Genomic DNA, 56134 nt, shown 5'->3' on the forward strand with positions numbered 1-56134 from the left:
CGGCACCACCCGCGCCGCAGTCATATCCGCGCCGCGCACATTGCCGCGCGCCATGGCGCGGGCCCAGAGCGAACCGGACTCTTGCGAGCCGTCCCTGAGCGTGGCGGGGGTGACCGCGAAGACCTCCTGACGAAAGCCCGGCGTCGAGGCGTTGGCGAGGTTGTTCGCCACAGTCCGCTGCCGGTCCATCGCCGCGTTCATCGCGGTCATGGCGGTGTAGATCATCCGGTCCATGGCTCAGGTCGCCTTACTGCTGCCGCAGGTTGATCACGGTGGTGGAGATCTGGGTGGCGGTGTCGATCGCGCGGGCGTTGGCCTGGAAATTGCGCTGCGCGGTCAGCAGCGAGACCATTTCCTCGGCCAGATCGACGTTGGAGCGTTCGAGCGCGCCGCTGATCATTTCGCCATAATTGCCAAGACCGGGGTTGCCGAATTGCGGCGCACCGGATTCGCCCGATGCCTGCCACTTGGTCTGGCCCACAGCCCGCAGCCCGTTGGGGGCGGCAAAGGTCGCGAGCGCGATCTGGCCAACCGGTTCGGCGGTGCCATCGGCAAAGGCGGCGCGCACGATCCCGCGATTGTCGATGGTGACATTGGCAAGCGCCGAGCCGGCAGCATTGGTGAGCGGCACGATCACATCGCCCGGCACTGCCGAGGTGGCATTGCCCGCCGCATCGACCGGAAAGGCTTGCAGGTTGTTGCCATTGGCATCCTGCAAGGCGCCGGTGGCCTGAAGCCGGAAATTGCCGTTGCGGGTGAAGCTGAGATCGCCCGAGACGGGGTTGGCGAGCGCGAAAAAGCCGTCGCCGTCGATCGCCAGATCAAGGCTGCGGCCGGTCTGTTCGAGCGGGCCGAGCGAGAAGTCCTGCGTGATCGCCGAAACCGTCGCGCCGATCCCGGCGGTGCGGCGCGGATCGGTGGCCGATCCCTTGGCGACCAGATCGGCAAACTGGGCCGAGCTTTTCTTGAAGCCCGCGGTTTCGGCATTGGCGATGTTGTGGGCAATGACGCGCAGGTCGATTTCGGCGTTGCGCAGGCCGGACAGCGAAGTGAAGAAAGACATGTCGGGGTAATCCTCTGCTTGGAAGTGGGTGTGGGATCAGGAGCGCGGGGCAGCCGCAGCATTGGCGGCTTCCTGCGCCGCGATCAGGCGGTCGAGCTTGGCGGAGATGTCCTCCAGCGTGGCGCCGCTTTCGGTGGTCGCCGCGAGCGAGGAGAACTGCGCCATCTGCGCCAGCATCGCTTCGTTGTCGGTCGGGGCCAGCGGGTCCTGAAAGGTCAGCTGGGTGGTCAGCAGCCGCAGGAAATCGCCGCCATCGAGCGACCCCAGCCCGCCGCCACTGAGGCGCGAGGGGGTGTTGAGGCGATTGAGCGTCGTCTGCGTCGCGGGCGAAATCACGGAATTGGCGGGGGTGGTCATGACTGGCTCCTCAGGGTTTCGAGCATCAGCTGCTTGGCGGTCTGGAGCGCCTGCACCAGGTTCTGGTACTGCCGGGCGCTGTCCATGATCTCGACCATCTCGGCGGTCTCATCGACGGGGGCTTCGAAGACGTTGCCTTCCGCATCGGCGAGCGGGTGCGAGGGATCGTAGCGCTTGGTCGGCGCGGTCTCGGCGCGCACAAGGCCGCTGGCGGTGACCGCGGCAAGGCCCGATGCGCGATCGAGTTCGGTGGCGAACACCGCGCGGATCGGGCGATAGGCGCCTTCCTCGGTGGTGGAGACGGAACCGGCGTTGGCGAGGTTCGATGTCGCCGCATTCATCCGCACCATCTGCGCGCTCATGGCGCGGGTGGTGAGGCTGAACAGCGTCATGGGGCTGCGGTCAGGCATCGTCATTCACCCTTCAGCGCACGGGTGATGGTGTTGACCTTGCCCTGCACGAAGCTGAGCGTGGCCGAATAGGCGACCGCGTTTTCGGCAAAGGCCACCTGTTCGCGATTGAGTTCGACCGTGTTGCCATCAAGCGAGGGCATGGTCGGCGTTCGCCACACCATGCCGGCGCGCGGGTCGCTCGCGGCGGCACCGCCGCGTTCGCTGGCGAGCCGGGCATCGAGCGCCGCGTTGAAATCGATGTCGCGGGCCTTGTAGCCGGGGGTGGCGGCGTTCGCGATGTTGGAAGCGATCACGCCCATGCGTTCCGACCGCAAGGTCAGCGCCGCGCCGTGAATGCCGAAAAGTCGCTCGTTCACCTCTTAAGCCTCCTGTCGCACGACCGTCCTTGCGCCGGAGCCATTTCCGGCGCGCACCGTGGTTCAGCAGGAAGCGTGCCAAACTTGCGCTGGCACAGGCCTGCGGCAGCCAGCGGCAGGGGCGACGGCGCGGCAGGCGGCAAGGCCTTGCCGGTTTGCAGGCCTTTCCATGCAAAGTGCTGCCGCCCCCCTTAATCCGGCACCGGGCCAGCCGTTCTGCGTCCAAGAGACCCCAACCGCAGAGGCCCCATGCCCGACGCCATCATCCCACTGATCGACCCCGCCGCGCTTGCTGTGGTGGTCGCCGGCACTGTGCTGGCCTGTGTCGCCCGCTGCGGATGGCGCGATTTCGGCGCGGCGCTGCGGCAGGCGGGCGGCCTGGTGCGGCGCGGGTTCGATGCCGATGCCAATCGCAGGGCATTGGCGCTGGCGGTGACGCAGATCCAGCGCGATGGCCACCACCGCGCCGATCCCGCCCTGCCGCCAGACCGTGCGCTGGGGCTGATGCTGGAGACATTCCTGCGGCACGGCACGCTGGAGGCGCTGGCCAACGCACGGCGGGCACAGCGCGCGCTGGACGAGGTGCGGCGAACGAATGCCGCGCAGGTGTTCGGCTGGGCGGGAGAACTGGCTCCGGTGTTCGGGCTGGTGGGCACGCTTTACGGCCTGACCCAGCTGGCCCCCGCCAGCGGCGTCAGCCCGAGCGCAACGATCATGGCCGCAGTCTCGACCGCGGTTCTGACCTCGCTTTACGGCGCGCTGCTGGCGCATCTGCTGTGCTTCCCGCTGGCAAGTGCGATCGAACGGCGGGGCATTGCCGAGGAAGCCGCGCGCGATACCCTGTCAGACTGGTTCGTCGACCAGATCGCCCGCTCGGAAGTCGCCGCGCAGGAACGGCGCGCCCATCTGCGGGGTGTGGCATGATCCGCGCACAGGCGCTCAGGCGCACCGGACACGGCTGGCAGCTGATCTTTGCCGATCTGGCGCTGATCCTGTTCCTGCTCACCTTGTCCGCGCTCCCCGCTGCCGAGGCCGAGAGCAGGCAAAAGCTGGCTGACAGCGATGCGCGCAGCGAAGATGCACGCCGCCCTGCCGCAACCGAAATTGCCGCCGCACAGGCGCTGTTCCGTCCGGTTAACGGCGGGCCGAGCCTGCGCGAATGGCTCGCGTCGCAGCCGCATGACCCGCGAGCGACCCTGACCCTGTTCGTCCGCCACCGCCCTGGCGAGGCGCAGGCGGGGTGGGCAGCCGCAGCCGCGCTTGCCAGCGAGGCGCAGGCCAGCGGTGTCGCCGTGCGCACCATCATTGCGGCAGGCGATGAAGCCGATCTCTATGCCAGCCTTGCCTATGATGAAGTGATCGCCCGCGGCAGCCCCTAGGCTGTATCGACATTCAGCCCTGACGGCCTGCAAATGGCCCGCTTTCCGGCATTCCGGTGCTCACGGCCATTAAGGCCGCTGCGCTCCGGGTCCGCAAATCGCCCCATTTTCGGCGAGTCATCATCTGAATGTCGACACAGCCTAGGTCCGCGTCAGGCCACCCGCACGCGGTTGCGGCCTTCCTGCTTGGCCCGGTAAAGCGCCGCATCGGCCCGCGCGAGCGCGCTGCGGGTGTCGGCATCCTCGGTGACCTCGGCGACCCCGCCCGAAAAGGTGATCCGGCCAAAGGGCTGCCCGGTCTCGCGATTGACCAGCTGGCGCGCCGCCTGGGCAAGGCGCATCGCATCGAGCCGCTGGCGCGCGCTGTCCTTGTCGAGGCCGTAGAACAGCAGCACGAATTCCTCGCCGCCGTGACGGGCGACGAAAAAGCTGTCGCCCGCATATTCGATCAGGCTCGTCGCCAACGCGCAGAGCACGCGGTCACCGGCGTCGTGGCCATGGCGGTCATTGATCGCCTTGAAATGGTCGAGATCGCAAAAGGCAAGACTGAGCGGCACCCCCTTGGCGCGCGCCTCTGCCGCAGCAGACGTCAGCCGCCGTTCGAAAGCGCGGCGGTTGGGCAGGCCCGTGAGGTGATCGACATCGGCCTCCATCCGCGCCTTGGCGAGGCTTTCGCGCAGGACTGCGGTTTCCGCCTCGCTGCGTGCCATGGCAGCCTCGACCTCGCCGATCCGCGCCAGCATCGCCCGCGACAGATCGAGCACCTGGGCGATATCGCCCGGAGCGGCCATCGCTTCGATCTGCGTGCCGATCGCATTGCGGTGATCGCTGGTTTCCGAATGCGCCGAACGCGCCGTCTGGGCAAAGCGCATCAGCGCATATTCGAGCTTATCCATCAGCGTTTCCAGCTCGGCAATCCGCGACTGGCTGTCCGGATCGAGCCGCGCCAGCGTATCGAGCCAGCGCTGGTCGATCGGTTCGCCCGCAATCTCGCGCCGGGCAAAGGCCTGCGCCAGCTCGGGTTGCGAACCCGACAAGCCGCCGCAGATCGTGGCGAGATTGATCGCGGTCACCGGCAGATCGTGGCGCTCGATGAATTCGGCAATCCGGTCGAGCAAGGCACGGCGGGCCTCGGCGGCGCGGGGGGCGGGCGCTCTGGCTGCCCCGTCGGCGGGGGCGGGCTTGCGGTTCGAACGGGAAAGAAAGCCGGTGGGAAAAGGCATGGCGGCCATCACAATCACAGTCTTGAGTGGACAATCGGATTGCGCCCCAAGCTAACCGGTCATGGTTAAATCGGACCGGCAGGCCGCTGCGGAACACTCCCTAGCGATCACCGCCAGGGCCATGCCGATGACCGGGCGTTCGGGTATGGCACGGCTTTTGCTGCGGTCCGGGCAGTGTTTGTCCCATGACAAGGAGCATCTGCATGGACACGAGCTTTTCCTGGCTGCACGGCTGGCGTCTCGCCCCGCTGGCGCTGCCGATGCTGTTGCCGCTGTGCGATCCGGCCGCCCGTGCGAGCGGTCTGACCGATCCGGCGACGATCGATCGCGCCGTAGCCGACTTTACCGGAGCCCCGATCGGCCAGCCGGGGGGTGCGCGCATGGCGACCGACCGCCGCCTGCAACTGGCAGCCTGCCCGGCCCCGCTGGCGGTGGACTGGCACAGTCCGGCGCGCACGGCGGTGAAAGTGGAATGTGCCGGCCTGTCCGGCTGGCGCATTTTCGTCGCCGTGAATGCGGCCACAAGCGGTTCTGCCGGACAGGTGCAGGCCCCTGCGATCAAGCGCGGGGATGCGCTCACCATCATGGTGCGCGGACGCGGTTTCAGCGTCCAGCAGTCGGGCGAGGCGATGGAAGGCGGCGCGGTAGGAGACTGGATCTTCGTGCGCACCTCCCGCAAGGCCGAACCCCTGCGCGCCCGCATCGAGCGTCCGGGCCTCGCCGTGATCCCGGCTGGCTGAGAATTGTTTTAACGCCCCCTTAAACCGCTCCGGTGCCGGCCGTTCTGGCTGGCAGGAACCCAACAAGGACATTTGTCATGCCCTCTGTCGAACTGAGCAAATTGCCCGGAGTCAGCGCTGTCCGCGCTCTGGCGACCAGCGACCGGTCGCAGATCGAGGCGCGCCCTGCTGCCACCGCAGCGCGCAGCACAGCGCAGACGTCCGGGATCAGCCTCGAAATCGGCGCGGCGAGCGAAGCCGTTACTGCGCCCCCGGTGGATGCCGAACGCGTCAGCCAGATCCGTGCCGCATTGCAGGACGGCTCTTACCCGCTGGTGCCGACCAAGATCGTCGACGCCATGATCGCCGCGCAGGTCAGCCTGTCGCTGCCGCAGCAGGATTGATCCCGATGGCCGAAGCCCTGACCCTTGAAAGCCCTGCGAACGGCACGCCGCTGGCAACCAATCTGCGGCAGATGATTGCCGTCCTGCAACGCGAGCGGCAAGCGCTTGCCGCCCTGGATGCCGATGACCTGATCTGCTCTGCCCGCGACAAGAGCGCCCTGTGCGATGCGCTGGCGCAGCTGGCCCCGCAGACGCTCGACACCGAGACCCGCGGCCTTGCGGAAACGGCGCGCCAGCTGAACGAGGTCAACCGCCGGGTGCGCAACCTGCTGGCGGCGAATGTCGCTGCCCGCATCGAAGCACTCGGCGGCCCGCGCCACTTGCCGCGGGCAACCTATACCCCGGCACGCGGATAGGGGGTCATACGTAGGCCAGATGTCGGCCAGTCTGGCACAGGCTTTGCAGTCATTCGTCTGAAGGCCCCGCATGTCGCGGTGCTCCTGCAAGAGACGGATTGCGCATGAGCCAACCGGCTTCGTCATTCGGAATGCCGACAGGATCGATCCGCGCCGGGTTCGAGGCAGCGGCGCAAAGCCATCGGTCGATGCGCGAAGGGCGCGCCCTGCCCGCTGCGCAGCCCGTCGCCGCGCCCCGGGCCGGAACGCCGGTCGAGGCCGCGATCGCAAGGGCCGCCCACGCAACCAGCGTCGATTTCAACTATCTGCTCGCGCAAGCCGAAGTCGAATCCGCGATGAACCCCACCGCCCGCGCCGCGACATCGAGCGCGACGGGCCTCTACCAGTTCATCGAGAGCACCTGGCTCGACACCCTCAGAAAGCATGGCGACCGCTTCGGTCTGGGCGAGGTCGCCAGCGAGATTGCGGTGACCCCTTCGGGCAATGCCTATGTCGCCGATCCATCGCGCCGCGCCGCAATCCTCGCCCTGCGCAATGATCCGCAGGTCGCCAGCCTGATGGCGGCAGGCCTTGCCGAGGATAACCGCGCCCACCTGCAGCCCATCCTTGGCCGGCAGCCGGACCATGCCGAGCTTTATCTGGCGCATTTCCTCGGCGCAGGGGGCGCAGGGCGGTTCCTGTCGGAAATGCAGTCCGATCCGCACCAGAGCGCGCCCGCCCTGTTCGCCCGTCCGGCCGCGGCGAACCGCGCCATCTTCTACGCCCCCGATGGTTCCCCGCGCAGCCTGGCGCAGGTGATGGAGGTCATCGGCGGCAAGCTCGACCGGGCGCTGGATCGCGCCAGCGGCGGACAGCCGCAGCGTTTCGCACGGGCCGTTCACAGCCCCGCTGCCACATCCGCGTCCGGCCACACGCCCTATCCGGTCGCCCGCGACGAATGGTCGGCCCCCGGAGCCCCGCCACTGCTGGCTCAGGCGTCGTTGTCGCTGCCGCGCAGCCAGCCGCAACGCCCGGCAATGTCGCAGATCCTCGGCGCGACCTTTGGCGCCGATCCGGCCACCACCCCGCGGCAGGTTCGCCGTGCCTATGAAACCTTGAGGACCTTCGGCTTGTGACCACCTCCACGCCAGCCAACCCCCGTTCCGGTCCGCTGTCGCGCCTTGCCGGCGTGCCCGCTGCGATGATGCTGCCGGTCGGCATCTTTGCGCTACTGGCGCTGATGGTGCTGCCGATCCCGGCGCTGCTGCTCGACATCTTCTTCGTGCTCAACATCGCGATCTCGATTGCGGTGCTGATGGTCGCCCTCAACGCCCGCCGACCGCTCGATTTCTCCAGCTTCCCGAGCGTGCTGCTGTTCGCGACCCTGTTGCGGCTGGCACTGAACGTCGCATCGACCCGGGTGGTGCTGGTCGCAGGGCATGAAGGCGGGGCGGCGGCCGGGCACGTGATCGAAAGCTTCGCCGCCTTTCTGGTGGGCGGCAATTTCGCGGTCGGCCTGTTCGTCTTCGCGATCCTGATGATCATCAACATGATCGTGATCACCAAGGGCGCCGGGCGCGTGTCCGAAGTCTCGGCGCGCTTCGTGCTTGATGCCCTGCCCGGCAAGCAGATGGCGATCGACGCCGATATTGCCGCGGGCCTGATCACCGCCGACGAGGCCCGCGAGCGCCGCCGCGAAGTGACGGTCGAGGCCGATTTCTACGGTTCGATGGACGGTGCCAGCAAGTTCGTGAAGGGCGATGCGGTCGCGGCACTGCTGATCCTCGGGGTCAATATCGTCGCCGGCTTCGCCATCGGCATGGTCAGCCACGGCCTTTCCGCGAGCGAGGCGGGCGAGGCCTATGTCACGCTGGCAGTCGGCGATGCGCTGGTGGCGCAGGTGCCCGCGCTGCTGCTGTCGATCGCGGCCGCAGCGATTGTCACCCGCGTGTCCGACCAGCGCGATCTCGCCGGGCAGATCGGCGGCCAGTTCGCCGATCCCCGCGGCTGGCTGCCGGTGGCGCTGATCCTTGGCGCGGTGGGTGTGGTTCCGGCCATGCCGCAGACGATTTTCCTGCCGGGCGCAGCGATTGCCGCGGCCATCTGGTGGCGCCTGAAACAACGCGCCGCCGCACCTGCCCCGATTGTCGAACAGGTCGAAGAGGCCGCACCCGATCACATCGCGCTGGCCGATGTCAGCGATGCGACGCTGGTCACGATCGAGCTGGGTTATGGCCTTGTCGGGCTGGTCGACCAGCAGCAGGGCGCACCGCTGATCACCCGCATCACGGGTATCCGCAAGCAGCTCTCCCGCGATCTCGGCTTCGTGCTGCCGCAGTTCCGGATCCGCGATTCGCTCGATCTGGGTGCGCAGGATTATGCCGTGCTGATGGGCGGGGTCAGCGTGGCGCGGGGCAACCTGCGTCCCGGCAAGCTGCTCGCCATCGACGCCGGCGATGTGCGCCCCGGACACGGTCTTTCAGGCGAGGCGACGCGCGATCCCAGCTTCGATTGCCCGGCCCTGTGGATCGCCCCGTCGGCACGCGACCATGCGATTGCCGAGGGGTTCCTGGTGGTCGATCCCTCCACCGTCATCGCCACCCACGCCAATCAGGCCTTGCTGGCCGAAGCCCACCAGCTGCTCGGCCCTGATGAAGTGCGCGAGTGGGTCGACGGGCTCAAGTCCCGCGCACCGGCGCTGGTCGAGGCGGTCTATCCCGATCCGCTGCCGCTCGCCGCGCTGACCCGCTTTCTGCGCGCCCTGCTGGCCGACGGGATCGGGCTCGCCCATCCGCAGCCGCTGTTCACCTCGCTGGCGCTGGCCTTGCAGAAGACCTCGGATTTCGACGCGGTCGTCGATGCCGTGCGCGCCGACCTTGGCGCACGGCTGACCGCCCGCATCGCCGCTCCGGGCGAGCCGCTGAAGGTGGTGACGCTCGATGCCGGGCTCGAAAGCGCGATCCTTGGCGGGATGGTGGATCCGGCCACCGGCCAGCCGCTGATCGAGCCCGATTGCGGCAGCATGATCGTGCGCGAGGTCAATCGCATCGCCGATGAACAGGGCGGCGCCATCGCGCTGATCGTGCAGCCGCCCGCCCGCCGGGCGCTGGCCGCCCTGCTCAAACCGCGCAGCCCGCGCTGCCTTGTCCTGTCGATTGCCGAGCTTCCTGCCGCCCAGCCGATTGCGGTGGTTGGCGTGATCGGCGCGCCGGATGAAGCCCCGGCGCTCGCCGCGCCCCAGCCGCCCGAGGATCTCGCCGCATGAAGCATGATCACACCGCCTTTGCCGCGCCGGCGGCGCCCTATGCCGCATCACGCGCCGAGATCGAGGATCGCGTCCGCCGGTTCCTGCCGCTGGTGCGGCGCACCGCCTGGCACATCAACGGGGCCGGGCGCGAAGGGCTGGAGATCGAGGATCTGGTGCAGGCCGGTATCCTCGCGCTGACCGAATGCGCCCAGCGCCATTGCGGCCCCACCGAGGACGGCTTTGCCGCCTATGCCAAGATCAGGGTGCGCGGCGCGATGCTGGATGAAGTCCGCCGCGTCGCGCATGACAGCCGCACGGCGCGCAGCAAGCGGGCAGCATACGAACGCGCTCTGACCGCCCTGCGCGGCCAGCTGGGACGCGAACCGGGCCGCGCCGAACTCGCCCGCGCCATGGGGGTGAGCGACGCGGAATTGCTCGCGATCGAAGCCTCGGGCGTCAAACTGACCCCGATCGACGATGCCTATGACGAGACCAGCCTCGCCTTTGCGAGCGACGATCCCGATCCCTTCGAGGCACTGTGCGCCGCCGAGGACCGCGACCGGCTGCTGCGGGCGATGATCGAACTGCCCGACCGGCTGAAGCTGGTGCTCCAGCTGTTCTTCGTCGAGGAGCTGAACCTCACCGAAATCGCCGCCGTCCTCGAAGTCAGCGTGCCCCGCGTCCACCAGCTGCGCGCCAAGGCCCTGAAAGACCTGCGCGCGCTGATGGACGCTTAGAGCGGTTTCCGCCCATTCTGACCCACCATGACGGAGCCGATTTTGGCCCTCTGCAAGAAGGCGAAGCGCAGGGATATGTCGATATCTCCAGCTTCGCCGACGCCGCAGTGGGCCAAAAGGGGCCCGCCCCGCAGGGGTTGCCCTGAGCGGCCGCGTGGCAGCGTCGCCGCCCTCGTCCGGGCAACCAGCCCGGCCTTCGGGAAGCTCCTCCCCACACAGCCGCTCAGGGCAATCGGGGTGGGTCAGAATGGGCGGAAACCGCTCTAATGTTTCACGTGAAACATTGGCCAAACGGGGGCTAAAACGACCCTAAAAGGGGTCTAGAGGGGGTCTAGAAGGGTCTAGCGGGGGTCTGGAAGGGTTGCCCGGTTACCCCGCATCCCCGTCGGCATGGCCGCGGCCTTCGGCGGTCATCTCCTGCGATCCGCCTGCGCCGTTGCCGCCATGGGCTTCCCACCAATAGGGCTGCCGCTTGGCATCGCCGGTGCCGACCTCGTTCAGCGTTTTCGCATCATACAGCCGCCCACCCAGCATCACCTGTTCGATTGCGTCCGAATTGGCGATGTCCTGCGAAGGATCGGCGGTGAGGATCACCAGATCAGCCAGCTTGCCCGGCTCGATGCTGCCGATATCCTTGCCCATGCCGAGCGACTGCGCCGAGGCGATCGTGCCGGCCTTCAGCGCCTCGACCGGGCTCATCCCGCCGCGCACAAAGCTGCCGAGTTCCCAGTGCGCGCCGATGCCGGCCTGCTGGCCATGCGCGCCGATGGCAACCTTCACGCCGCGCTGCGCCAGCTTGCGCGCCTCGCGGGCGTTGTTGTCATCGACGAAGGCCCAGTCGGGCGCCGTGGTGCGGCGGCCGGTTTCGGCAAGCAGCATCTTTGGCGGGGTGTGCACCATCAACGGGTTTTCCCACACATTGGTCGCCTGCCGCCAATAGGGATCGCCCGCCAGGCCGCCATAGGTGACGACCAGCGTGGGGGTGTAGTTGCTGTTCGACTGGCCGAAGAACTGCAACACATCCTCGTAAAACACATCCACCGGCACGTTGTGTTCGATGGTCGAATTGCCGTCGGCGACAAGGTTCATGTCCATCCCGAACAGCGATCCGCCCTCGGCCACGACCAGCATGTTCTCCGCCGCCGCTGCCCGCGCCACCATCTGGCGCTGTTCGCGGCGGGGCTGGTTGTAGTTCTTGACCGAGATACCCCCCTGCGCCTTGATCCGGCGCACGTGGGCCAGCGCATCGTCGTAGCTGTCGATCCGGGCATAGACGCCGGGCGCCTTGGCCCCGTAGATGATCTCGCCGGTGGAGAAAATGCGCGGCCCCAGCGTCAGGCCGGCGCGCTGGCGTTCGGCGGCGGCAAACACCGTGCTGGCCTGCGATGACGGGTTGTGCACCGTGGTCACCCCCATCGCCAGATCCTGCAACAGGGTCCAATTCTGCTGGGGGATCAGATCGCCCACCCCGTAAGGGCCATGCGCGTGGGCATCGACCAGACCGGGCATGATCACCTTGCCGCTGGCATCGATGAAACGGGTGCCTTCGGGAAAGGCCATCTTGACCACTGTGGCATCGTGGACACCGGTGATCCGGTCGCCTTCGATCACGATCATGCCGTTTTCGATCACGCCGGCATCATCCGCTGCCAGCCCTGCGCGCATGGTCAGCACCCGCGCACCGGTGATCACCGTGGTGCCCGAAGGCTTGGCCTTCTGCACCGTCACGCCGAGCGGAATGCCCACCGTGGGCGGGGTGTAGGCTTTGGTCTTGTCGGCATCGGCCTTGGGCGCAGCGGCGAAGAATTCGCTCACGCTAGCGCTTTGCAGCGAAGGCCCGATCGACCAGAACAGCGTCTCGCCCCCGTTCGCCCAGCCGAGATAGTCCGCACCCCCGGTGCTGACCTTGGTCACCGGCAACGAGCCGCCCTTTTCGCTGACGTCGACCGGCTTGCCGCCCGGCACCAGCGGCATCGCGAACACCTCGTAATTCTGGCGGAAGGCGATGGTGCGGCCATCGGGCGCGATGCGCATGTCGTTGGCCAATTCGCCGCGGGCATGGATGCGCCTCGCCTCGCCATTGAGGTCGGTTGAAACCAGCGCCAGCTTGCCGCCGTCACGCGCCAGCATGAACAGCCGGTCGCTTGCGGTGCCCCATTGCGGATTGGCCCCGTCGCGGGTGACAAGACGCGGCTCGCCTCCGCTGACCGGCATCACGTAAACCCCGGCATCGTCGGAATAGTCGGGCGCGGTGAGGTATCCGCCGCGACGCTTTTCGAAGGCGATCATGCTGCCATCGGGGGAAAAGGCGATGTTGCCGAAATGGCCCGGCCCGGTCAGCACCCGGCGGTTCTGCCCGCTGGCGTCGGCCAGCACGATCTCGCCCAGTGTGGTGTCGTTCCAGCGCACATAGGCAAGGCTCTGCCCGTCGCGGCTGAAGGCGGGGAAGGCTTCCACGGCATCGGCGGTGTCACCTGTCAGCGGGGCAGGCGCATCGCGGCCCTTGGCCGACTTCGCATGCAGCCGCCCAAGGCTTTCGAACACCACCCGGCTGCCATCGGGCGACAGCGTGGCAAACCGCGGCATGGCTGTGGTGAAGGTTTCGGGCGCAACCTCGATCACGGGATGTGGCGCGTCGGCGATGCCGCGGGTGTCGTTGATGGCGAAGGGGATCACGGCATGGCCGCTGCCGTCGCGGTTCACGCGGTTCAGCTTGCCCCCCGCCCAGAACACGAGTGCCGAGCTGTCGGGCAGCCAGTCGATATTGGGATAGACGCCGGTGACCGCCCAGGTTTCCTGCACATCCAGATCGAGCTTGCCGTAGATCATCCGCTCGCGCCCGCTGGCGAGGTCCTTGACCCACAGCTGGCTCTGGTCCTTGTCGCGGCGCACGAAAGCCAGTTCCTTGCCATCGGGCGAAGGCGCGGGGCGCACCGCGCCGCCATAGCCGCCGACTGCGGTGGCAATTTCGCCGGTCGCCAGATCGTGGCGTTCGATCGCGAAGATCCCCGCGTTCGAATCCTGCGCGTATTCGAAGGTGTTCCCGGCGGTGGTGTTGCGGGTGTAGTAGATTGCGCTGCCATCGGGGGCGAACACCGGCTCGCCGAGTTCCTTTTGCAGGCGTTCATTGGCACGCTCGACCACCTGCACCCCGCCGCCGCCGGAGACGTGATAGAGCCAGATCTCGCCCGTCCCCGCGCTGCGTTCGGTGGTGAAGTGCTTCTTGGCGGCGATGAAGCGCCCGTCGGGCGACCAACTGGGCTGGTTGAGCAGGCGGAAGTCCTCCTTGGTCACCTGCCGTTTGTCCGATCCGTCGGCGTTCATCACCCAGATATTGTCCCCGCCCCCGCGGTCCGAGGTGAAGGCGATGCGGGTGCCATCGGGCGAGAAGCGCGGCTGCACATCCCATGCCAGCCCTTCCGCGATCCGCTTGGGCGTGCCGCCGTCAATGGGCATGGTGTAGATGTCACCGAGCAGGGTGAAGGCCAGCGTCTGCCCGTCGGGCGACACATCGACATCCATCCATGTGCCTTCCTCGACCTTGATCGGCACCTGCCTGATCGCCGCACCCCTGGGCGCCTCGACGCTCCACTTCTCGTCCGCTTTGGCGGCTTTGCCCTTGCCTTGCGCGGCGAGCGGTGAAGCAATAACGGCGGCCCCGGCAAGCAGGGCGGCGGCGAGATAACGCATGGAAAGTCTCCCTCTGTCGACGCGGAAGACTAGCGGCGCGCAAGGATATTGCTAGGGGCGGGAATGTCGTTGGTCGATTACGAACGGCCACTCGGGGGACATGATGCTGCGCACGATCACCAACAACTTTGCGCTGCTGACCGTGCTGGGTGTGGCGCTGGCGTGGTTCTATCCGGCGGGCTTCACGTGGATGACCGACGGGCGGATCGCGGTGGCGGGCCAGCCGCTGCTGAGCCTCGCGCTCGGCACGATCATGCTGGCGATGGGCCTGACGCTGAGTTTCGAGGATTATCGCGGTCTGGCACGAATGCCGCGCGCGTTGCTGGCGGGGGTGGCGCTGCAATTTGTGGTGATGCCGCTGTCCGGCTTCGCGATTGCCAGAGCGCTCGATCTGGAGCCGGGGCTGGCGGTGGGCCTGATCCTTGTCGCCTGTTGTCCGGGCGGGACGGCTTCGAATGTCGTCGCCTTCATCGCGCGCGGCAATGTCGCGCTGTCGGTGGCGATGACCATGGCCTCGACCCTTGCGGCCGTGGTGCTGACCCCGTTGCTGACGGGGTGGCTGGCGGGGGCTTACGTGGAGATCGACCGGCTGAACCTGCTGGTGCAGATGGTGAGCATCGTGGCGCTGCCGGTGGTGGCGGGGACGCTCCTCAATCGCCTGTTCCCGCGCGCGGCGGAACGGGTGAGCGCCGTGCTGCCGCTGGTCGCTATCGTGCTGGTGATCCTGATCGTCGGCGGGATCGTCGGCGGAGCCAAGGCGCAGATTGCGGAGCATGCAGGCGTGCTGCTGCTGGCGACCTTCCTGCTGCACGCCTGCGGTTTTGCGCTTGGCTATGGACTGGCGCGGCTGTTGGGGCTGAGCGAGATCGAGGCGCGCACGATCAGCATCGAGGTGGGGATGCAGAATTCGGGCCTCGGCTCAGGTCTGGCCAAGACCCCCGCCTTCGCCGCGCAGTTTGCCAATGTCACGCAGGCCGCCCTCGCCCCGGTCCCGGCAGCGATTTCGGCGGTGTGGCACGTGGTGATCGGGAGCCTGCTGGCCGGGTGGTGGCGGCGGGGTTAGCCGTACATCCCCCGCTTCGGCCCAAGATAGCCGAACAGGTACGCCCCCACCTTTCGCATCTGGATTTCCTCGCTGCCCTCGGTGATCCGATAGCGGCGGTGGTGGCGATAGATGTGTTCGAAGGGCTTGTGCCGCGAATAGCCGATGCCGCCGTGGACCTGCATCGCCCTATCGGCGGCCTCGCACACCAGCCGGTTCGCCCAGTAATTGCACATCGAGACCTTGTCCGAGATCGTCCGCTCGATCTGCTCGTGGGGCATGTTGTCCATCTCCCACGCGGTCTTGAAGATCAGGAGGCGCAGCATTTCGGCCTGCGTCGCCAGCTCCACCAAGGGGAACTGGATGCCCTGATTGCGCGCCAGCTCCTCGCCGAAGGGCTTGCGCTCGCGGGCATATTTCACGCTCTCGTCGATGCAATAGAGCGCCGCGCCGCAGCTGCTCGCGGCCTGCCGGATGCGGTTCTGGTGGACGAAGCTCTGCGCCAGCGCCAGCCCGCGTCCTTCCACGCCGAGGATCGCGCTATCGGGCACCCAGACGTTCGTCACCGACAGACGCGGGTGGTCGGTGGGCATGTTGAAGGTCCACATCCACTCCTCGATTTCGAGGCCTGGGGTGGGATTGGGGACGAGGAAACAGGTGATCCCGCCCGCGTCGCCCGCCTTGCCGCTGGTGCGCGCGAACATCGCGCAGTGGGTGGCGACGTGCATGCCGGTGATCCACATCTTCTCGCCGTTGATCAGCCAGCCATCCACCCCGTCGCGGGTCTCGCGCACCGCGTGCGTCTCCATGTGGGTGGCGTCTGATCCGTGGTGCGGTTCGGTCAGCCCGAACGCGACGCGCCGAGTGCGCTCGAACCCGCCGAGGATGAATTCCTGCTTCTGCTCTTCCGTCCCCCACTGGTCGAACATCGCGACGAAGGGGAAGTTGCCGACGATCGAGTGCTCGTTCTGCAGATCATTGTGCAGCCCGAGGCCTTGGCGCGCAAAATGCTCGCGGATCACCGCCATCCAGAGGTTGCTGCCGTCCTTCCCGCCGTAGCGCTTGGGCGCCGAGAAGCGCCAATGGCCAGCCTTGTCGGCGCGGCGGGTGGCCTCTTTCAGCAGCTCTTCCCACTCGTGGCGGGGCAGCCCGCCCGCCTCGAAATCCGTGCGCGCATATTCGCGGCGGTGGTCGAAGAAGCGGATGTTGTCGTCCTGCTGCTCCAAGGGCTTGATCTCGGCGGCGATGAAGGCGTCGAGTTCGTCGAGATAGGCTTGCAGGTCGGCGGGGATGGCGAAGTCCATTAGTTCTCTCCGGTCCAATTGCGCCGTGCGTAGGCCAGCGCCGGGTATTTCGGCACATCCTGCGCCACGGCGGCAAGGATCGCGCCTCGCAATTCCGCCAGCGTGCCGGGGTCTGCAAGGCTCGCCTCCCCCGCGAGGCAACGCGCAGCGAGGTCGGGGTTCTCGGTCGCCGGGATCGAGCCAAGCGAGAAGCGCGAAATCATGCCCAAAGCGTTTCGGGCGACGGCGTATTGGAAGCGGTCATGCCCCTCGAAGCGGTCCTTGACCGTGCCGAGCCACTCGAAAATCGCCTGCGCGAGTTCACCATCGGTGGCCTCGCCCTGCGGCGAGGGCGGGGTGTCGAGCGTGACAGGCCGCGCCCGCTCCGCCTCCGGCGCATCTTTCTCCAGCAGCAGCAGCAGATCGAGCTCCTGCTCGCTGGTCCGGCGCGAGATCACCACGCGCTCCAGCATCCGGTCTGCGCCAGAGCGCCATTGCGCCGCCATCCGGAGGCACCCGAGCGCCCACCACACGGTGCGGTAGATCGTCCAGAAGCGGAAGCGCGCAGGATCGATTTTGACCCCCGCCTCGGCCTCGTAGGCGGCGATGTAATCGGCGATGCTACCCAGCCCCAGCGCGGGGCGGTCGTAGCGGGCGAAGCGCCACACGGCCATGCAGCCGAAGGCGAGGTCCTCGTGGGCATCGCCGAAATGGGCGAGTTCCCAATCGAGCACCCCCGTCAGCCGCGAGCCCTCCACCAGCAGATTGCCCATCCGGTAATCGCCGTGATTGAGGACAGGCTCCACCTGCGGCGGGCAATTGTCCTCCAGCCACTTCAGGCCCAGCGCAATGATCGGGCGATCACCGCCTGCGTCCATGAACTGCGCCTTGAGGTCGGCAATCGCGGTGCGGTAATCCATCACCGGCACGCCTGTGGGCACGTCGGCCTGCCGCAGGCGGTGGATGCGGGCGAGGTCGCGGGCAATGCCGCGCAGCAGCCCGTCGGGATCGTCGCACGCGAGAATGACCTTGGGATCGGCCGTCCCCGGCAAGGCGCGCATGACGAAGCCGGAGCCGAGCCCGTCCGCCTCTTCCAGCACCGCCACCACTTCCGGCGCGGTGACGCCCTTGGCGCGGGCCGCTTCGATCAGCGCGGCTTCGACGCTATGCCCGTATGGCCGCCCCTCCATGAAGGCGAGGCTGGGTGCACGGCGCAGGACGAAGCTCTCGTCCCCGCAGGCGAACCGCCAGCTTTCCATCACCGCCCCGCCCGTCAGCCGCTGCGGACTGTCCGGCGGCGCGGCGATGCCGGCGCGTGCCATTGCCCTTGTCAGACCGGCGATGAGAGTATCGGGATCGATCACGCAGCGTCAGACAAGGTGCAAGGCCCGTTTCTCACCCGATCTGCTTGCGCATCCGCTTGGCGCGCTTGGCCGGGTCGGGGTGGGTCTTGAGCAGGCCGATGCCGCCCCCGCCGCCCATCGCCGCCAGCTTGTCCATCGCCGCAGGGCAGCCCTGCACGTTGTAGCCATTGGCCTTCATGAAATTGAGGGCATAGTCATCCGAGGCGGTTTCCGCCTTCTGCGAATGCTGGGCATAGAGCACGTTCTGGATCAGGCCGCCAAGCTGCGAATTGGCGATCTGCCGCACGCTGCTGCTGGCGGTGCCGGCGACACTCAGGGCGGCATCCTGCTGCAAGGCGCGCCGCATGCGTTGCTGGCCGTGCTGGAGCTTCACATGGCCGATTTCGTGGCCGATCACGCAGCGCACTTCATCATCGGTCATTTTGTCCATCAGCCCGGAATAGACCCGCACTGTGCCATCGCCCATCGCAAAGGCGTTCACATCATCGGCGAGATAGGCCCGGATATCGAGCCTGATCCCGTCATAGCTCTCCAGCCCCTTGGTCAGCTTCGCCAGACGCACCGCATAGGGGTTGCCAGCCGGAGCCAGCGCGTTCTTGCGGTCCAGTTCGTCGGACATCTGCGAGAAATAGGCCGTCATCTCGGCATCGGAGACAGTGGCGGCCTGCGCCACCTTCTTGGCCGCCCCCATGATGTCGCCCATGCTTTGCGAACGGGCCGGAGCCGCCGGAGCGAGGAATGCCGCCCCGGCCAGTCCTGCAATGGCAAGCACCGAAGTCACTGCGGCCGAAAGTTTGATGGTTCTGTTCATGATCACCCTCCCGGCACGCAAGATGCCTGCCAATCAATCACTTATCAAGCAGGCACATTGTCCTTCTTGACGGTGATCACCTGCGCATAGGTGAACTCCTTGAGGCCTTCCTTGCCGTATTCGGCGCCGAAGCCCGACTGCTTGTGCCCGCCGAAGGGCGCGAAGGGCGAGAGGTGCAGGTATTCATTGACCCACACCGTGCCGGTTTCGAGCTGTTCGGCGATCTCCACGCCCTTTTCCGGGTTGCCGGTCCACACCGCGCCGGCCAGCCCGTATTCCGAGTTGTTGGCGCGGGCGATCACCTCTTCCTCGGTCGAGAACTTCATCAGCGGCATCACCGGGCCGAACTGTTCCTCGGCCACGATGCGCGCATCTTCGGGCGGGTTGTCGAGGATGGTCAGCGGCACGAAGTAGCCGGTGCCCGAAGGATCGACATTGCCGCCGAGCAGGAACTTGTAGCCGTTGGACTTGGCATCCTCGATCAGCTCCAGCACGCGCTCGTACTGCTTCTTGTTCTGGATCGGGCCGACGCCGGTGCCCTGCTCGCTGCCGTCACCGACCTTCACGGTCTTGGCATATTCGACGATCGCGGCGGACAGCTCGTCATAGATGTCCTCGTGGATATAGACGCGCTTGGCCGCGACGCAGATCTGCCCGGCGTTCGAGAAGCTCGACCAGAACAGCTGTTCGGCGACCTTCTTGGGGTCCGCATCGGGCAGCACGATCGAAGCGTCGTTGCCGCCCAGTTCGAGCGTTATGCGCTTCAAGTCAGCCGAGGCGCCTTCCATGATCTTCTTGCCGGTCGCGGTCGAGCCGGTGAAGGTGATCTTGTCGATATCGGGGTGGCTGGTGATCATCGGGCCGAGGTCGTCCTCACCCGTGATGATGTTGACGACACCGGCGGGCACCTTGTCCGCGATCAGTTCGGCAATCCGGAGCGTGGTCAGCGGGGTGAAGGGCGAGGGCTTCAAGACGATGGTGCAGCCCGAAAGCATCGCGGGGACGATCTTCTGGATCGCCATCATCACCGGGAAGTTCCACGGCACGATGCCGCCGACCACGCCCACCGGCACGCGGCGGGTGCGGGAGAGGCGGGTGTCGCTGTCCTCGTTCACCTCGTCATCGAGGCTGAGGGTCGATTGCGCCGCGCTCATCGCGGCCGCGCCGTAGATTTCGCCGCGTGCCTGATCGTGGGGCTTGCCCTGTTCGCTGGTCAGCAGGCGGTAGAGTTCTTCCGCATTGGCCTTGATCGCGCCCGAAATCGCCATGATCGCGGCGCGGCGTTCCTCGATGGGGGTGTTCTTCCAGGTCTTGAAGGCGGCGCGGGCAGCGGCAACCGCCTTGTCGAGTTCGGCCTTGCCGCAGGCCGGAACCTGACCGATCACCTGCTCGGTGGCCGGGTTCACGACATCGAGCCAGCGGTCGGTGGCAACCATCTCGCCGCCGATAAGGTTCTTGTACTGGGTGACCATGATGTTTCCTCTCTCGAACTTGAACAGGGGGGGAGTCGTCTCTCGCCCGCACAAACTGGCGCGTTGCATCCGAAAACGCAATCGCTGCTGTGTGCGCGAATGTAAGCGGGCGGGCGGGCTTGATCGCCTAGCGATTGCGCTATCGCTGCCAGCGCCTATTGAGGCCGCGAGAGACGCCCTTGAGGAGAGCCCCGCATGTCCTATTCCCGCCCCGATCTGGTGATTTACGGCAGCCCCGTATCGCCCTTTGTCCGCAAGGTTGCGGGGGTTTGCCTCGAAAAGGGCGTGGATTACGAGGTCGAGGCGGTGAACGTGTTCGATCCGCCGCAGTGGTTCCGCGATATCTCTCCGATGAAGCGCATTCCAGTGCTGCGCGACCGTTCGGTGGCGGAAGAAGGCGTGGCGGGGACCATTCCCGATTCGTCCGCGATCTGCGCTTACATCGAAAAGAAGCACCCTGCGCCCGCGCTCTATCCCGATGATCCGGCGGCGCTGGGAGAGGCGCTGTTCATCGAGGAGTTTGCCGATACCTCGCTCGCGATGGCAGGGGGGCTCGGCATCTTCCGCCCGATTTTCTTCGCGGTGAGCAAGGGCGAGGAGCCGGGTCTGGAAAAGGCCCGCGATGCCTGGGCCAACCAGCTGCCGCCGGTGTTCGATGTGCTTGAAGCGCGGCTTGGCGGGCGGGAATTCTTCACGGGCGATGCGCTGTCGATTGCCGATATCACGGTGGCAACGGTGCTGATGCAGATCGCGCTGGTGGCCGAAACGCCGCTCGGCAATTGGCCCGGTCTGGCCGCGCATTATGCGGCAATGCAGGCCCGCCCGGCGATTGCAGGGCCTTACGCGGCGGCGGAAAAGGTGATCCGCAAGGCCTTGCCCACCCGCTTCGACCTGACCTAAGGCCTCAGGCACTTTCGGGAGGGCGCAACGCACATGGCCAGCGAATGGTGCATCGGGATCATCGGCGGATCGGGCCTTTATGCCATGGACGGCATCGAGGACGCGCAGTGGATCGCGATCGAGACCCCGTGGGGCGATCCTTCGGACGAAATCCTGTGCGGGCGCATCGGCGATGTGAAGGTGCGCTTTCTCCCCCGCCATGGCCGGGGCCACCCGGTCAGCCCGACCGAGCTGAATTCCCGCGCCAATATCGATGCCCTGAAGCGCGCCGGCTGCACCGATATTCTGGCAATCAGCGCGGTCGGTTCGCTGCGCGAGGAGCTGGAGCCGGGGCGCTTTGCAGTCGTCGAACAGTTCATCGACCGCACGGTGCACCGCGAGAGCACCTTTTTCACCAGCGGTTTCGTCACCCATGTCTCGATGGCCGATCCGGTGTGCCCGCGCCTGTCCGAAATGGCCGCGCAGGCTGTCAGCAAGGCCAAGGGCAAGGTCGCGGTGGGTGCGACCTATCTCGCGATGGAAGGCCCGCAATTCTCGACCCGCGCCGAAAGCCGGATGTATCGCCAGTGGGGCGCGGATGTGATCGGCATGACCGCCATGCCCGAAGCCAAGCTCGCCCGCGAGGCAGAGCTGCCCTATGCCCTCGTCGGCATGGTGACCGATTATGATTGCTGGCGGGATGGCGAGGCGGTGGATGTCGGGCAGGTGGTCACGCAGATGCAGGCCAATGGCGCGCTGGCACGGGCGATGGTGAAAAACTTCATCGCCGCCCTGCCGCAGCAGCGTGAACCTTCGCCGATCGACACCGCGCTGGACGATGCCGTGATCACCGCTCCGGACGAGCATGATCCGCAAGTGATGGCCCGCCTCGATGCGGTGGCGGGCCGCCTGTTCGAATAGGTGCTTTTATACCAGCGCGCTGAGATGCTGCCGCATCACGCGCTGGAAATGCTCAGGCGCCGCACGGGCTTAACCAAGGCGTGATGAGTCAAGCTCATCGCGCCTTGGTATTGGAGCGCCTTCCGACCAATCCGGATCGCCCGGATTGGTCGGAAAGCGCTCTACCCTCCGCGGGCGTGGGTGACGATTTCCTGCGCCACCCGCGGCACCAGCGGCAGCGGAATGTCGTGGCCCCAGCCGGGGATGGTCACCAGCCGCGCGCCCGAAATGTGCCGTGCGGTGTCCTCCCCCGCCTCCAGCTTGACCAGCGGATCATCCTCGCCGTGCAGCACAAGTGTCGGCACGCGCACCTGCGCGAGGCGCGAGCGGCGGCAGCCATCGTCGATGATCGCGGCCAGCTGGCGCGGCGGGCCGGCGGGATAGACCGAACGGCGCACGTTCTTCAGCACCCGCTCGCGCTGCTGTTCGGGATCGAAGGGAAAGCCGGGGCTGCCGATATTCTTCGCAATGTTGAGGCCATGGGCGACAAGGCTTTCCTCCTCCATGCTCGTGATCGGCGCGATCAGCGCTTCCATCGCGTGCTTTTCCGCCTGTGGCAGCTTGCCGTTGCCGGTGGTGGACATGATCGAGGTCATCGACTTCAGCCGGTGGCCATGATGCACCGCCATCAGCTGCACGATCATCCCGCCCATCGATGCGCCGACCACATGCGCACTCTCGATCCCGAGGGCATCGAGCACCCCGATCCCGTCATGCGCCATGTCGGTGAGGGTATAGGGCACCTTGGCCGGAAAGCCGATTTTCTTGCGCAGCACCTGCATGGCAAGGCCCGGCGCACGCGCGCCTTCCATCTTCTGCGACAGACCGATATCGCGGTTGTCGTAACGGATGACGCGGAAGCCCTCGCCCACCAGTGCCTCGACCAGTTCATCCGGCCACAGCGTCAGCTGCGCGCCGAGGCCCATCACCAGCAGGATGGTGTCATGCGCAGGATCACCATGATCCTCGTAGAAGATTTCGATACCGGTATTGGGGGTGGTGACAGTCGGCATAGGTGACGTGGCCTCTCGCGCTTGTGCTTTGCGCGGATTACTTCCACGCCGGGCCGGAGATGTCGAGGCCCTGGCTTTCCAGCCGGTCAAGCACGCCGTCGGCTTCCGCCAGCACCCGCAGGGGCACCACGGCGAGGGTGACGCCTTTCTCGCCCTGCGCGGCGGTGATGGCATCGACCCAGATGGCGCGCAGCTCGCCGCCCACCTCCGCGTCGGCCCATGGCCAGCACTTGCCCAGCGCCTGTTCGAGCGGGTTCGCCATCACCGCCGGGATATCGTAACGCCGCCAGTCGGCCCCGCGCTGTTCGACGATATCGGGGCCGGCCTCCACCGCATCCATCGCGGATTCGAGACAGGGGATATGCGTTGCCGGCGGCGCTTCGGCGAGATTGTCGAGCAGGTCTTCGCCGCGCAGGGTGGCAGCGCGGGCGGTGGGCACATCGGCCTTGTCCGCCGCCTTGCGCACCACATCGGAAGGCTCATCGGTGGTGTCGCGGTTGAAGCGCAATTCCTTCGACAGCAGCTGGAACGAAGTGAGCAGGAAGCTGGAGCGCGAATAATCCTTGTCCTGCGCCGTGCCGAGCGCGGACAGCCGCGCCCATTGTTCCGCCGACAGATAGTCGCTCGCCACCGACTTGTCGGGCAGCTTGGTGAACTTGCCGCCGCTGAAGATCAGCCGGAAGATATCGCCGGGCGAAACCTTGGGCCGCGCGCCGAGGATCACGCGGCTCGCCTGCGCGGTGGCCTCCTTCAGGCGGTCGGGCTGCCACGGGGTAGTCTCGGGGATCGCCCGAATCTCGCCGACGAGGATGATCGTGCCGGAGGGCGTATCGATCGTCCACATCGGCGCGCCGGAGCGCTGGGCGGTGACGACGATGGAGGTTTCGGAAGGGGCGGGGTCCTGGGCGGCGAGGGGGGCGGCGGCTAAGGCGGCAACGCAAAAACCGGCAAGCACTTTGTGCATCGAGACGCCTTTCAAATCATGGAAAGATATGCGGTGTTTCGCTATACTGAGCCATATGAACCGCGACCTAATACTGCCTTCCTGTGACGATCCGGATGGCATCTTTGCCTTCGCGATGACCTATAATGGCTACGAAGCGCACGGGTCGTTCGATGCATGCGCCCGGGCAGCAAAGGCGCAGCGGCGGGGGTCGCTGGAAGATCTGCGCAACGAGCTGTTTTTCGCCTGCCGCGCCTCCCGTCATTGCGGAGATGACGGATACGTCAAAGTCTACGCTGACCTGCTGCCTCACTTCAAACGGATACTCGCTGACCGCACCTAAGGCACCAGCACCGTATCCTTCGCCTCGTCCGCCAGCGCCGGATAATCCAGCGTATAGTGCAGCCCCCGGCTCTCCTTCCGACGAAGCGCCGATTGCACGATCAGTTCGGCGGACTGGAGCAGGTTGCGCAGTTCGATCAGGTCGGTCGTCACGCGGAAAGCGCCGTAGTAATCCTCGACCTCGCGCTTCAGCAGTTCGATGCGGCTCGCGGCGCGTTCCAGCCGTTTTGTGGTGCGCACGATGCCGACATAGTTCCACATGAAGCGGCGGATTTCGGTCCAGTTCTGCTTGATGACGACTTCCTCGTCGGAGTCGGTGACGCGGCTTTCGTCCCACGGCAGGATCGCGGGCGGGGCCTCAAGGCTGTCCCAGCGCACCAGAATATCCTGCGCCGCCGCCTCGCCGAAGACGAAGCATTCGAGCAAGCTGTTGGACGCCAGCCGGTTCGCGCCGTGGAGGCCGCTTTCGGTGCACTCGCCCGCCGCCCACAGCCCCGGCACATCGGTGCGCGCCGCCAGATCGACCACCACGCCCCCGCAGGTGTAATGCTGCGCGGGGACGACCGGGATCGGCCCCTGCGTCATGTCGATGCCAAGCCCCAGCAGCTTGTCGTAGATGGTCGGGAAGTGCCCCTTCACGAAGTCGGCGGGCTGGTGACTGATATCGAGGTGCACGAAATCGAGGCCGAAGCGCTTGATCTGGTCGTCGATCGCACGGGCCACCACATCACGCGGGGCCAGTTCCATGCGTTCCGGATCGTAATCGACCATGAAGCGGCGGCCGGTTTCGGGGTGGAGCAGATGCCCGCCCTCGCCCCGCACCGCCTCGGTGATCAGGAAGTTCTTGACGTCGAGGTTGTAGAGGCAGGTTGGGTGGAACTGCATCATCTCCATGTTGGAGACGCGCGCGCCCGCCCGCCAGGCCATGGCGATGCCATCCCCCGTCGCGCCGCGCGGGGCGGTGGAGAACTGGTAGACGCGCCCCGCCCCGCCCGTCGCCAGCACCGTTGCGCGGGCCACGTGCCGTTCGACGCGCCCTGTGGCCTCGTCAAGCGCATAGACACCCCACACGCGCCCCGCGGCGGAGAACTGTTCGCGGTGGCGATCGGTGATGAAATCGATGCAGGTGCGCCCCGGCAGCAGGGTGATATTGGGATTGGCCTCCGCCGCCTTGAGCAGTGCCGATTGCACCGCCCATCCGGTCGCATCGTCGACATGCACGATCCGCCGGTGCGAATGGCCACCCTCGCGGGTGAGATGCAGGGCATCGGCCTCGCGGTTGAACGGCACCCCCAGCTCGCACAGCCGGTCGATCGAGGCAGGGGCGCGCTCGATCACGAACTCCACCGTATCGCGATCATTCAGGCCTGCGCCTGCCACCATCGTATCGCGGATATGATCTTCAAAAGTATCGCCCGCATCGAGCACGGCAGCGATCCCGCCCTGCGCCCACGCAGTCGATCCGCCGGTCAGCGACCCCTTGGCCAGCACCAGCACCCGCCGCGTTTCCGCCAGCGCCAGCGCCGCTGTCAGCCCCGCCGCGCCCGAGCCGATGATAATGACATCGTGCCCCTGCCCAATTGCATCAATGCTCGCCATGGCAACGCCATGCCGCGCAATCGGGCAGCGGGCAAGAAGGTTGCGCGTTCGCCCCTTCCCTGTGAAATCTGTTAAGGGAAAATCCTTAGGTTGCGATGCAGCATGATGCTAACGTCATCTAACGCCTGATTCGGTATGAGCCGGCAGGGCGCCAGGGCCGCAAAAATTGACGCCAGTTACCTAGAGTCCCTCTCACTCGGACGCGTTGTTTGATGTCGGTTTTTTCAATTTTCGGATGCCTGTTCGGCCGCCATCAGCCTGTGCGGCGCGAAGCTGTCTGGGATGGTCGCACCTATGTCGGCACCTGTCGCCACTGCGGCAAGGCGATCGAACGTCACGGCCGCCACGACTGGCGCAAGCGGACGAGTTAGTCGCCCGCCCCGGCGGTCAGCTGGACAAACACATCTTCCAGATCAGCCTCGCGGGTGGTGACATCCTCGATCGTCAGCCCCTGTTCCTGCAGGATCGCGAGCACCTGTCCGGCGCTGAGGCGGTCCTTGTCATACGTGACCTCGACCCCGCGCGCGCCGTCCCATTCGACCCGCGCAAAGGCTTCATGCGCGGGCGCGGCGGGGAGGTCGGCAGCGGCAGTGACCGCGACGATCTTCTCGCGCGCCATGTCCACCAGCTCGCGGGTCGGCTTGTTGGCGATCAGCTTGCCGCCATTGATGATCGCGATGCGATCGCACAGTTCCTCGGCCTCTTCGAGGTAGTGGGTGGTAAGCACCACGGTCACGCCCTCGCGGTTCAATTCGCTGACGAGCTCCCACAGCTGGCGGCGCAAATCCACGTCAACCCCGGCGGTCGGCTCGTCGAGCACCAGAATCGGCGGGCTGTGCACCATAGCCTTGGCCACCAGCAGCCGCCGCTTCATCCCGCCTGACAGGGTGCGGGCATAGGCATTGCGCTTGTCGGCCAGACGCACGGCCTCCAGCAGCGCCTCGGACCGGCGCAAGGCGGCGGGGATGCCGTAGAAGCCGGCCTGGTTCTCCAGCACCTCGAAGGGCGTGAAAAAGGGATCGAACACAATCTCCTGCGGCACGATCCCGATCGAACGGCTGGCATTGCGGCGGTTGCGATCAATATCGAAGCCCCAGATCTCGGCTGTGCCCGAAGTCTTGTTCACCAGGCCTGCAAGAATGTTGATCAGCGTCGATTTGCCCGCGCCATTGGGGCCGAGCAGCCCGAAGATCGAGCCTTGCGGCACATCGAAGCTGACCCCGCCCAGCGCGAGCTTGCCCTCTGTCACGGTGCCCTTGGCCCCCTTTGCCGGGGCATAACGCTTCACGAGATTGTCGATACGGATCGCAGGTTCGGCTGACATGGGCACAGCCCTAGGCAAGCCCCCCGCCAAAGGCAATTGCGCTTGCGGCGCGGCGGGAGTATCGGCTGGCCCCATGAGCATTGCCCCTCCCGAAGTCCTGCTGGTCGATACGCGGCGCGTCAGCTGCGATGGTGCCAGCGGCATCCGTGGCGGCGCGGGATATCGCCCGGCTGCCCTTGGCCACCCGCGCGTGTTCCTCGAAATCGACGAGCACGGCTATGTCGATTGCGGCTATTGCGACCGGCGCTTCGTGTTGCGCGGCGGACCGGCCGATGGCGCCGATCAGGCCGCTCTGCCCGATATCGCTGCCGGATCGAGCCCCGCACGCGCCTGACGCGCCGCTCAGCGCCGGTTAAGGCGACGCGTGACATGATCGGCGCACTTTCCGAACCGGAGAATCGCATCATGATCCGCCTGCCTGCCCCGTCCCGCGCTCTTGCTGCCGGCCTGGCTGCCGCTGTTGCGGTGGTTTCTGCGCCTGCCGCCATCGCCCAGCCTGACGTCGAAGCATCAGCCGAAGCACCGATGAGCAAGGGTGAAAAGCGCCTCGCCAAGCTGCTCGAAGGCCGCGTTGCCGGTGAACCGCAGCGCTGCATCCGCACGCTGCCGAACATCCGGATGCAGACGATCGACCGCACCGCTTATGTCTACGGATCGGGCGATACGATCTACGTCCAGCGCACCCGCAATCCCGAAAGCATCAACGATACCGATGCGCTGGTCACCAACCGCTTCAATGCCAGCGAGCTGTGCCGCCTTGACGTGATGACCACGATCGACCGGATCCAGGGCATCTTCACCGGCGCGGTGTTCTTCGAGGATTTCGTCCCCTACACCCGCGTCAAGGGCGGGGCATCGGGCGAGGGCTGAGCCGGCCGCTCGATCCGGAGCGTGTCGGGAGCATAGCAGGCAAGCACCTGTTCGCGCTGCCGGAAGGCGATGATCTCTTCATGCAGTTCGGCAAGTGACCCGGCCGCGCCGTCGGCTTCGCGCTGTTCGCCGCGGACCTGATGCGGGGCGGGCGAGGCTTGCTGCGCGATAAGGGGCGTTTGATCCCCCGTTGCCTGCGGGCCTGACGCGCCGCCGCCGCACACCGGTTCCTGTCGGCCCAGCGCCTGCCAGCGGCCCAGCCCCCAGGCGCAAACCGCGACACCCATGATGAGGCCGCCCAGCGATGCCGGGCCAGCAAAGAGTTCCATCGGTACCTCCCCGTCCAAGAGATCCGGCCTACTCCCTCATCCGGGAAGCCCCCACAGCCCGCCGGAAGCACACAGCGAATCGCGCCGCGCCGGTCCCCTCCAGAATCGGCCATGGCGCGGGGCATCGTGCCGCAGATGGGGCTGCGGCATAATACGCAGTTCTACTTATCTTCAGGCGCGGGCCATAGCCTGCATGCGGGCGATGATCTCCTCGGCCTGCAGCATGATCCGGTCGATCAGTTCCTTGCAGGTCGGGATGTCGTGGATCAGCCCGGCCACCATGCCGCAGCTCCACGCGCCCTCGTCCATCGCCCCTTCGGTCATGATCTTGGGATAGACGCCTGCGACTTCGGGCAGGATGTCCTGGATGGTGATGGCATCGCCCAATTCCTTCTCCTTCTGGATCAGGCGTTCCACCGCGGCGTTGTTGAGCACGCGTTCGGTGTTGCGTAGCGGGCGCATGACGAGGCGGGTGTCGAGTTCGCTGGCGGCGAGGATCGCCTGCTTCACGTTTTCGTGCACCGGCGCTTCCTTGGTGGCGATGAAACGGGTGCCCATGTTCATCCCCTGCGCGCCCATCGCGAGGCTGGCGACAAGGCTGCGCCCGTCGGCCATGCCGCCGCTGGAGACGAAGGGGATTTCCAGTTCATCGGCGGCACGCGGCAGCAGGATGAAGTTGGGCACATCATCCTCGCCGGGGTGGCCGCCGCATTCGAACCCGTCAACGCTCACCGCGTCGCAGCCGATCTCCTGCGCCTTGAGACTGTGGCGCACCGAGGTGCACTTGTGGATCACCTTGATCCCGGCATCCTTCAGAGGCGGCAGCAGGTCCACCGGATTGCGCCCGGCGGTTTCGACCACCTTCACCCCGCCCTCGATCACCGCCTTGACCAGCCCCGGATAGTCGGGCGGCGTCAGGGTCGGCAGGATGGTGAGGTTCACGCCGAAGGGCTTGTCGGTCATGTCCTTGCAGCGCGCGATTTCATTCGCGAGCTTTTCGGGCGTGCCCTGTGTCAGCCCGGTGATGATGCCGAGACCCCCGGCATTGGAAACCGCAGCCGCCATCTCGGCAAAGCCGACATAGTGCATCCCGCCCTGAATAATGGGGTGCTGGATGCCGAACATTTCGGTGATCGCGGTCTTCATAGCCTGTGTTCTCCCGTGCAAAGCCGTGTTTGCATGCGAGACAAGCCGAGTTGGCCTGCGCTTTCAAGCCCGCTTTTGAAGAGGCACCGGCGCAATCCCGCACGCCGTAGCGTCACTTTGCGATCCGATTTTCAGCGGGAGCCGGACGGCGGGGATGCGGTGGGATCGGATCGCTCGCCAGCCGCCCGGCCCGATGCTTGTGCACGGGCCGGGGCCGCGGCGCCTTGATCCGGCGCAAACGGCCTTACGAACGTTCGAAGGCGAGCGCGAAGGTCACCGGCACGGCCGGCGTGATCGAGGGCAGCTGCGCCAGCGCGCGCAATTCGCCGAGTTCATCGGTCAGTTCGAACATGTCGGTCGAAATGATCACCGGCGCAGTCGGCACCACGGTGACACGGTCGTCGGCAACGCGGGTGACGAGCACCTCGGTCTCGACATCGCTCGATGCGCCCTTGATCGTGACATTGGCTTTCAGCGGGCGGGTGAGCGACTGGCCGACCGCGAGCCCGGCGAAGGCTGCCGGATCGAGCTTGGCGGTGACGGTCGCCTTGGGGTTATCGGCCACGGCGAAGAAGATTTCGCGCATCCGCTCGTTGCGGATATCGACCCCGGTGTTGACCGAGGCCAGATCGATGTCGAGCGTTGCGGTGCCATCCGCCGCGACGCTGCCTGTCAGCTTGTCGAAGCGGTTGGTCTCGGCCACCTCGCCCGCCTTGATGCTGACATAGGACAGCCGCGAACCGGCCGCATCCAGCGCCCAGGTGCCTTCGGTCACAGGCGCTGCTTCGGCGGCGGAATCCTTCGGCGCATCGGCGCCCTGCTCGGCGCAGGCAACCACGCCAAGGGCAAGAACGGCTGCAAGGGCGAAGGGACGAACGGTCTGAATCACGGGCGAAAACCTTCTGTGTGGTAACAGGCGGGGCGAGAGATATGCGATTCTACGTTGCGCTGGAAGGGGCGGATGAAGGCCCTACTCCCATTCAATCGTGCCCGGCGGCTTTGACGTATAGTCATAGACCACACGGTTGATGCCCTTGACCTCGTTGACGATGCGGGTCGCCACGCGGGTGAGGAAGCTGGCGTCGTAGGGGAAGACATCCGCCGTCATCCCGTCGGTCGAGGTCACCGCGCGCAGGGCGCAAACGCTGTCATAGGTGCGCCCGTCGCCCATCACGCCGACGGTCTTGACCGGCAGCAGCACCGCGAAGGCCTGCCAGATCGCGTCATAGAGGCCCGCATTGCGGATCTCTTCCAGATAGATCGCATCAGCCTTGCGCAGGATGTCGCAGCGTTCCTTGGTGACTTCGCCGGGAATGCGGATCGCGAGGCCGGGGCCGGGGAAGGGGTGGCGGCCGACAAAGGCATCGGGCAGGCCGAGCTCGCGCCCCAGATCGCGCACCTCGTCCTTGAACAGCTCGCGCAGCGGCTCGACCAGCGCCATGTTCATCCGTTCGGGCAGGCCGCCGACATTGTGGTGGCTCTTGATCGTCACGCTCGGCCCGCCGGTGAAGCTGACACTTTCGATCACGTCGGGGTAAAGCGTGCCCTGCGCGAGGAACTCGGCCCCGCCTATTTTCTTCGCCTCGGCCTCGAACACGTCGATGAAGGTCTTGCCGATGAACTTGCGCTTGGCTTCGGGATCGGTGAGGCCCGCAAGCCCGCCGAGGAACAGGTCTTCGGCCTCAACGTGGACCAGCGGTATGTTGTAGTGATCGCGGAACAGGGTGACGACCTGTTCGGCCTCGTTCATGCGCATGAGGCCGTGATCGACGAAGACGCAGGTCAGCTGGTCGCCGATCGCCTCGTGGATCAGCACCGCCGCAACCGCCGAATCGACCCCGCCGGAAAGCCCGCAGATCACCCGCTTGTCGCCCACCTGCTGGCGGATTTCGGCGATCTTGGTCTTGCGGAATTCGGCCATGGTCCAATCGCCTGCAAGGCCGCAGACATGGCGCACGAAATTGGCGATCAGCCGGCCGCCGTCGGGCGTGTGGACCACTTCGGGGTGGAACTGGGTGCCGTAGAAGCGGCGCGCCTCGTCCGCGATCACGGCGAAGGGCGCGCCATCGCTGGTGGCAACGATTTCGAAGCCGGGGGCGAACTGCGTGACCTTGTCGCCATGGCTCATCCACACCTGATGCCGCTCGCCGACCTCCCACAGCCCGTTAAACAGCGAACATTCGCCGGTAACGGTGAGGAAGGCGCGGCCGAACTCTCCACCCTCGCCGGTTTCATGGCCGGGGCGAACCTCGCCGCCCAGCTGGTGGGTCATCACCTGCTGGCCATAGCAGATGCCGAGGATCGGCAGGCCGGCATCGAACAAGACCTGCGGCGCACGCGGGCTGCCATCATCAGGAACACTCGCGGGAGAGCCCGAAAGGATGATGCCCTTGGGCTTCAGGCGATGAAACGCGGCCTCGGCCTGGGTGAAAGGCGCGATTTCGGAATAGACCCCGGCTTCGCGCACGCGGCGCGCGATCAACTGGGTCACCTGCGACCCGAAATCGACGATCAGGATCGAGTCCGGCAGGTGATCGGAGGCGAGGGAATCGCCCGCGGCGGGGCTGGAAGGGTGCGCGCTCATGGCGGGCGATTACGGCAGGGCAGCCCGCGCTGTCCAGCATCGCCGCACCGGCACCGGAAATTTTGCGGTGCAGCATATTTTTAGATACGCAATTTCAGACGGTTCCCGAATTTCTCCGGTGATCGGGTTGCAATCTTTGGAACCAATTTCGCGCATTTCGCATTTGCACATCATTCTTGTGCACTGCACCAGAGTTTCAAACAGCAACCGAATGCCGGCAAACGGCATCGCATTCCCGACACCCTCTCTTGTTTTCGGAGCTTTCCCCAATGCGTTTCACTCTCCCCCTGATCGCTCTCGCCGCCATCGCCGCCCCGGCTTTCGCCGCTCCTGCCGGTGAAGAAACCGTGACCGTGCGCATCGCCTATGGTGATGTCGATGTGACCAGCGCCGAAGGTCGCGCGGCGCTTGAAGCCCGCATCGAAGCCAAGCTGCGCAAGGCCTGCACCGTCGAAGCCGCATCGCGCTATGCCTATGGCCGCACCGCGATCGACAACAAGTGCGTCGCCGACGCCCGCGTGGCCGCGCTGGCCGAAGTCGAGCGTGTCGCCGCGCTCGAAGCCCGCGGTGGCCGCGCCGTCGCTGCAAACTGAGGTTTCTGCCGAGATTTCAGAACGGTCGCCGGAGCTGATCCGGCGGCCGTTTTGTTTTCCGCGTGGCGCTGGTTGCATTTCATGCAATTAAGATTGGCGTTTTCGCATTTGAATTCGATGCAATCGAACACCACTTGGGCACCAAGCGATGATTGCCGGGCCCTCTCTCTATCCCGGCTTCCTCTGAACGAGACCATCGCCCGGCAGTTGCAGGCCGAACACGGCCTTTCTGCCCGCCTGCCAGACCGGCAGGATTGGCCAGCCCTCCCCCTCGCTCGGCCATCCTGACCTGTCGATCCCGGCGCCTTGCGCACGGGCATGCAGCGAAAGAGACGCGGCCACCGCCCCTCCCCCCCCCTGAAATGGTGGCCGCGTCTCACGCTGCTGGCGCTGCGGTGATTGTCTTTTTCGATTGCGGTGATGAATTATTTTCAGTCTCTCCAGAGATTGAAAATTACGTGGAACACGCTAAATAATGCGCAAGCCCGGGCGATCATCCCTCTCTCCCCCCTCTGGTCGGCCGGGCTCCCATACCACAACAGAACAGGGAAACTTGAACCATGCGCATGTTCAGCGAAAGGGCTGTGGCCTTCTTCCTCGCGCTCGCCATCAGCGGCACCGCGTTCAACACGTTTATCGTGTAAGCGCGCCAGCAGGCACACGCCACAAGCGGCCCGGCCCCTCATCCGAGGAGCCGGGTCTTGCTGTTTCAGGGGCGCTTTACTCCACCCCGCCCAGCCTCGCGGCTTCCTCGCGCAGGTCGGTCTTGAGCAGCTTGCCGATGTGGCTGCGCGGCATTTCGGCAATCGCGTGGAGCGCGGCGAGGCGCTGGGTCTTGCCGAGCCGTTCGTTGACTGCCGCCATGATCGCCGCCGGATCGCCCGCGCCAGCCTTCAGCACCACGAAGCCGACCGGGCTTTCGCCCCACTTGCGCGACGGCACGCCGACCACCGCGGCCTCGGCGACGCCCGGTTCCTTCAGCAATTCGGCTTCCAGATCGCTCGGATAGATGTTGAACCCGCCCGAGATGATCATGTCTTTGGCGCGGCCGACCAGTTCGACAAAGCCTTCGGCATCCACCCGCCCGATGTCGCCCATCCGCATCCACGCCTCGCCCGTGGCAGGGTCGATCCACTGGGCCTCGGCGGTCTTGTCGGGACGGTTCTTGTAGCCGCTCATCATGGTGAGGCTGCGGCCGATCAGATTGCCCGCGGTGCCGGGCGGCACCTCGCGGTCTTCATCGTCGAGCACCTTCAGCTCGCTCCCGGGCGCGGGGCGGCCGACGGTGTGGAGCTTGTCGGGGAATTCGTGGCACGGCAGCAGGCACACGACGCCCCCTTCCGTCATCGAATAGATCTCGATCAGCCCGCCCGGCATCCGCCGCAGCACCTCGCGCTTGAGGTCAGCGGAGAAGGGCGCGGAGGTGCAGTATTTGAGCTTCAGGCTCGACAGGTCAAAATCGTCGAAGCCCGCGAAATCCATCAGCCGCTGGTATTGCACCGGCACCAGCATGGTGATGGTGGTGCGGTCGCCTTGCGCGTGCGCCAGCCACTTGCCGCAATCGAACTTGCCCATCACCCGCACGCAGCCGCCCGCCAGCAGCACGGGAAGGAAGGCGACCATCGTGGTGTTCGAATAGAGCGGGGTCGAGGCGAGCGAGCGCACCTCCAGGCCTGCGCCAAGATAGGAGAGCGCCGTCGCGGCGAACTGCCGCCAGCGCATCTGGTGCGAATGGACGATGCCCTTGGGAATGCCGGTGGTGCCGCTGGAATAGATGATGTTGAACGGGTCTTTGGGTTCCGGCACGAAATCCGGAGCACGCGAGCCGGGAGGAGCCATCCACTGGTCGATGCTCTCCAAAGGCACGCGGATAAGGTGGGCCATGAAATCCGGACCGAGTTCAGCCGCCTTGGCCGCATCGATGAAGAGGTGGATCGCGCCCGAATCCTTCGCCATCCCTTCAAGCTGTTCTGGGCTGGCGCTGGTGGTGAGCGGCGCGGCCACGCCGCCCGCCCGCACGGCGGCGAGGAACACCAGCGCGTATTCGACATTCGAGGTGCCGAGGATCGCCACCGATTGCCCGCGTTTCAGGCCAGTCTCCACCAGCCGCGCCGCCAGCCGCTCGACCAGCCCGACCAGTTCGGCCCAGTAGACTTCGCGCTTCTCGTCGCGCAGGGCGAGATCATCGCCCTTGATGCGGCTCCATTCCATCAGGATGTCGGGGAAGCTGCCGAAGGGTTCGGCAAGGCGGCTCATCATCGTTTCGTTGGTCATGGCGGCTATGCATAATCACCGGCCCGCACCGCGCAAACAGTTTGCAAGGAGGCTGCCACAAGTGGCAGGAAACCGGCAGGAGGAGAGGGACCCATGAATTTTCGCGCCGCCCTGACCGTGCTTGCCGCGCTGCCTTTGGCTGCCTCCGGCACTGCCGCGGAACCGGCCCGTCCGGTGATGGTGGTGGTCGCCCATCCGGATGACGAGTTGACCATGGCTCCGGCGCTGGCTGCGCTGGCAAGGCAGGGACGCAAGGTGACGATCCTGTTCGCCACAACCGGCGATCAGGGGCCCGGCGTCACCACCCGCGCGCGTGGGCCGGAGCTGGGTGCGGTGCGGCGCGGCGAGGCGGAATGTTCGGCGAAGGCGCTGGGCGCAGAGGCGCGCTTTCTTGAAGGCGTGGGCGACGGCACCCTTGCCCAGTCTCCGCAATCGCCCGATGCTCCGTCCCAGCGCTTTCTCGTGCAATTCGCGCGGGCCTATGTCGATATCGACCCGGGCCTGGTGCTGACCTGGGGGCCTGACGGGGGCTATGGCCACAGCGATCACCGCATGGTCAGCGCGCTGGTCAGCGAAGCGCTGCAATCTCTCGCCGCCGCCTATCGCCCGCGCCTGCTATATGTCGGCATCCCCGCCGGACGCCTGCCGCCAGTGCCGGAAATGTCGCGCTGGGCCGAAACCGATCCGGCTTTGCTGACCGAGGCGCTGCGTTACTCCGAGGAAGATCTGGACGCTGCCAAGGCCGCTGCGCAGTGCCATGCAACGCAGTTCGACGCGACCATGCGCGGGGCGATGATGCCGCTGTTCGATGCCACGATGTGGCGCGGCAAGGTGCATTTCCGCCCCGCCTTCTGAAACCATCGACGAAGCGCCCTGAACTCTCGTGGAAAAGCGGCGCTTGCGGGGCTCCCGCAGTTGGGTTTCTGCGGGCAAGCGCCTATATGATGGGCCATGGACGAGAACACCAATCAGACCCCCGCAAAGCTGCCCAATGCCAATGAATATGGCGCGGATTCGATCAAGGTTTTGAAGGGCCTCGATGCCGTGCGCAAACGGCCGGGGATGTATATCGGCGACACCGACGACGGCAGCGGCCTGCACCACATGGTGTTCGAGGTCAGCGACAACGCGATCGACGAAGCGCTGGCGGGGCATTGCGATCTCGTTCTGATCGAACTGAACCCCGATGGCTCGGTCTCGGTCGAGGATAACGGCCGCGGCATCCCCACCGGCATGCACCCCGAAGAGGGCGTCTCCGCCGCCGAAGTGATCATGACCCAGCTGCACGCGGGCGGGAAGTTCGAGAACACTTCGGACGATAACGCCTACAAGGTCTCGGGCGGCCTGCACGGCGTGGGCGTGTCGGTGGTCAACGCGCTGAGCGAATGGCTCGAACTCACCATCTGGCGCGAGGGCAAGGAGCACTGGATGCGCTTCGAGCACGGCGATGCCGTCGCCCCGCTCGAAGTGAAGGGCGAGGCTCCGGCGGGCAAAAAGGGCACCCGCGTCACCTTCAAGGCCAGCCACGACACTTTCAAGAACGTCACCGAATTCGATTTCGAGAAGCTCGAGCACCGCTACCGCGAGCTTGCCTTCCTCAACTCCGGCGTGCGCATCAAGCTGCGCGACCTGCGTCACGAGGATGTGCTCGAGCACGATCTCTATTACGAGGGCGGAATTGCGGCCTTCGTGAAGTATCTCGACCGCAACAAGCAGCCGTTGATCGCCGAGCCGATCTCGGTCTCCGCCGAAAAGGACGGGATCGGCATCGATGTCGCGCTGGAATGGAACGATTCCTATTACGAGAACGTCCTCGCCTTCACCAACAACATCCCCCAGCGCGACGGCGGCACGCACCTTGCGGCCTTCCGCGCCGCGCTGACCCGCACGCTCAACAACTATGCCGAACGGTCGGGGATGCTGAAGAAGGAAAAGGTCAGCCTGTCGGGCGAGGACATGCGCGAAGGCCTGACCGCGATCGTCAGCGTCAAGCTGCCCGATCCGAAATTCTCCAGCCAGACCAAGGACAAGCTCGTCTCCTCCGAAGTGCGCCAGCCGCTGGAAGCGCTGATGAGCGAGAAGATGACCGAATGGCTGGAGGAAAACCCCAATGATGCCCGTTCGATCATCCAGAAGGTGATCGACGCTGCCGCCGCGCGCGAAGCCGCCCGCCGCGCGCGCGAGATGAGCCGCAAGGGCGCGATGAGCGTCGCCAGTCTGCCCGGCAAACTCGCCGACTGTCAGGAACGCGATCCGGCCAAGTCCGAACTGTTCCTGGTCGAGGGCGATTCCGCAGGCGGCTCGGCCAAGCAGGGGCGGGACCGCAAGACGCAGGCGATCCTGCCGCTGAAGGGCAAGATCCTGAATGTCGAGCGTGCGCGGTTTGACCGGATCATCTCGTCGAAGGAAGTCGGCACCCTCATTCAGGCGATGGGCACCGGCATCCGCGACGAATTCAATCTGGAAAAGCTGCGCTACCACAAGATCGTCATCATGACCGACGCGGACGTGGACGGGGCGCATATCCGCACGCTGCTGCTGACCTTCTTCCACCGCCAGATGCCCGAGATCATCCGCGCCGGCCACCTGTTCATCGCCCAGCCGCCGCTGTTCAAGGTCTCCAAGGGCCGCAGCGAGGTCTATCTCAAGGATCAGGCCGCGCTCGATCGCTATCTGGTCGATGCCGGATTGCAGGGGCGTGTGCTGGAAACCGCTGGCGGCGCGCGCGGCGGTGATGATCTGCGGGCGCTGGTTGATGCCGCGCTGCGCCTCAAGAACCTGCTCGCCTTCGCGCCGCGCCGCTATGACAGCGGGATTGTCGAACAGATGGCGCTGGCCGGTGCGCTGGAGCCGGGCCTTGCGGGCGAGGCGCTGTCCAAGGCGCTCGAAAAGGCAGCCAGCCGCCTCGGCGCAGGCGACCGCGAAGCCCGCTGGAGCGCCTCGCAGCGCGACGATGGCACCGTGGTGTTCGAACGCCTGTGGCGCGGCGTGACCGACGTGCACGAAATCGATGCCCGCTTCCTGTCCAGCACCGAAGCGCACAAGCTCCACAGCCTCGCCGCAGCGCAGGCCGATGCCTATGCCTCGCCTGTCAGTCTGGTGCGGGCAGGCGATGTTGCAGACGAACCCGAGGCCGATGCCTCCCCCGTTGCCGACGATCCGCTGGCGGGCGAGGCGGAAGACGCCGCCCCCGCCCCCGCTTTCGACGGCACGATCAGCCGTCCGAGCCAGCTGCTGGAGGCCATCTTTGCCGCCGGTCGCAAAGGCCTGTCGATCGCCCGCTACAAGGGTCTGGGCGAAATGAACGCCGAGCAGCTGTGGGAAACCACCCTCGATCCCGAAGCCCGCGTGCTGTTGCAGGTGAAGGTCGAAGACGCCGACGTGACCGACGAGATTTTCACCCGCCTGATGGGCGATATCGTCGAACCGCGCCGCGAGTTCATTCAGGACAACGCCCTGAATGTGGCGAACCTCGACGTATAGAGACACGCATGGCCCATCAGCCCCACCGCACGGATGAATTGCAGCACGCCAGCTTCCTGCTGATCCTCGCGGTGGTCAGCATCATGATGGCGGTGATCGTGTGGCCCTTTGCCCAGCCGCTGCTGTGGGCAGCGCTGGCGGCGATCATGTTCCAGCCGCTTTACCGCTGGATGCTCAGGAAGATGCGCGGACGGCGCAATCCGGCGGCGATCACCTCGCTGCTGGTGATCTTCTTCGCGGTGCTGGTCCCGGCCCTGTGGCTCGGCACGCTGGTGGTGCAGGAAGCGCTGGTGCTGATCGCCAGCCTGCAGGAACAGCCGGTCGATCTCGCCGCCACCTTCAACACGGTCTACGATGCCCTGCCCAAGGCGGCGCAGGAGGCGGTGGACCGCAGCGGCTTCAACGACATGGCCAGCGCGCAGGCGCGCCTGCAGGAACTGCTGGCGGAAAGCTCGGGCGTGATCGCCAGTCAGGCGGTCTCGATCGGCAGCGGAGCGCTCAGTTTCGTGCTGGCTTTCGGCGTCGGCCTCTACGTCATGTTCTTCCTGCTGCGTGATGGCGAGCGGATCGGTCGCACCCTGCTGCGCACCATCCCGGTGGAACGCTCGATCTCCGAACGGCTGGCAGAGCGGTTCCTCGGCATCGTGCGCGCCACGATCAAGGGATCGGGCGTTGTCGGCATCGTGCAGGGTGTGCTGGGCGGGATCAGCTTCCTGATCGTCGGGCTCGAATCCGCCCTGCTGTTCGGGGTGCTGATGACGATCTTCGCGCTGGTGCCGGTGATCGGCGCAGGCGCGGTCTATGTGCCGGTCGGCCTGTGGCTGCTGGTGACGGGCGAGATGTGGCAGGGCGTGTTCGTGCTGGTGGTCGGGTTTGTGGTGATTTCCTCGGCGGATAACGTGCTGCGACCGATTCTGGTGGGGCGCGACACGGGCATCCCCGACTGGATCATCCTTGTGACCACGCTGGGCGGGATCAGCTTCCTCGGCTTTTCGGGCATCGTGCTCGGCCCGCTGGTGGCCGGGCTGTTTCTCGCCAGCTGGTCGATCCTGCAGGAACAACGCGACGAGGACGCGCAGGCGGGCGAAGGCGACGGCATCCGCGTCGATGCGTCAGGACGCGTCGCCGGCGCAGCCGACGCGGACTGAGCGCCGGTGCAACCGCTCGTCACCCCCGGCTCGCAGGGCGAAGCCTTCGGGCGGCTGGTGGTCGCCGGGGTGATCGTGGTGATGCTGCCGGCGCTGCCGTTCGGGGCCTATCTGGTCTATCCCTTCGCGATCCTGACAACATGGTTCCACGAAATGGGGCACGGCCTGACCGCGCTGGCGCTGGGGCAGCATTTCGAGCAACTGATGATCTTTGCCAACGGATCGGGCGTGGCGCAAAGCCAGGTCGCCAATGATGCCTCGCGCTTCACTCTCGCGGCGATTGCCGCCGGCGGCCCGCTGGCGCCGAGCATCGTCGGATCGCTGCTGATCCTTGCCAGCGCCCACCCGAAGCTGTGGCGCCCGGTGCTGTGGCTGGCGGCGGCCGCGATCCTGACGAGCGTCGTGATCTGGGTGCGCTCCACTGTCGGGCTGTGGGTCCTGCCGCTGGTCGCCGGACTGCTGGCGCTGGTCGCATGGCGGGCCAAGCCCGGCTTTACGCGCTTCTCGCTGCAATTCCTCGGGGTGCTCGGCGCGATCAGCATGCTGCGCGACTGGGGTTACCTGTTCACCGAAAAGGTCGTGATCAACGGCCGCCCGATGCTGTCCGACACCGGCCAGATCGCGGCCGTGCTGGGCCTGCCGCACTGGTTCTGGGCAGGGGCGATCCTGCTGCTGTCGACGACCATGGTGGGCGCGGCGCTGAAATATGCGCTGGCCGAACAGCGCCTGCGCCCTCCGCCGCCCAAACGGCCCGCCAACGTGCTGCAATTCCGTCGCTGACGCTTTGGGCAGTCCCGCTGCGGGCGGGTGCGCGATAGTCTGGCGGGCATGGACACGACCGAACTTGCCGACCGGCTCGCCATTGCCGAAACGCTGGCGCTCTATTGCCGCGGGATCGACCGCTGTGATGCGGCGCAGCTTGCCGCGGTGTTCACCCCCGATGCCCGGATCGACTATGGCGACGGCGCGAAACCCGTCGCGCAAGCCATCCCCGCGCTGATGGCAGGCCTCGGTGCGATGCGGCTGACCCAGCACAATATCTCCAACACGGTAATGCGGATCGACGGCGAGCGCGCGCGGGCCGAGACCAACTGCGTTGCCCTGCACCTGATCCCGGCACCCGAGGGCGAGGTGGAACTGGTGGTGGGCGGACGCTATCTCGACAGGCTGGAGCAGCGCGCGGGACGCTGGCTGATCGCCGAGCGGCTCTACGTGATGGACTGGAACCGCACCACGCCTGCGACGATGGCGCTGGAGGGCGGATTGATCGGAGGGTTGCAGCGGCGCGGCGCGCGGGGTGACGATGATCCGGCGGCGGCGTGGTGGGCTGAGGCTTAAGCCCTAATACGCCACCTTCAGCGTGTTGACCCCGGAGGCATCCGCCCCGGCCTCGCCCGACAGGCCGATGAACATCGTGTCGACAATCCGCGCCAGCTTCTGTTCGGACAGCTTGTCGCCCAGATAGATCAGCGCATCGGGCAGGGTGTAATTGCTGATCATCTGGTTGATCAGCGACAGGGCCTCGTCGATGCCCAGCCCGGCAAAAAAGCCCTCGGCCTGCGCCTCGGCGATCAGTTCGCACAGATAGTGGTCGGCCAGATCGACGTAGGACCGCACCTTTTCGAAATTCGCCGCGCCCATCTCGCACAGGATGGTGAAATGCTCGGGGTCTTCGCGGAACCGGCTTTGCGAAATGACAAAGCGGCGGCGGAAGAACTCGTACATCTTGCGTTGCGGGGGGAGGTTGCTGGCCAGCACCTCCTCCATCACCGCCATGTGCGGGGCGAGCCAGGTTTGCGCGACGGCATCGAACAGATCGTCGTAATCGGCGAACAGGGCTTCAAACCGTGCGCGGGTGAGGCCGCTTTCGGCCATCGCGATGGTCCACGGGATCTCCGATCCGCGCTCCTTGACCAGATCGAGGACGTGCCGCGCGATCCGCTCGCGCTCCTGCTCGCGCAAGGTGGGGTTGAGAGCCATGGGTCTGCGCGTCTCCTTGATTGCGCGCAACATAGGCCAAGCGGGCGCAGGCTTAAAGGGTGCCGACGCGCTTTTTGTGCGGCGCAACAGGGCGGTTGGTCGAATAACCGGCACGCGCGGGGCGTCTCAGCGCTTGGGCGGCATCGGGAAGAATGCCGAGGTGCGGCGCTTGTAATCGGCGTATTTGTCGCCCTTGGACTTGTCGAGACCCTTTTCCAGCAGCGTCACGCCCGACCATCTGGTGAGGGTGAAGCTGAGGAACAGCGGGCCGATCACAGTGGCTGCGGCATATTGCCACCCGGCCGCGGCGCAGGCGATCCAGATGCCCCACCAGGCGGCGAAATCGCCGAAGTAATTGGGGTGGCGGGTGTAGCGCCACAGGCCGGTGTCCAGCACCTTGCCGTGGTTGGCCGGATCAGCCTTGAACCGCGTCAGCTGCCAGTCACCCACCCATTCGAAAAACACGCCGACGCACCACACGCCAAAGCCGATCCAGGCCAGCGGCGGGATCGGCGCAGGGTGGCCGCTCGCCAGAATGCCGACCTGCGCGGGGCTGGATACCGCGAACAGCAGCACCGCCTGCATCAGCCACACCCGCGTCAGCGCGGCACGGGCGAACTGGCCCTTTTCGCGATCCTTCTTGAGGATCATCTTGTAGCGCTTGTCCTCGCCTTCCTTGCGCCAGCGCAGGAACAGATAGATACCCAGCCGGAAGCCCCAGGCGGCGGTCATCACCATGATCAGCGTCGCAAGCTCGCCCGGCCCGCCGCCCACATGCAGCCAGCTTGCCACGGCCAGAATGCCCATGCCTGCGCCCCAGAAGGCGTCGATGAAGGACACGTCGTCGATCTTCACCGAAATCGCCCACTGGATCAGCACCAGCACGAGCAGGATCGCGGCGTTGAGGAGCAGCAGTTCAAACATCATTCTTCCCTGCAATGATATCGCGGGCCTGTTGTTCCAGCACCTTGAAGCGATCGTAATCGGGCAGTTTCGAGCGGAACCACTCGGCGATTTTCAGCAAGTCCTCGCCGTAATTGCCGGTCGGCACCAGCGGGGGGCCGAAGCTGATGATCTTCTTCACATTATCGGCAAAGGCAGGGACGATCGGCACGTCCGCTGCGCGGGCGATGTGGTAGAAGCCCGACTTCCACTTGCCATCGGTCTTGCGGGTGCCCTCGCAGGCGATCACCAGCGCCAGATGGTCGCGCGCGGCGAATTCGGCAGCGACCTGCTCGGTGGCATTCGCGCTCTTGCGACGGTCCACGGGGATGCCCCCCATATCGAGCATGAAGTTCTTCATGATCCCTTGAAACAGCGTGTGCTTGCCCATGAAATTGGGGCGGATGCCCTCTTCATGGGTGGCGCCGGTGAAGAACACGAAGTCCCAGTTGGTGGTGTGCGGCGCTCCCGCGATCACGTATTTCTTGAGGTGCTTTGGCAGGGGTGAGTCGATCTTCCAGCCCCGGATATACCAGATCGCCAGAATGATCCGGCGCACGATGCGCGACAGCAGCGTGGGCTTGCGAATGAGTGCTTGCGGCAATGTGTGATCCCTCTCTCGCGACTATGTCTGCCCGCAACAGGGGCAGTTACGCAAGGGGGCGCGTGGGGGTTTCAGACTACATCCGGAACACGCCGAAGGCCGGCCGCTCGGCAATGGGCGCTTCGAGGCAGGCGGCGAAGGCAAGCCCCAGCACATCGCGGGTCTGCACCGGGTCCACCACCCCGTCGTCCCACAGGCGGGCGGTGGCGTAGTAGGGGTTGCCTTCGTCCTCGTATTTCTGGCGAATGGGTGCCTTGAAGGCCTCGGCCTGCTCCGGGGTCCAGCTGTCGGCGTCGCGGTGGACGGTGGCGAGCACGGATGCGGCCTGCTCCCCGCCCATCACCGAGATGCGCGCATTGGGCCAGGTGAACAGGAAGCGCGGGGAGTAGGCGCGGCCGCACATCCCGTAGTTCCCCGCCCCGAAGCTGCCGCCGATCACCACGGTGACTTTGGGGACGGTCGCGGTCGCCACAGCGGTGACGAGCTTCGCCCCGTGCTTCGCGATCCCTTCCGCCTCGTACTTCCCGCCGACCATGAAGCCCGAGATGTTCTGGAGGAACAGCAGCGGAATGCGTCGCTGGCAGGCCAGTTCGATGAAATGCGCGCCCTTCTGCGCGCTTTCGGAGAACAACACGCCGTTATTGGCGAGGATCGCCACGGGCATCCCCCAGATGTGGGCGAAGCCGCACACCAGCGTCGCGCCGTAATGCGCCTTGAACTCGTGGAACTCGCTGCCGTCGACCAGCCGCGCGATCACTTCCTTGACGTCATAGGGCGCGCGCACATCCTCGGGGATGAGGGCGTAGAGGTCTTCCGCGTCGAACTTGGGCGGGCGCGGGTCTTTGAGCGCCACGTCCTTGGCCGCCCCGGTGTTCGCGCCCAAGTGGCTGACGATATCGCGCACGATGGTGAGCGCGTGTTCGTCGTTCTCCGCGAGGTGATCGACCACGCCGGACTTCTTCGCGTGCAAGTCGCCGCCGCCCAAGTCCTCGGCGCTGATCTCCTCACCCGTCGCGGCCTTCACCAGCGGCGGCCCGGCGAGGAAGATGGTGCCCTGATTGCGGACGATCACCGTCTCGTCGGACATGGCAGGGACGTATGCGCCGCCCGCGGTGCAGGAACCCATCACGCAGGCAATCTGCGGGATGCCCAGCGCGGACATGTTCGCCTGATTGAAGAAAATGCGCCCGAAGTGGTCGCGGTCGGGGAAAACCTCGGCCTGATGCGGGAGGTTCGCCCCGCCGCTGTCGACGAGGTAGATGCACGGCAGGCGGTTCTCCTGCGCGATCTCCTGCGCGCGCAGGTGCTTCTTCACCGTCATCGGGTAATAGGTGCCGCCCTTCACGGTCGCGTCGTTGCACACGATCATGCACTGGCGGCCCGAAACGCGACCCACCCCGCAGATGATCGAGGCGCCGTTGACGTCGCCCTCGTACATACCGTTGGCGGCCAATTGCCCGATTTCGAGGAAGGGCGAACCCGGATCGAGCAACCGCTCGACCCGCTCGCGGGGGAGCAGTTTCCCGCGCGCAACATGCCGCTCGCGGTGCTTTTCGGGGCCGCCCAGCGCGGCTTCGGCCACACGGGCGCGCAGTTCCTGCGCGAGGGCATGGTTATGCGCAAAGCGGGCCTTGGCCTCGGGGCTTTCGCGGTCGAGTTTTGTCGAAAGGGTGGGGGCGGTCACAAGTAGCATCCAATCAATACAAGGCTGCCGACAGCCATTCCGAAATACGCTCCGGACGACTTTCCGCGTGAACGGATAGCATCCGCGATGGCGATTGCGAGCCAGAGTACGCCCAAGGTCGCCTCGGCCCAGACCGGCACTCCGGGAACCAGGATCAGGATTGCTGTTCCGACGAAGAAAGCAAACATCGTGGCTACTAGCGCGTAGAAACTGGCATCGGTGAGCGTAGAAGTGCCTGCTTCCCTGTTAGCGGCGTTATTCCGCATTGACTGCGCAATGCCGCCGTTAAGGAAGTAGTGAATGGCGGCAAGCAGGATCAAGCCGCTGGCCGCATAATGGGCCATCACCCCGCCGCCCCGATCAATTCGCGGCCGATCAGCATCCGGCGAATCTCGTTCGTGCCTGCGCCGATGTCGAGCAGCTTGGCGTCCCTCATGTAGCGTTCCACCGGCCAGTCGGTGGTGTAGCCCGCGCCGCCCAGCGCCTGCACGCTTTCGGCGGCGACCTTGAAGGCGTTCTCGGACGCCAGCAAAATCACGCCCGCCGCATCAAAGCGCGTCGTCTGCCCTGCGTCGCAGGCCTTGGCCACCGCATAGGTGTAGGCGCGGGCGGATTGCAGGGCGACATACATATCGGCGACCTTGGCCTGCATCAGCTGGAAGCTGCCAATCGGCTTCCCGAACTGCTTCCTCTCGCGCAGGTAGGGGATCACCGTGTCGAGGCACGCCTGCATGATCCCGAGCTGCAACCCGGCGAGCACCACGCGCTCGTAATCCAGACCGCTCATCAGCACGCCCACGCCGCCGTTCACCGGCCCCATCACGCGGTCCTCGGGGATGAAGCAATCCGAGAACACCAGCTCGGCGGTGGGCGAGCCCTTCATGCCGACCTTGCTGATCTTCTGGCCGATCGAGAACCCCTCGTCGCCCTTCTCGATCAGGAAGGCGGTGATGCCGCGGCTGCCTGCGTGGCCATCGGTCTTGGCATAGACCACCAGCGTATCGGCTTCGGGCGCGTTGGTGATCCAGAACTTGGTGCCGTTGAGGACGTATCCGCCCTGCACGGCATCGGCCTTCAGCTTCATCGAGACCACGTCCGACCCCGCGCCCGCTTCGGACATGGCGAGGCTGCCGACGTGTTCGCCCGAAATCAGCTTGGGCAGATATTTCGCCTTCTGCTCGTCATTCCCCCAGCGGCGGATCTGGTTGAGGCAGAGGTTGGAATGCGCGCCGTAGGAGAGGCCCACGCTGGCACTGGCGCGGCTGACTTCCTCGACCGCGATCACATGCTCCAGATAGCCGAGCCCCAGCCCGCCCCATTCCTCTTCCACGGTGATGCCATGCAGACCCAGCGCGCCCATCGGCTCCCACAATTCGCGCGGGAAGCGGTCCTCGCGGTCGGTGCGCTCGGCGAGCGGCATGATCTGCTCGTCCGCAAAGCGGGCGGTGCTTTCGCGGATCATCTCGGCGGCCTCGCCAAGCTGGAAATCGAAATCGGGGGTGGCGCGCATGAATCGTTCCTCGCCGGGTAATGATTGTTCTGACAGATGCGCATAGCAAGGCATCGGGCAAACGCCAATCGGAGACGCTGGCGCAGCGCTATCGCAATCGCTAATCGTCGTCCCGGATGGATAGGCCCGCACCTCTGCTCCGCTTTGACGGGGTCACCTGCCGCTTCGGCGAGATCACGGCGGTCGGCGGCGTTTCGTGCGATATTGCTGCGGGCAGTTTCGTCGCGCTGGTGGGGGCCTCGGGATCGGGCAAATCGACCCTGCTCAAGACGGTCAACACGCTGGTGAGGACGACACACGGGCGGGTGCTGTTCGCTGGCGAGGATGTCAGCGCGCTGAAACCCGCCGCCCTGCGCCGCCGCGTCGGATACGTGTTTCAGGGGGTGGGCCTGTTCCCGCATTTCTCCGTCGCGGAAAACATCGCCATCGGCCCGCGCCTTGCGGGTGAGGCGCTGGCGGGCGAGCGGATTGCGGAATTGCTGGCGCTGGTCGAACTCGATCCCGCGCTTGCCAGCCGGATGCCCGATGAACTCTCCGGCGGGCAGCGCCAGCGGGTCGGCGTGGCGCGGGCGCTGGCGGGCGAGCCGGAGCTGCTGATCATGGACGAGCCTTTCGGCGCGCTCGATCCTGTCACCCGCGATGCGCTGGGCCACAAGGTGCGCGAGTTGCATGACCGCCTTGGTCTCACCACGGTGATGGTCACCCACGACATGGCCGAAGCCCTGCTGCTGGCTGACCGGGTGCTGGTGATGGACAGCGGACAACTGGTCGCCGACGAGACCCCGCGTGCGCTGCTCGCAGGGGCGGGCGGCGATGTGGCGCAGGGTCTTGTCGCCGTGCCACGCCAGCAGGCCGAGCGCCTCGCCGCGATGGAAGGCCTTGGGGAGAAGCCGGGCGGATGAGCGCAATCTGGGACATCCTCCCCGGCCTTGGCGACAAGCTGGCGGCGCACGTGGTGCTGTCGGCCAGCGCGATCGGGCTCGCCATGCTGATCGCGCTGCCGCTGGCGGTGTGGGCCAGCCGTTCGCAGGTGGTGTCGCGCCTCGCGCTGAGCCTTGCCAGTCTTGTCCAGACCATCCCTGCCCTCGCCTTGCTGGCGCTGTTCTTCCCGTTGCTGCTCAGCTTGCGGGCGGTATTCGGCGAGGGCCTGCCGACGCTCGGCTTTCTGCCCGCGCTAATGGCGCTGACGCTCTATGCGCTGCTCCCGATCCTCAGGAACGCCGTCACCGCGCAGGCCAATCTCGACCCCGGCGTGCTGGAGGCGGCGGACGGCGTCGGCATGACCCGCTGGCAGAAGCTGGTGCTGGTCGAAGCGCCGCTTTCGGCCCCCTTCGTCATGGCCGGGATCCGCACCGCGAGCGTGTGGACCATCGGCGCGGCGACGCTCGCCACGACCATCGGCCAGCCGAGCCTCGGCGATCCGATCTTTGCCGGCCTCCAGACGCAAAACTGGGCGCTGGTGGTTGCCGGGTGCCTTGTCAGCGCGGGGCTGGCGCTGGTGGCCGACTGGCTGTTGTGGTGGATCGAGCGCGGGATCGACGAGCGCCGCCGCTGGAAATGGGCGGGCGCCCTGCTGGCGGTGGTGGCCGGCCTTGCCGCCGCACTGGCCGCACAATCGGGCAGCGAAGAGCGCCGCATCACCATCGCCGCCAAGCAATTCTCCGAGCAATACATCCTCGCCCAGCTGATCGGATCGCGGCTGGAGGCGGCAGGCTACGCCGTCGAATACCGCGACGGGCTGGGCAGCGCAGTGGTGCACAGCGCGGTCGCTTCGTCGAGCATCGACATCTCGGTCGATTACACCGGCACGATCTGGACCAACTATCTGGGGCGCAAGGACAACCCCGGACGCGAGGCGATGTACGAAACCATCCGCGACTGGGAATGGCGCGAGAACGGCGTCAGGGTGCTCGGGCGGTTGGGGTTCGAAAACGCCTATGCCTTCGCCATGCGGCAGGACCGTGCCCGCGAACTGGGGGTCACTTCGCTGGCCGATCTCGCCGCAATCGCGCCGCAACTGACGGTGGGCGGCGATCCCGAATTCTTCGAGCGGCCCGAATGGATCGCGGTGCGCGATGCCTATGGCCTCAGCTTCGCCCGCAGCCGCAATTTCGCGCCGACCTTCATGTACAACGCGCTGGCCTCGGGCGAGGCGGATGTGATCAGCGCCTACACCTCCGACGGACGGATCGCGGCGGACCGGCTGGTGGTGCTCGAAGATCCCGAAGGCGCATTGCCGAGCTATGACGCGATGCTGATGCTGTCCCCCCGGATTGCGGAGGATGACGGCGTGATCGCAGCCCTCACTCCGCTGCTCGGCGCAATCAGCGTCGAGGCGATGCGCGAAGCCAATCTGGCGGTGGACCGCGAGGACGAGAAGAAACTCACCCCCAAGGCCGCGGCAGCGGAACTGGCGAAGAAGGCGGGGCTTTAGGTCGGTCCCACCCCCGACCCCTCCCGCAAGCGGGATGGGAGAACAGGGCGATGTGACGGTCGCGCGGCGACCGCAAGGCCGACTGGCCGCCCGCAGCGACGCGCCCGCAGGGCGCGAGAGCGAGGAGATCGCGGGCCGGACGGCCCGCGCAAATCAGGACGCCTTCTTCCACTCCTGCGTCTGGCAGAACGGGCCGATGCAGCCTTTCACCTCCAGCACGTTGGCGCCCTTGCGGCGGATCACCGAGCGGTAGCTCTTGCCGCTTTTGGGATCGTAGATCCGCCCGCGCCACTGGTCGCCATCGGCTGTGAAGCCCGAGAGGATCGGCATGCCGAGCAGCTTGCGGGTCCGCAGTTTGGCATCGGGATTGTTCACATCGCGCTGGTCGAGCCCCTGCGGCGGAGGCACCAGAAACCGCTCGATCGTGCCGCACAGCGCCTTGCCGCACGGCGCGATCAGGATGACGCCGTCCTTTTCCGCCGTCACCCAGCGGCCCGCCACCGCATCGGTGGCAAGCGCAGGGGCAGCGCCGCCCAAAGCCGCGCCCACAGCCAGCAATCGCAATGCCTTCATCATTCGAACCCCACCCCGAACGGCCAGCGCCGCCCGCAAATGCCCAGAACCTTGAACAGAGTACCCATCTGGCTCGATTCGACCAGCCGGTCGCGCTGGCGCTTGACCTTGGCGGCCTCACCCGGATTGCGCCGCTGGAGCGCCTCAGTGCGGGTATCGATCCCCATCTGGCGCAGCCATTCGCCCTGGAATTGCAGGCCCATCACATCCGCACCGTTGCGGGCGGCGACGTGCTGGAGCAGTTCGAAATCGACATGGGCGGTAATGTCGGCCTCGCCCGGATGGGCAAAGATATCGACCTTCTGGTGGTTCCTGAGCGCCTGCATGGTCGATCCCGAGCTGAGCTCGCGGTGCCCGTAATCGATGATCAGCGCCGCGCCGCCCTGTTCGCGCAGGCGGGTGGCGATTTCCTCCATCACCGCGACCGCTGCCGGACTGGTCTCGATCATCGATCCTTGACTGGCGCGCACCCAGCTGGGCGGAACCATGTGGTCCATGCGTTCCTTGCCGGCAACAAAGGTGAAGGCATCGCCCTCCAGCGCGACCATGCGTTCGAACCAGCCATCGGCCGACCGCACCAGCTGGTGCACCGGCAGGGCATCGAAGAATTCGTTGGCGACAATCAGCAGCGGGGCATCATCGGGCAGGGTCGAGAGATCGTGATGGTGCTGGCAACCGGGAAAGGCCTCGCGCTGCAATTTGCGCAAGGTTGCCGATGTCTCGACAAAATGCACCTGCGGGTCGAATTCGTACCGCGCCGCGGTGGTCAGCGCGTCTTTCGCCAGCGTCCCGCGGCCCGGCCCCAGTTCGACATAGTGGATGCGCTTGCGGCTGCCCATCCGCACCCACAGATCGGCGAGCCATAGCCCGATCAGCTCGCCGAACATCTGGCTGACTTCGGGCGCGGTGATGAAATCGCCCTGATCGCCAAGCGGGTCGCGGCTGGCATAGTAGCGCGCGTTGCTCTCGCCCATGTAGTGGGCAAGGCTGATCGGGCCGGTCTCGCGGATCAGGCGCCTGAGGCTGGCAGCGACATCGACATGGGCGCGGGCGGCGACTTCGGCTTCGAGCCGGGCCTGCTCGGCAGCGGCGGCTTCGGCGGCGGCTTCGGCTTCGGCGGCGAGACGGGCGGCTTCGGCAGCCTCGGCTTCGGCAGCAAGGCGGGCAGCCTCTTCGGCGGCGGCTCTGGCAGCTTCGGCTTCGGCTTCCTGACGGGCCTTTTCCTCGGCCTCTGCTTTGGCGCGGGCTTCGGCTTCAGCCTTGGCCTTGGCCTCTGCCTTGGCGCGGGCTTCGGCTTCCTTGCGGGCCTTGGCCTCGGCAGCGGCGCGGGCCTTGGCTTCGGCTTCCGCCTGCTTGCGCGCCTCGGCCTCCTTGCGGGCCTGTTCGGCGGCGGCGGCCTTGGCGGCAGCTTCGGCTTCACGGCGCAGGCGCTCGCGCTCCTTTACCTCGGCTTCGGCCTTGGCCTTTGCTTCGGCCCGTGCCTTGGCCTCGGCCTCCTTGCGGGCCCTGGCTTCGGCCTCGGCCCTGGCGCGGGCTTCGGCTTCCGCCTGCTTGCGGGCACGCGCCTCGGCGGCGGCTTTCTCGCGGGCCTCGCGTTCGGCAGCGGCGCGGGCTTCCGCCTCGGCCTTGGCCTGTTCGCGGGCCTCCTTCAGGACGCGGGCGCGTTCTTCGGCTTCCGCCTTGGCGCGGGCGAGCGCTTCGGCCTTGGCCCTGGCTTCGGCTTCGAGCCGGGCTTTGGCTTCGGCCTTGGCACGGGCGCGTTCCTCGGCTTCGGCCTGCAAACGCGCCTGTTTCTCCGCCTCGGCTCTGGCGCGGGCTTCGGCCTCGGCAGCAAGACGCGCCTGTTCGGCCGCTTCGGCGGCGGCTTTCGCACGCGCCGCTTCGGCAGCCCTGGCCGCCGCCGCCTGTGCAGCGGCATCGACTTCGGGTTCGGAGACGGGGTCGATCAGCCTGAGCGCGCTGCGCCAGACCCCCTTCCCCCCGGTCAGGCCGGAGCGGTCGTGCCCGTCCCCAGCGGCGGCTTCCGCAGCGCGAAGAGCACGACAGTCAACCCAGTCAGGATAAGCGGTATGGTCAGCCATTGCCCCATCGATAGCCCGGTCCGGGCCGCAAAGTCAGCCAGTTGTGCATCCGGCTGGCGAAAAAATTCGTTCACGAAGCGCGAAATCCCGATGCCGAAGGTGAACACCCCCGCCAGCAGGCCGGGGCGATAGCGCGCGCGGGTTTTCCAGAACAGCAGCATCATCACGATCAGCAAGGCCAGACCTTCCAGCCCGGCCTGATAGAGCTGGCTGGGGTGGCGCGGCAGATCGTCGGCGGCGGGAAACACCATTGCCCAGGGCACATCGGTGGTGCGGCCCCAAAGCTCGCCATTGACGAAGTTCGCCAGCCGCCCGAGCAGCATGCCCATCGGCACGCCGACGCTGACATAATCGACCACCCGGATGAAGTTCAGCTTGTCGCGCCATGCGACATAGAACATCGCCAGCGTCACACCGGCGAGCCCGCCGTGAAAGCTCATCCCGCCGTCCCACAGCCGCAGGAGCTTCCACGACATCCACCCGTCGCCCGAAAAATCGGTGAAGGCCGAGGGGATGCCGGTCGCGCCGCCGGTGTAGAACAGCGCGTAACCCAGCCGCCCGCCCAGAATGACGCCCAGCGTGCAGTAGAAAAACAGGTCATCCGCATGGCGCTGCGCCATCGGTGCGCCGGGCTGCTTCAGCATCTTTGAGGTATGCCAATAGGCGAAGATCACCCCGATCAGATAGGCCAGCGAATAGAACCGCAGGGTGAAGAACCCCAGATCGATGCCCGGTTGCAGGCCCAGCTGCTCCCAGTAGATCGGATCGGCAGCGCCGCTTGCGGCAAGTAGTGACAGCACGGGGCGAACCTCTTAATGACAATGATATGCCGTATCGGCGGGCCTGACACGGACCCGGTTGCGCTGGCGCTTCTGGCACAGCGGGCGGGGCAGGGGAAGGGGCGCAGGATCGCCGGACGGCTTGGGACACGAGGTCCGGGACGCGCAGCCATGTGCGCCGGGGCTTCCTAGAGACGAGAGAGGAACATAACCGCATGCCCACCCCGCTGGACAATGCGCTCGAAGCGATCATCACCGGCCTGACTGCCGAGGGCCAGCCCTTCGCCACCGTGCCCTTCATGCGCGACGGGATCGAAATGCCCGCCTTCGCTGGTGCCCCGCCGACGCTGGCGCATTATTTCGCCCACTTCTGCAACCAGAACAAGGACACCCCCTTCCTTGTCGATGGCGATATCCGCCTGACCTTCGGCGAAGCCTATGCCGCCGCGACCTGCGTGGCGGAAAGTCTGGTGCATGATCACGGCGTCGAAAAGGGCGACCGCATCGGGCTTGCGGCGCGCAATTCGGCCAACTGGATGATCGCTTACATGGGCATCCTGATGGCGGGCGGCTGCGCGACGCTGCTCAACGGTTTCTCCTCGGGCGAGGAACTGGCCTACGGGCTGGAACTCGCCGAATGCCGGCTGCTGCTGGCCGACGAACCCCGCGCCGCGCGGCTGGAAGGCCATGCGCATCCGGCCAAGGTGGTGCTGTTCAGCCATGGCAATCCGCCCGCAGAGGGCCTTGCCGCCGTGTGGCGCGCGCCCGAAGGCACCCCTGCCGCGATCGCGCTGCTCGCCACCCTAGGGCCGGACGATATCGCCACGATCCTCTACACCTCGGGTTCGACCGGCAAGTCGAAGGGCGCGTGGTCCGATCACCGCGGCGTGGTGCACGGCGTGATGAACTACGTCGCGCAGTCGGCGATGGCCAAGGTGCACATCGAGAGCACCGGCGAGGTGATCACCGATCAGCCCTGCGCGCTGGTGGCGGTACCGCTGTTCCACGTCACCGGCGAAGTGCCGCTGTTCCTCCAGAGCTTCGCCATCGCGCGCAAGCTGGTGCTGATGCCCAAGTGGGACGCAGGCCTCGCGATCCGGCTGATGGCGGAGGAAAAGGTCAGCTATTTCGTCGGCGTGCCGCTGATGAGCTACGAAATCGCCAACCACCCCGACCGCGAGAAGTATGACCTCTCGGCCTGCAAGAGCTTTGCCGCGGGCGGCGCGCCGCGCCCGGTGGAGCACGTGACGCGGATCAAGGAAGCCTTCCCCGGCGGTTTCCCGCTGCTGGGCTATGGCCTCACCGAAACCAACGCGGTCGGCTGCGGCAATTTCAACGAGAACTACCTCGCCAAGCCGGGTTCCACCGGCCGGCCGTCGAAGCCGATGGTCGACATGGCGATCCTCGACGATGCCGGAAAGCCCCTGCCGCAAGGCCAGGTGGGAGAGGTGTGCATCCGCTCGGTCGCCAATTTCCGCGGCTACTGGAAAAACCCCGAAGCGACGGCGGCCGCCTTCACCGCCGACGGCTATTTCCGCACCGGCGATCTCGGCTATCTCGACGAGGACGATTACCTGTTCATCGTCGACCGCAAGAAGGACATCATCATCCGCGGCGGCGAGAATATCTCGTGCATCGAGGTGGAAGATGCGATCTACGCGCATGACGATATCGGCGAATGTTCGGTGTTCGGCCTGCCCTGCGACCGCTTCGGCGAAGTGCCCGCAGCGGTCTACACCATGAAGGAAGGCCGCCCGGCGATCACCCCCGCCGAGCTGCGCGCCTTCCTGCTGGAACGCATCGCCCCGTTCAAGGTGCCGCTGGAACACCAGATCTGGATGTCGGACGAGGCTCTGCCCCGGCTCGGCACCCAGAAGATCGACAAGCGCAGCGTCAAGGCCCGCTACAGCGCCGAGGCGGTTGCGGCGTGATCGGCCGGTGAGCCCGCCCGATGTCGCCTAGGCGCGTCCCCGGCCAGCGCGCGATCATTGACCGCCGCGCGCTGGCAGAGGAAATCGCCACGCTGCACGCCGGCGGCGGCGATGCGGCGCGCCCGGCGATCGTCAGGGCGCTGCGCGGCGCGCTTGACGAAGGCCGTGCCGAACTGGCCCGCAGGCTGGCAGAGGCGCCCTCTGCCGGGCACGAGGTCACGGCAGGGTTCAGCTTCCTGATGGACCAGCTGCTGCGGGTGATCCACGATCACGTCACAGCGCACGTCTTCCCCGTCCCCAACCGCACCCATGCCGAACGCCTCGCTATACTGGCGGTCGGCGGTTACGGGCGGGCGGAGATGGCACCGCATTCGGATGTCGACATCGCCTTCATCACCCCCATGCGCCGCGCGCCGTGGTGCGAGCAGGTGATCGAGGCGATGCTCTATCTGCTGTGGGATCTGGGCCTCAAGGTCGGCCATTCCAGCCGCACGGTCTCCGACACGATGCGCATGGCCAAGGACGATCTCACGATCCGCACCGCGCTGCTCGAAAGCCGGCTCGTGTGGGGCGAACAGTCGCTTTACGAAGAGCTGCGCGCCCGGTTCTGGAACGAGGTCGCCAAGGGCAGCGAGCGCCAGTTCCTGACGCTGAAGCTTGCCGAACGCGATGCCCGCCACAAGCGCATGGGCGACAGCCGCTATGTCGTCGAGCCCAATATCAAGGAAGGCAAGGGCGGCCTGCGCGATCTCCAGACGCTCTACTGGATCGGCAAATATGTCCACCGCGTCGACAGCGCCTCGCAACTGGTCGATGTCGGCCTGCTGACGCCGAGCGAATATCGCAGCTTCCGCCGCGCCGAGGGGTTCCTGCTGGCGGCGCGCTGCCACATGCACCTGATCACCGACCGCGCCGAGGATCGCCTGACCTTCGATCTCCAGCGGCAGGTGGCCGAAGCGATGCAGTTCGCCGAGCGCCCCGGCAAGAGCGCGGTCGAACGCTTCATGCAATACTACTTCCTGCAGGTGAAACGGGTGGGCAGCCTGACCGGCGTGTTCCTTTCGCACCTTGACGAGGAATTCGCCAAGAAGCGCCCGCGCACCGGGTTCTTCGCCGGGTTCACCCAGCGGCCGCGCATGTTCAAGGGCTACAGCGTCGAAGGCGGGCGGCTGCGGGCACCGGGCGATGACTGGTTCCGCGCCGATCCGGTGCGCCTGATCGAGGTGTTCCAGCTGGCCGAGGCCGAAGGGCTGGAAGTCCACCCCGAAACCATGCGCCAGGCCGGGCGCGATGCGAAGCTGATCGATGGCAAGGTCCGCCGCGACAAGCGCGCCAATGCGCTGTTCCTCGATCTGCTGTGCGGCCGGAAGGACCCCGAAACCGCGCTGCGCTGGATGAACGAGGCCGGCGTGTTCGGCCGCTTCGTGCCCGATTTCGGGCGGGTCAATGCGCAGATGCAGTTCGACATGTATCACCACTACACCGTCGATGAACACACCATCCGCGCCATCGGCCTGCTGAGCCAGATCGAGCGCGGGCTGCTGGCCGCCGACCACCCGCGCGCAACGCGGGAATTCCCGCGGCTGGCCTCGCGCCGGGCGCTCTATGTCGCGGTGCTGCTGCACGATATCGCCAAGGGGCGCGGGGGCGATCATTCGGTGCTGGGTGCCGAAGTGGCGCACAAGCTGTGCCCGCGCTTCGGGCTGGACGAGAAGGAAACCGATCTCGTCGCCTGGCTCGTGCTGCAACACCTGCTGATGAGCCGCACCGCGCAGAAGCGCGATCTCACCGACCCCAAGACGATCGAGGATTTCGTGGCCGAGGTGCAGGGGCTGGAACGGCTGCGCAATCTCGCGATCCTCACCGCCGTCGATATCCGCGCCGTGGGGCCGGGCACCTGGAACAGCTGGAAGGCGCAGCTGCTGGGCGAGCTTTACGATGCCGCGCAGGAACAGCTGCGGCTGGGCCACAAGGGCACCGGGCGCAAGCAGCGCGTCACCGCCAAGAAGGACGCCGTGGCGCGGCTGCTGGGCGAACAGGATGATCTGGTCGACAGCGCCGGCGCGCTGCTGGGCGATGCCTACTGGATCGCCGAGCCGGAAGACATCATCGCCGGCAATCTCGTGCAGTATGATGCCGCACGGGCAGCAGGCGAGCAGCTGTCGATCAATTGCGCGGTCGACGAGGCTCGCGGCGCGACGCGGGTCAGCGTGATCGCGGCCGACCATCCGGGC

At 66.3% G+C, this 56134-nt stretch carries 54 protein-coding genes (2 of these 54 cut by a window edge); 25 read left to right on the forward strand and 29 right to left on the reverse strand.

All coding sequences use genetic code 11. The features are described from left to right. The 5 genes in view from ACU0AG_RS10345 to flgB are tightly spaced (at most 36 nt apart) and all read right to left on the reverse strand, a layout consistent with a single transcriptional unit that may run on beyond the window. Positions 1-234, reverse strand: partial view of a flagellar basal body rod protein FlgF gene (locus tag ACU0AG_RS10345; protein ID WP_482782199.1) — the 5' end (the start) only. The gene continues 540 nt to the left of window position 1, outside the view; 234 of the gene's 774 nt are visible here — the first part of the coding sequence; its start codon is at positions 232-234; its stop codon lies off the left edge, out of view. Between the two features lie 13 nt (positions 235-247). Further along, entirely contained in the window at positions 248-1063 is an 816-nt protein-coding gene (locus ACU0AG_RS10350; protein WP_482782200.1) for a flagellar hook-basal body protein, read from the reverse strand. 36 nt (positions 1064-1099) lie between these two features. Further along, positions 1100-1420, reverse strand: coding sequence for a flagellar hook capping FlgD N-terminal domain-containing protein (locus ACU0AG_RS10355; protein ID WP_482782201.1), 321 nt, complete (start codon positions 1418-1420; stop codon positions 1100-1102). Further along, the gene (gene flgC, locus ACU0AG_RS10360) at positions 1417-1836 is read right to left on the reverse strand and encodes a flagellar basal body rod protein FlgC (protein WP_482782202.1); all 420 of its coding nucleotides are present in this window, start codon (positions 1834-1836) and stop codon (positions 1417-1419) included. Before flgC ends, ACU0AG_RS10355 begins: the two co-directional genes overlap by 4 nt. After that, positions 1833-2189: a flagellar basal body rod protein FlgB gene (gene flgB, locus ACU0AG_RS10365; protein WP_482782203.1), complete on the reverse strand. Its 357-nt coding sequence runs from the start codon at positions 2187-2189 to the stop codon at positions 1833-1835. The genes flgC and flgB overlap by 4 nt, the downstream gene beginning before the upstream one ends. A 249-nt stretch (positions 2190-2438) precedes the next feature. On the opposite strand from flgB, the gene ACU0AG_RS10370 reads away from it, so the two are divergent. Both ACU0AG_RS10370 and ACU0AG_RS10375 read left to right on the forward strand, forming a co-directional pair. Then, complete coding sequence (locus ACU0AG_RS10370; protein ID WP_482782204.1) at positions 2439-3113, forward strand: MotA/TolQ/ExbB proton channel family protein; 675 nt, start codon at positions 2439-2441, stop codon at positions 3111-3113. Then, positions 3110-3568: a hypothetical protein gene (locus ACU0AG_RS10375; protein WP_482782205.1), complete on the forward strand. Its 459-nt coding sequence runs from the start codon at positions 3110-3112 to the stop codon at positions 3566-3568. Before ACU0AG_RS10370 ends, ACU0AG_RS10375 begins: the two co-directional genes overlap by 4 nt. Before the next feature lie 152 nt (positions 3569-3720). On the opposite strand, the gene ACU0AG_RS10380 is transcribed toward ACU0AG_RS10375, so the two are convergent. Beyond that, complete coding sequence (locus tag ACU0AG_RS10380) at positions 3721-4791, reverse strand: GGDEF domain-containing protein (protein WP_482782206.1); 1071 nt, start codon at positions 4789-4791, stop codon at positions 3721-3723. A 203-nt stretch (positions 4792-4994) separates the two neighbouring features. Here ACU0AG_RS10380 and ACU0AG_RS10385 point away from each other — a divergent pair, with 203 nt between their 5' ends. The 6 genes from ACU0AG_RS10385 (at position 4995) to ACU0AG_RS10410 (ending at position 10233) form a co-directional block, all read left to right on the forward strand. Next, positions 4995-5531: a flagella basal body P-ring formation protein FlgA gene (locus tag ACU0AG_RS10385; RefSeq protein WP_482782207.1), complete on the forward strand. Its 537-nt coding sequence runs from the start codon at positions 4995-4997 to the stop codon at positions 5529-5531. A gap of 77 nt (positions 5532-5608) precedes the next feature. After that, positions 5609-5914 carry a flagellar biosynthesis anti-sigma factor FlgM gene (locus ACU0AG_RS10390; protein ID WP_482782208.1) on the forward strand — a complete coding sequence of 102 codons (306 nt, stop codon included), beginning with the start codon at positions 5609-5611 and terminating at the stop codon, positions 5912-5914. Between the two features lie 5 nt (positions 5915-5919). Beyond that, on the forward strand, positions 5920-6270 hold the full coding sequence (locus ACU0AG_RS10395; RefSeq protein ID WP_482782209.1) for a flagellar protein FlgN: 351 nt from the start codon (positions 5920-5922) through the stop codon (positions 6268-6270). A gap of 104 nt (positions 6271-6374) precedes the next feature. Continuing rightward, positions 6375-7385: a transglycosylase SLT domain-containing protein gene (locus tag ACU0AG_RS10400; RefSeq protein ID WP_482782210.1), complete on the forward strand. Its 1011-nt coding sequence runs from the start codon at positions 6375-6377 to the stop codon at positions 7383-7385. A 65-nt stretch (positions 7386-7450) separates the two neighbouring features. Further along, a complete protein-coding gene (locus ACU0AG_RS10405) occupies positions 7451-9514 on the forward strand; it encodes a flagellar biosynthesis protein FlhA (RefSeq protein ID WP_482782256.1) in 2064 nt (687 codons plus the stop codon). After that, positions 9511-10233, forward strand: coding sequence for a sigma-70 family RNA polymerase sigma factor (locus ACU0AG_RS10410; RefSeq protein ID WP_482782211.1), 723 nt, complete (start codon positions 9511-9513; stop codon positions 10231-10233). Before ACU0AG_RS10405 ends, ACU0AG_RS10410 begins: the two co-directional genes overlap by 4 nt. Before the next feature lie 369 nt (positions 10234-10602). Here the strand turns inward: ACU0AG_RS10410 and ACU0AG_RS10415 are convergent, their stop codons facing one another. After that, on the reverse strand, positions 10603-13923 hold the full coding sequence (locus ACU0AG_RS10415; protein ID WP_482782212.1) for an amidohydrolase family protein: 3321 nt from the start codon (positions 13921-13923) through the stop codon (positions 10603-10605). 100 nt (positions 13924-14023) lie between these two features. Between ACU0AG_RS10415 and ACU0AG_RS10420 the strand changes: the two genes are divergently transcribed. Next, positions 14024-14986, forward strand: coding sequence for a bile acid:sodium symporter family protein (locus ACU0AG_RS10420; RefSeq protein WP_482782213.1), 963 nt, complete (start codon positions 14024-14026; stop codon positions 14984-14986). Here ACU0AG_RS10420 and ACU0AG_RS10425 read toward each other — a convergent pair. Genes ACU0AG_RS10425 through ACU0AG_RS10440 form a run of 4 tightly spaced genes read right to left on the reverse strand, consistent with a single transcriptional unit; the run spans position 14983 to position 19895 of the window. Then, on the reverse strand, positions 14983-16269 hold the full coding sequence (locus ACU0AG_RS10425) for an acyl-CoA dehydrogenase family protein (RefSeq protein WP_482782214.1): 1287 nt from the start codon (positions 16267-16269) through the stop codon (positions 14983-14985). The genes ACU0AG_RS10420 and ACU0AG_RS10425 overlap by 4 nt on opposite strands. After that, a complete protein-coding gene (locus tag ACU0AG_RS10430; protein ID WP_482782215.1) occupies positions 16269-17612 on the reverse strand; it encodes a phosphotransferase in 1344 nt (447 codons plus the stop codon). Before ACU0AG_RS10430 ends, ACU0AG_RS10425 begins: the two co-directional genes overlap by 1 nt. 31 nt (positions 17613-17643) lie before the next feature. Further along, on the reverse strand, positions 17644-18423 hold the full coding sequence (locus tag ACU0AG_RS10435) for a M48 family metallopeptidase (RefSeq protein ID WP_482782216.1): 780 nt from the start codon (positions 18421-18423) through the stop codon (positions 17644-17646). Positions 18424-18467: 44 nt separating this feature from the next. Further along, positions 18468-19895: an aldehyde dehydrogenase family protein gene (locus ACU0AG_RS10440; RefSeq protein WP_482782217.1), complete on the reverse strand. Its 1428-nt coding sequence runs from the start codon at positions 19893-19895 to the stop codon at positions 18468-18470. A gap of 195 nt (positions 19896-20090) precedes the next feature. Between ACU0AG_RS10440 and ACU0AG_RS10445 the strand changes: the two genes are divergently transcribed. After that, positions 20091-20795: a glutathione S-transferase family protein gene (locus tag ACU0AG_RS10445; protein ID WP_482782218.1), complete on the forward strand. Its 705-nt coding sequence runs from the start codon at positions 20091-20093 to the stop codon at positions 20793-20795. A 33-nt stretch (positions 20796-20828) separates the two neighbouring features. Next, complete coding sequence (gene mtnP / locus ACU0AG_RS10450; protein ID WP_482782219.1) at positions 20829-21695, forward strand: S-methyl-5'-thioadenosine phosphorylase; 867 nt, start codon at positions 20829-20831, stop codon at positions 21693-21695. Between the two features lie 161 nt (positions 21696-21856). On the opposite strand, the gene ACU0AG_RS10455 is transcribed toward mtnP, so the two are convergent. Both ACU0AG_RS10455 and ACU0AG_RS10460 read right to left on the reverse strand, forming a co-directional pair. Further along, positions 21857-22747 (reverse strand): alpha/beta fold hydrolase, encoded by an 891-nt coding sequence (locus ACU0AG_RS10455; RefSeq protein WP_482782220.1) that lies wholly within the window; start codon positions 22745-22747, stop codon positions 21857-21859. Between the two features lie 37 nt (positions 22748-22784). Next, positions 22785-23711 (reverse strand): TraB/GumN family protein, encoded by a 927-nt coding sequence (locus tag ACU0AG_RS10460; RefSeq protein WP_482782221.1) that lies wholly within the window; start codon positions 23709-23711, stop codon positions 22785-22787. A gap of 55 nt (positions 23712-23766) precedes the next feature. Here ACU0AG_RS10460 and ACU0AG_RS10465 point away from each other — a divergent pair, with 55 nt between their 5' ends. Beyond that, positions 23767-24033, forward strand: a complete 267-nt coding sequence (locus tag ACU0AG_RS10465) for a hypothetical protein (protein WP_482782222.1) — start codon at positions 23767-23769, stop codon at positions 24031-24033. Here ACU0AG_RS10465 and nadB read toward each other — a convergent pair. Next, positions 24030-25631: an L-aspartate oxidase gene (nadB, locus tag ACU0AG_RS10470; protein ID WP_482782223.1), complete on the reverse strand. Its 1602-nt coding sequence runs from the start codon at positions 25629-25631 to the stop codon at positions 24030-24032. The two genes, ACU0AG_RS10465 and nadB, sit on opposite strands and share 4 nt — an antisense overlap. A gap of 212 nt (positions 25632-25843) precedes the next feature. On the opposite strand from nadB, the gene ACU0AG_RS10475 reads away from it, so the two are divergent. After that, positions 25844-26002, forward strand: a complete 159-nt coding sequence (locus tag ACU0AG_RS10475; RefSeq protein WP_482782224.1) for a hypothetical protein — start codon at positions 25844-25846, stop codon at positions 26000-26002. On the opposite strand, the gene ACU0AG_RS10480 is transcribed toward ACU0AG_RS10475, so the two are convergent. Next, a complete protein-coding gene (locus tag ACU0AG_RS10480) occupies positions 25999-26955 on the reverse strand; it encodes an ABC transporter ATP-binding protein (RefSeq protein WP_482782225.1) in 957 nt (318 codons plus the stop codon). The two genes, ACU0AG_RS10475 and ACU0AG_RS10480, sit on opposite strands and share 4 nt — an antisense overlap. A 73-nt stretch (positions 26956-27028) precedes the next feature. On the opposite strand from ACU0AG_RS10480, the gene ACU0AG_RS10485 reads away from it, so the two are divergent. Then, positions 27029-27289, forward strand: a complete 261-nt coding sequence (locus tag ACU0AG_RS10485) for a zinc-finger domain-containing protein (protein WP_482782226.1) — start codon at positions 27029-27031, stop codon at positions 27287-27289. Positions 27290-27324: 35 nt separating this feature from the next. Further along, positions 27325-27825, forward strand: a complete 501-nt coding sequence (locus ACU0AG_RS10490) for a hypothetical protein (protein ID WP_482782227.1) — start codon at positions 27325-27327, stop codon at positions 27823-27825. Here the strand turns inward: ACU0AG_RS10490 and ACU0AG_RS10495 are convergent. The 4 genes from ACU0AG_RS10495 to guaA all read right to left on the reverse strand — a co-directional run bounded on the left by ACU0AG_RS10495 (position 27786) and on the right by guaA (position 31884). Continuing rightward, complete coding sequence (locus ACU0AG_RS10495; protein WP_482782228.1) at positions 27786-28154, reverse strand: hypothetical protein; 369 nt, start codon at positions 28152-28154, stop codon at positions 27786-27788. The two genes, ACU0AG_RS10490 and ACU0AG_RS10495, sit on opposite strands and share 40 nt — an antisense overlap. Before the next feature lie 171 nt (positions 28155-28325). Beyond that, positions 28326-29300 (reverse strand): NAD(P)H-dependent flavin oxidoreductase, encoded by a 975-nt coding sequence (locus ACU0AG_RS10500; protein WP_482782229.1) that lies wholly within the window; start codon positions 29298-29300, stop codon positions 28326-28328. 244 nt (positions 29301-29544) lie between these two features. After that, positions 29545-30189 carry a YceI family protein gene (locus tag ACU0AG_RS10505; protein WP_482782230.1) on the reverse strand — a complete coding sequence of 215 codons (645 nt, stop codon included), beginning with the start codon at positions 30187-30189 and terminating at the stop codon, positions 29545-29547. Positions 30190-30270: 81 nt separating this feature from the next. Continuing rightward, on the reverse strand, positions 30271-31884 hold the full coding sequence (gene guaA, locus ACU0AG_RS10510) for a glutamine-hydrolyzing GMP synthase (protein WP_482782231.1): 1614 nt from the start codon (positions 31882-31884) through the stop codon (positions 30271-30273). A gap of 269 nt (positions 31885-32153) precedes the next feature. Here guaA and ACU0AG_RS10515 point away from each other — a divergent pair, with 269 nt between their 5' ends. After that, a complete protein-coding gene (locus ACU0AG_RS10515) occupies positions 32154-32477 on the forward strand; it encodes a UrcA family protein (RefSeq protein ID WP_482782232.1) in 324 nt (107 codons plus the stop codon). A 720-nt stretch (positions 32478-33197) separates the two neighbouring features. Here the strand turns inward: ACU0AG_RS10515 and ACU0AG_RS10520 are convergent. After that, on the reverse strand, positions 33198-34751 hold the full coding sequence (locus ACU0AG_RS10520) for a class I adenylate-forming enzyme family protein (RefSeq protein ID WP_482782233.1): 1554 nt from the start codon (positions 34749-34751) through the stop codon (positions 33198-33200). Between the two features lie 93 nt (positions 34752-34844). On the opposite strand from ACU0AG_RS10520, the gene ACU0AG_RS10525 reads away from it, so the two are divergent. The 5 genes from ACU0AG_RS10525 to ACU0AG_RS10545 all read left to right on the forward strand — a co-directional run bounded on the left by ACU0AG_RS10525 (position 34845) and on the right by ACU0AG_RS10545 (position 40720). Continuing rightward, complete coding sequence (locus ACU0AG_RS10525) at positions 34845-35606, forward strand: PIG-L family deacetylase (RefSeq protein ID WP_482782234.1); 762 nt, start codon at positions 34845-34847, stop codon at positions 35604-35606. 96 nt (positions 35607-35702) lie between these two features. Beyond that, entirely contained in the window at positions 35703-38234 is a 2532-nt protein-coding gene (gene gyrB, locus ACU0AG_RS10530; RefSeq protein WP_482782235.1) for a DNA topoisomerase (ATP-hydrolyzing) subunit B, read from the forward strand. 8 nt (positions 38235-38242) lie between these two features. Continuing rightward, the gene (locus ACU0AG_RS10535) at positions 38243-39382 is read left to right on the forward strand and encodes an AI-2E family transporter (RefSeq protein ID WP_482782236.1); all 1140 of its coding nucleotides are present in this window, start codon (positions 38243-38245) and stop codon (positions 39380-39382) included. A gap of 6 nt (positions 39383-39388) precedes the next feature. Further along, on the forward strand, positions 39389-40162 hold the full coding sequence (locus ACU0AG_RS10540) for a M50 family metallopeptidase (protein WP_482782237.1): 774 nt from the start codon (positions 39389-39391) through the stop codon (positions 40160-40162). A gap of 48 nt (positions 40163-40210) precedes the next feature. Further along, a complete protein-coding gene (locus ACU0AG_RS10545) occupies positions 40211-40720 on the forward strand; it encodes a nuclear transport factor 2 family protein (protein WP_482782238.1) in 510 nt (169 codons plus the stop codon). 3 nt (positions 40721-40723) lie between these two features. Here the strand turns inward: ACU0AG_RS10545 and ACU0AG_RS10550 are convergent, their stop codons facing one another. The 6 genes from ACU0AG_RS10550 to ACU0AG_RS10575 all read right to left on the reverse strand — a co-directional run bounded on the left by ACU0AG_RS10550 (position 40724) and on the right by ACU0AG_RS10575 (position 46102). Next, positions 40724-41362 (reverse strand): hypothetical protein, encoded by a 639-nt coding sequence (locus ACU0AG_RS10550; protein ID WP_482782239.1) that lies wholly within the window; start codon positions 41360-41362, stop codon positions 40724-40726. A gap of 126 nt (positions 41363-41488) precedes the next feature. Further along, positions 41489-42289: a DUF1295 domain-containing protein gene (locus ACU0AG_RS10555; RefSeq protein ID WP_482782240.1), complete on the reverse strand. Its 801-nt coding sequence runs from the start codon at positions 42287-42289 to the stop codon at positions 41489-41491. Next, positions 42279-42908, reverse strand: a complete 630-nt coding sequence (locus ACU0AG_RS10560) for a 1-acyl-sn-glycerol-3-phosphate acyltransferase (protein WP_482782241.1) — start codon at positions 42906-42908, stop codon at positions 42279-42281. The genes ACU0AG_RS10555 and ACU0AG_RS10560 overlap by 11 nt, the downstream gene beginning before the upstream one ends. A 76-nt stretch (positions 42909-42984) precedes the next feature. Further along, a complete protein-coding gene (locus ACU0AG_RS10565; protein ID WP_482782257.1) occupies positions 42985-44592 on the reverse strand; it encodes a carboxyl transferase domain-containing protein in 1608 nt (535 codons plus the stop codon). After that, positions 44589-44936: a hypothetical protein gene (locus ACU0AG_RS10570; protein ID WP_482782242.1), complete on the reverse strand. Its 348-nt coding sequence runs from the start codon at positions 44934-44936 to the stop codon at positions 44589-44591. The genes ACU0AG_RS10565 and ACU0AG_RS10570 overlap by 4 nt, the downstream gene beginning before the upstream one ends. Continuing rightward, positions 44936-46102 (reverse strand): isovaleryl-CoA dehydrogenase, encoded by a 1167-nt coding sequence (locus ACU0AG_RS10575; RefSeq protein ID WP_482782243.1) that lies wholly within the window; start codon positions 46100-46102, stop codon positions 44936-44938. The genes ACU0AG_RS10570 and ACU0AG_RS10575 overlap by 1 nt, the downstream gene beginning before the upstream one ends. A 116-nt stretch (positions 46103-46218) precedes the next feature. Here ACU0AG_RS10575 and ACU0AG_RS10580 point away from each other — a divergent pair, with 116 nt between their 5' ends. Next, on the forward strand, positions 46219-47004 hold the full coding sequence (locus ACU0AG_RS10580) for an ATP-binding cassette domain-containing protein (RefSeq protein ID WP_482782244.1): 786 nt from the start codon (positions 46219-46221) through the stop codon (positions 47002-47004). Further along, positions 47001-48536, forward strand: coding sequence for an ABC transporter permease/substrate-binding protein (locus tag ACU0AG_RS10585; RefSeq protein WP_482782245.1), 1536 nt, complete (start codon positions 47001-47003; stop codon positions 48534-48536). Before ACU0AG_RS10580 ends, ACU0AG_RS10585 begins: the two co-directional genes overlap by 4 nt. Positions 48537-48689: 153 nt before the next feature. Here ACU0AG_RS10585 and ACU0AG_RS10590 read toward each other — a convergent pair whose 3' ends face one another. Genes ACU0AG_RS10590 through lgt form a run of 3 tightly spaced genes read right to left on the reverse strand, consistent with a single transcriptional unit; the run spans position 48690 to position 51990 of the window. Continuing rightward, positions 48690-49112: a DUF2147 domain-containing protein gene (locus ACU0AG_RS10590; RefSeq protein WP_482782246.1), complete on the reverse strand. Its 423-nt coding sequence runs from the start codon at positions 49110-49112 to the stop codon at positions 48690-48692. Further along, positions 49109-51190: a class I SAM-dependent methyltransferase gene (locus ACU0AG_RS10595; protein ID WP_482782247.1), complete on the reverse strand. Its 2082-nt coding sequence runs from the start codon at positions 51188-51190 to the stop codon at positions 49109-49111. Before ACU0AG_RS10595 ends, ACU0AG_RS10590 begins: the two co-directional genes overlap by 4 nt. After that, a complete protein-coding gene (gene lgt, locus ACU0AG_RS10600; RefSeq protein ID WP_482782248.1) occupies positions 51094-51990 on the reverse strand; it encodes a prolipoprotein diacylglyceryl transferase in 897 nt (298 codons plus the stop codon). Before lgt ends, ACU0AG_RS10595 begins: the two co-directional genes overlap by 97 nt. 194 nt (positions 51991-52184) lie before the next feature. Between lgt and ACU0AG_RS10605 the strand changes: the two genes are divergently transcribed. After that, positions 52185-53900 carry a class I adenylate-forming enzyme family protein gene (locus ACU0AG_RS10605; protein ID WP_482782249.1) on the forward strand — a complete coding sequence of 572 codons (1716 nt, stop codon included), beginning with the start codon at positions 52185-52187 and terminating at the stop codon, positions 53898-53900. A gap of 20 nt (positions 53901-53920) precedes the next feature. Then, a protein-coding gene (locus ACU0AG_RS10610) for a [protein-PII] uridylyltransferase (protein ID WP_482782250.1) crosses the window boundary here: on the forward strand, positions 53921-56134 show its 5' portion. The gene runs 546 nt beyond the window's last position; 2214 of the gene's 2760 nt are visible here — the first part of the coding sequence; the start codon lies at positions 53921-53923; its stop codon lies beyond the right edge, outside the window.

It is taken from the genome of Erythrobacter sp. RANMB8 (assembly GCF_056848235.1).

Coding starts and splice junctions, on each gene's coding strand:
- ACU0AG_RS10350 (WP_482782200.1), bottom strand. CDS start 1,063: ATGTCTTTCTTCACTTCGCTGTCCGGCCTGCGCAACGCCGAAATCGAC.
- ACU0AG_RS10355 (WP_482782201.1), bottom strand. CDS start 1,420: ATGACCACCCCCGCCAATTCCGTGATTTCGCCCGCGACGCAGACGACG.
- flgC (WP_482782202.1), bottom strand. CDS start 1,836: ATGACGATGCCTGACCGCAGCCCCATGACGCTGTTCAGCCTCACCACC.
- ACU0AG_RS10370 (WP_482782204.1), top strand. CDS start 2,439: ATGCCCGACGCCATCATCCCACTGATCGACCCCGCCGCGCTTGCTGTG.
- ACU0AG_RS10375 (WP_482782205.1), top strand. CDS start 3,110: ATGATCCGCGCACAGGCGCTCAGGCGCACCGGACACGGCTGGCAGCTG.
- ACU0AG_RS10380 (WP_482782206.1), bottom strand. CDS start 4,791: ATGCCTTTTCCCACCGGCTTTCTTTCCCGTTCGAACCGCAAGCCCGCC.
- ACU0AG_RS10385 (WP_482782207.1), top strand. CDS start 4,995: ATGGACACGAGCTTTTCCTGGCTGCACGGCTGGCGTCTCGCCCCGCTG.
- ACU0AG_RS10390 (WP_482782208.1), top strand. CDS start 5,609: ATGCCCTCTGTCGAACTGAGCAAATTGCCCGGAGTCAGCGCTGTCCGC.
- ACU0AG_RS10395 (WP_482782209.1), top strand. CDS start 5,920: ATGGCCGAAGCCCTGACCCTTGAAAGCCCTGCGAACGGCACGCCGCTG.
- ACU0AG_RS10400 (WP_482782210.1), top strand. CDS start 6,375: ATGAGCCAACCGGCTTCGTCATTCGGAATGCCGACAGGATCGATCCGC.
- ACU0AG_RS10405 (WP_482782256.1), top strand. CDS start 7,451: ATGATGCTGCCGGTCGGCATCTTTGCGCTACTGGCGCTGATGGTGCTG.
- ACU0AG_RS10410 (WP_482782211.1), top strand. CDS start 9,511: ATGAAGCATGATCACACCGCCTTTGCCGCGCCGGCGGCGCCCTATGCC.
- ACU0AG_RS10415 (WP_482782212.1), bottom strand. CDS start 13,923: ATGCGTTATCTCGCCGCCGCCCTGCTTGCCGGGGCCGCCGTTATTGCT.
- ACU0AG_RS10420 (WP_482782213.1), top strand. CDS start 14,024: ATGATGCTGCGCACGATCACCAACAACTTTGCGCTGCTGACCGTGCTG.
- ACU0AG_RS10425 (WP_482782214.1), bottom strand. CDS start 16,269: ATGGACTTCGCCATCCCCGCCGACCTGCAAGCCTATCTCGACGAACTC.
- ACU0AG_RS10435 (WP_482782216.1), bottom strand. CDS start 18,423: ATGAACAGAACCATCAAACTTTCGGCCGCAGTGACTTCGGTGCTTGCC.
- ACU0AG_RS10440 (WP_482782217.1), bottom strand. CDS start 19,895: ATGGTCACCCAGTACAAGAACCTTATCGGCGGCGAGATGGTTGCCACC.
- ACU0AG_RS10445 (WP_482782218.1), top strand. CDS start 20,091: ATGTCCTATTCCCGCCCCGATCTGGTGATTTACGGCAGCCCCGTATCG.
- mtnP (WP_482782219.1), top strand. CDS start 20,829: ATGGCCAGCGAATGGTGCATCGGGATCATCGGCGGATCGGGCCTTTAT.
- ACU0AG_RS10455 (WP_482782220.1), bottom strand. CDS start 22,747: ATGCCGACTGTCACCACCCCCAATACCGGTATCGAAATCTTCTACGAG.
- ACU0AG_RS10460 (WP_482782221.1), bottom strand. CDS start 23,711: ATGCACAAAGTGCTTGCCGGTTTTTGCGTTGCCGCCTTAGCCGCCGCC.
- ACU0AG_RS10465 (WP_482782222.1), top strand. CDS start 23,767: ATGAACCGCGACCTAATACTGCCTTCCTGTGACGATCCGGATGGCATC.
- nadB (WP_482782223.1), bottom strand. CDS start 25,631: ATGGCGAGCATTGATGCAATTGGGCAGGGGCACGATGTCATTATCATC.
- ACU0AG_RS10475 (WP_482782224.1), top strand. CDS start 25,844: ATGTCGGTTTTTTCAATTTTCGGATGCCTGTTCGGCCGCCATCAGCCT.
- ACU0AG_RS10480 (WP_482782225.1), bottom strand. CDS start 26,955: ATGTCAGCCGAACCTGCGATCCGTATCGACAATCTCGTGAAGCGTTAT.
- ACU0AG_RS10485 (WP_482782226.1), top strand. CDS start 27,029: ATGAGCATTGCCCCTCCCGAAGTCCTGCTGGTCGATACGCGGCGCGTC.
- ACU0AG_RS10490 (WP_482782227.1), top strand. CDS start 27,325: ATGATCGGCGCACTTTCCGAACCGGAGAATCGCATCATGATCCGCCTG.
- ACU0AG_RS10495 (WP_482782228.1), bottom strand. CDS start 28,154: ATGGAACTCTTTGCTGGCCCGGCATCGCTGGGCGGCCTCATCATGGGT.
- ACU0AG_RS10500 (WP_482782229.1), bottom strand. CDS start 29,300: ATGAAGACCGCGATCACCGAAATGTTCGGCATCCAGCACCCCATTATT.
- guaA (WP_482782231.1), bottom strand. CDS start 31,884: ATGAGCGCGCACCCTTCCAGCCCCGCCGCGGGCGATTCCCTCGCCTCC.
- ACU0AG_RS10515 (WP_482782232.1), top strand. CDS start 32,154: ATGCGTTTCACTCTCCCCCTGATCGCTCTCGCCGCCATCGCCGCCCCG.
- ACU0AG_RS10520 (WP_482782233.1), bottom strand. CDS start 34,751: ATGACCAACGAAACGATGATGAGCCGCCTTGCCGAACCCTTCGGCAGC.
- ACU0AG_RS10525 (WP_482782234.1), top strand. CDS start 34,845: ATGAATTTTCGCGCCGCCCTGACCGTGCTTGCCGCGCTGCCTTTGGCT.
- gyrB (WP_482782235.1), top strand. CDS start 35,703: ATGGACGAGAACACCAATCAGACCCCCGCAAAGCTGCCCAATGCCAAT.
- ACU0AG_RS10535 (WP_482782236.1), top strand. CDS start 38,243: ATGGCCCATCAGCCCCACCGCACGGATGAATTGCAGCACGCCAGCTTC.
- ACU0AG_RS10545 (WP_482782238.1), top strand. CDS start 40,211: ATGGACACGACCGAACTTGCCGACCGGCTCGCCATTGCCGAAACGCTG.
- ACU0AG_RS10550 (WP_482782239.1), bottom strand. CDS start 41,362: ATGGCTCTCAACCCCACCTTGCGCGAGCAGGAGCGCGAGCGGATCGCG.
- ACU0AG_RS10555 (WP_482782240.1), bottom strand. CDS start 42,289: ATGATGTTTGAACTGCTGCTCCTCAACGCCGCGATCCTGCTCGTGCTG.
- ACU0AG_RS10570 (WP_482782242.1), bottom strand. CDS start 44,936: ATGGCCCATTATGCGGCCAGCGGCTTGATCCTGCTTGCCGCCATTCAC.
- ACU0AG_RS10575 (WP_482782243.1), bottom strand. CDS start 46,102: ATGCGCGCCACCCCCGATTTCGATTTCCAGCTTGGCGAGGCCGCCGAG.
- ACU0AG_RS10580 (WP_482782244.1), top strand. CDS start 46,219: ATGGATAGGCCCGCACCTCTGCTCCGCTTTGACGGGGTCACCTGCCGC.
- ACU0AG_RS10585 (WP_482782245.1), top strand. CDS start 47,001: ATGAGCGCAATCTGGGACATCCTCCCCGGCCTTGGCGACAAGCTGGCG.
- ACU0AG_RS10590 (WP_482782246.1), bottom strand. CDS start 49,112: ATGATGAAGGCATTGCGATTGCTGGCTGTGGGCGCGGCTTTGGGCGGC.
- ACU0AG_RS10595 (WP_482782247.1), bottom strand. CDS start 51,190: ATGGCTGACCATACCGCTTATCCTGACTGGGTTGACTGTCGTGCTCTT.
- ACU0AG_RS10605 (WP_482782249.1), top strand. CDS start 52,185: ATGCCCACCCCGCTGGACAATGCGCTCGAAGCGATCATCACCGGCCTG.